Below are 42,424 nucleotides of genomic sequence, written 5' to 3' on the forward strand. Positions count from 1 at the left end.
CCACCACCCAGGCGTAGTAGGCGCGTTGGGACTCGACGTGCCGGCGCAGGGCGTCGCCGTCGCCGGGCAGGGTGAGGAACTCGGCCTCCGCCGGGGGGACTTGGTCGTGGAGCCGCGCCAACAGGCCCACCGACCGCGCTTCCAGGTGCTCGCGGTCGGCGTCGCTCGCCGCGTGCAGCCAATTCCCCTCGTACGTATAGGGCATGACGTCGGGCGGCACCCGCCCCTCGACCCGCTCCATGACGAAGAAGGGCGCGCCGAGGGGTCCCGGGTCCTCCTCCAGCCACAGCACGCGGGGCACGGGGAGGTCCGTGTGCGCGGCGACCAGCCGCAGGGTGCGGTACTGGCGGGTCATGTCGTACGAGGGGAAGACCGTGTACGCCGAGGGGTCGGCCGCGAGCCTCAACGCGCAGCGGCGCACCGGCGGTTCGGGGTGTTCGATCTCGAAGAGCAGGGTCTCGCTGGACATGCCGTTGGAGGCGGGGACCGTGACGCCGACGGCCTTGGCGCCGGGGAGCCGGGCGTCCAGCCAGGCGGTCAGCCGGCGTGCGAGGTCCTCCGGGATGGGGGTCCCCCCGCGCGAGCGAAGCCGAGCGTGGGGGAGGGTGGTGGTGCGCGGGCGCGGTTTCGCCGTCATACCGGCCTCCTCCCTCAGGGCGCCACCGAGTCGAAGCCGGTGAAGCCGCTCGGATCGTGTCTGCCGAACGAGCCGTGTTCGAAGATGCCGTGGCCGACGCGTCCGTCCAGGCGGAAGCGGGCGGAGTGGTCGGTGACGCCGTAGGCCGCGCGGGGGTGCGGTGCGGTCATGTCGTAGGTACGGCGGTCGACCCAGCCGGGGCCCTGCCAGGTGCCGTGCTGCCAGTCGTCGGCGGGTGGGTAGCCGGCGCCGACCGCGAGCGGTGAGGAGGCGAGGATCTCCACCTCCAGTTCCTGGGGCTTGCGCGGGTCGCCGAGCTGGACGACGGCATGTTCGGGGTGCCGGGTGCCGGAGCGGTAGCCGATCTCGGTCCGGGGCCAGCCGAGCTGGCGGTCGCGCCGGCCGGGGCGGACCAGGGTGGCGTCGTTCAGGGTGCGGTAGCCGTCGGCGTCCTCCTGGGTTATGACCATCAGGAAGCGGTCCTCGAAGCGGACCGGGCACCAGATCCAGTGGAAGCCCTCGGTCGGGTGCGCCTCGGCGAGCCGCCCGCCCTCCTCCCCCGGCACCGGCCGGACCCCCCAGCTGCGGTCCCGGGTGCCGGTCCAGCCCGCCGGGTCGGCGCGGAACTCCTCGCCGCCGGCCCGGATCACCCCGGAGACTCCCCCGGCCTGCACGAATCTGCGCCCCTCCAGGGTCAGCCGGTCGCCCCGGCGCTGGAGGTGGTGGGGTTCCCAGAGGGCCGGGAAGTCGGCGGTCCAGGTGAGGTCGTAGGAGAGGGCGTCGTCCTCGCAGGTCAGGCGGAAGCGGCGGAGCGGCTCCTCGACCTCGATGCGCAGCGGGCCGACCGCGAGGCGCATCCGGTCCTCGCCCAGGGCGTCCGAGGCGCGTACCGCGTGCAGGGTGTCGCCGGTGCGCAGGGTGGCGTAGGCGTCGGTGACGCCGACGTTCGGGTAGACGCCGAGGCCCAGGATGAGCAGGGCGCGGCCGCTGTGGTCGAGGACGTGGAAGATGCAGCGGTCGTAGGCGTTCCGGTCCCCGGTGGCGACGTGCTTCATGGAGAGCGGGACCTGGTGCACGGGGTACTCGTCGAGCGGTACGGGACGGTCGTCGGCCATGGCGGGCCTCCCCGGAGGCTGGAGACGGTCCGGCTGACGGTACGTCAGAAAGCGGGGAGTGGCCAGATCCGGGAACGGACGTCCCCGAACTCACGCGCGATTCGGGCGATCGGTGACCAGGGCGGCGGCCCCGGCGTTGGCCGGGCATGACGACCACCCACTCCGTCCTCGGCCGTCAGCGCCGGATCTTCGTGCCTCCACCCTCGGAATCGCTTCCGCCGCCCGTACCGCAGGATCCGCCCATCTACCGCGATCTCATGCGGACCTGGGCCGACCGGGGCCGCACCCTGCCGGGCCGCCATGACCCGGAGTGGATCAGGCTGGCGGCCCCGACGGTCTCACGCGGGCAGTTCAGCGACTTTCCGGTCCCGCCACCTGACGGGCGATGACCATCCGCTGGATCTGGTTGGTGCCCTCGACGATCTGCAGGACCTTGGCCTCGCGCATGTAGCGCTCCACCGGGAAATCCGCGGTGTAGCCGTAGCCGCCGAGTATCTGGACGGCGTCGGTGGTCACCTTCATCGCGGTGTCGGTGCAGTGCAGCTTGGCCATGGCGGCCTGCTTGGCGAACGGCCGGCCCGCGTCCCGCAGCCGGGCCGCCGCGAGGTACAGGGCCCGGCCGGCCTCGATCTGGGTGGCCATGTCGGCGATCATGAACCGCAGGCCCTGGAAGTCGGAGATGGGGTGGCCGAACTGCCGCCGCCCGGTGGCGTAGGCGACCGCCTCGTCCAGGGCGGCCTGGGCCAGGCCGATCGCGCAGGCCGCGATGCCGAGCCGGCCGGAGTCCAGCGCGGAGAGGGCGATGGCGAAACCCTGCCCCTCCTCGCCGAGGCGGCGCTCGTCGGGGACCCGGACGTCGTCGAAGTGGACCTGGGCGGTGGGCGAGCCCTTCATGCCCATCTTCTTCTCGGGCACCGCGCCGCTCAGGCCCTCGGCGTCGCCGGGGACCAGGAAGGCGGTGATGCCGTGCGAGCCCTCCCCGCCGGTGCGGGCCATGACCGTGTAGAAGTCGGCGATGCCGCCGTGCGTGATCCAGGCCTTGGTGCCGTTGATCACCCAGTGGTCGCCGTCGCGGACGGCCCGGGTGCGCAGGGAGGCCGCGTCGGAGCCGGAGGCGGGCTCGGAGAGGCAGTAGGCGCCGAGCAGGCCGCCGCCGAGTATCGCGGGGAGGTGCTCGACCTGCTGCTGCTTGGTGCCGTAGGCGGCGAGCGCGTAGCTCGCGAGGGTGTGCACGCTGACGCCGAGGCCGACGGTGAGGCGGGCCGTGGCCAGTTCCTCCAGGACCTGGAGGTAGACCTCGTAGGGCTGGTCGCCGCCGCCGTACTCGGAGTCGTACACCAGGCCGAGCAGGCCTGATTCCGAGAGCAGGGTGAAGACCTCGCGCGGGAACCGTCCGGCGTCCTCCTCCTCGGCCGCCTTCGGCGCGATCTCGCGCTGGGCGATCTCCCGGACCAGCGAGAGCAGGTCCCTCGCCTCTTCCGTGGGCAGTTGACGCTCCACCGGCTGCGGGTCGCGGTCGGACATGGCGTCCGTCTCCTCCCTGTCGGGCACGGGGCGGCAGGGGCCTTCGGGTAGGGCCGCGCCGTCTGTCGTTCGGGTCCGGCCGCGGCGCGCTTCCGGGTCTCGGAAGCTGCTGACCTGCGGCTGCGCAGTGAGTATGCCCGATCCGGGACCTCCCGTCACCAGTTAACGACCGCTTACTTCAGGAATTCCAGGCCAACATTCGCTCACCCCGAAATTGGTCCGAACCATTGACCTGACTGGTCTAGTCCTCCTAGGGTTCATGACCAACGCTTTACCGCGTTCATGCCAATCGGCGCGCGTTCCCCTCTCCCCCAGGAGGAGACACCCGATGCACCTCCCTCTCCGCTCCCGGTTCCGGGCGCTGCTCTCCGCGGCCTGTTGTGCCGTCCTCGGCGCCGGGCTGCTGGCCGGCGCGGGCACCGCGTCCGCGGCCGCCCCGTCCGCTCCCCAGGTGAAAGCCGGCTCCAAGGTCGTCGGCTACTTCACGGAATGGGGTACCTACGACCGCAAGTACCTGGTCAAGAACATCGAGACCTCCGGCTCGGCCGCGAAGCTCACCCACATCAACTATGCCTTCGGCAATGTCACCGGCGGCAAGTGCGCGATGGGCGACTCCTACGCGGCCACCGACCGGACCTACACCGCCGCCGAGTCCGTGGACGGCGTGGCGGACACCTGGGACCAGCCGCTGCGCGGCAACTTCAACCAGTTGCTGAAGCTGAAGAAGAAGCACCCGAACCTCAAGATCCTCTGGTCCTTCGGCGGCTGGACCTGGTCCAGCGGCTTCGGCGAGGCCGCCAGGAACCCGGCCGCCTTCGCCCAGTCCTGCTACGACCTGGTGAAGAACTCCAAGTGGGCGGGTGTCTTCGACGGCATCGACATCGACTGGGAGTACCCGAACGCCTGCGGCAACACCTGCGACACCAGTGGCCGGGACGCCTTCAAGAAGGTGATGGCGGCGCTGCGCTCGAAGTTCGGCAGCAGCTCGCTGGTCACGGCCGCGATCACGGCCGACGCCACCAGCGGCGGCAAGATCGACGCGGCCGACTACGCGGGCGCCGCGCAGTACGTCGACTGGTACAACCCGATGACGTACGACTACTTCGGCGCCTGGGCGTCCACCGGCCCGACCGCGCCGCACTCGCCGCTGAACTCCTACTCGGGCATCCCGACCGCGAACTACTACACCTCGGCGACCATCGCCAAGCTCAGGGGACTCGGCATCCCGGCGGCCAAGCTGCTGCTCGGCATCGGCTTCTACGGCCGCGGCTGGACCGGCGTGACGCAGGCGGCCCCCGGCGGCACGGCGACCGGACCGGCGGCGGGGACGTACGAGGCGGGCATCGACGACTACAAGGTGCTCAAGACCAAGTGCCCGGCGACCGGCACCGTGGCCGGCACGGCGTACGCCAAGTGCGGGAGCGACTGGTGGAGTTACGACACCCCGTCGACCATCGCGACCAAGATGACCTACAAGAACCAGCAGGGCCTGGGCGGCACCTTCTTCTGGGAGCTGAGCGGCGACACCACGGGCGGTGAGCTGATCAGGGCCATCAACTGACCCCGGTCACGGGGGGCTTGGGGCGGGGGTTCCACGAGACCTCCGCCCCTCGTCATGTCAGGACTCCCGGCGGGCCGGGGCGGGGGCGCGGTAGGAGGGGTCGAGTTCCTCGATGGCCCGCAGGGTGCCGCCGAGCGTCTTGACCAGCAGCTCGCACATGGTCTCGCGGGAGAGGCCGGGGCGGTCGATCCACTCCAGGGTGGCACCCTCCACGCTGCACAGCCAGGACAGCAGGCCCATCCTGGCGAGCGGAGCGATGTCGGTACGGTCGTAGGCACCCTCGGCGATGGTCGCGACCATCGCCTCGCGCACCCCGTCCCGGATGGCGTGCACCTCGGTGTCGAAACCGACCCCGCCGCTGACGATCGTGCGGTACGCGGCCTGGTGGTGCTCGGCGTAGCGCAGATAGCTGTCGATGGTGCGGTGGACGCGGTCCACCTGGGGCAGCTCCAGGCCGCTCGCGGCATAGGTGACCAGGTCGGCGACGGAGTCCTGGATGATCGCCAGGTAGTAGCCGCGCTTGGACTGGAAATAGTAGTAGATCAGCCCTTTGGCGACATGCGCCTGCCTGGCGATGTCGTCCATGGAGAGCGCGTCGTAGGACGTGTCGGCGAACAACTTCCGCCCGATGGCGATGAGTTCGGCACGACGCGCCACTGAGCGCTCGGTGCCGCGCGCCCGGGGACGGGCGGCGGCACGTTGTTGACTGATATTCAATTCAGACCCTGGTCTCAACGGGCTGCGGGACATCCGCAGTATGTCAGGTCGGGTCGTGGGTCAGGTCACAGCAGACCGAGTTGAGTGACCAGCATGGCGATGACCACGACAAGGGTCCAGCCCACGATGTGTTCCAGGACCTTCGGGCCGTCGTCCTCGGGGCCGCCGGTGCGGGTGCGGGCGGCGGTGGCGGAGTGCGTGGTCATACCGTCCACCATGCCACTGCTTGCGGCTTTTGCGGCCGAGAGCTTGGTCACAGGCGGCGACCCCCGAAGAGCCCCGGGAGCCGCCGTCGTGCCTGGTCAGCGCACGCCCACCGCGTCCAGCGCCTTGAGCTGGCTCGGACTCGGGCAGGCGGGGAAGTACAGGTAGCAGACGCCCCCGGTGCCGGAGACGACCTTGCCGCTGGCGTTGTACCGCTTGGTGCGCAGCCAGATGTTCTCGAACTCCCGCCGCAGATAGACCCGTCGGACCGCGTCGTCACTGGCCGAGAACGGGTCGTTGGCGATCACGTCGCCGTCCGCGGTGAAGCCGATCACCGTCATCAGGTGCCCCGAGGTGCCGTAACCGGCGCCGGTCAGCTCCGAGGACAGGAACGACTGTGACGTTATGGCCGGGATGCCCGCCGCGATCAGGGTCTCCAGGTCGGTGAGGGATGCCAGTCGCGTTATCACGCCCTGGAGGTCCTTGTAGGTGGAGGCGTAGGCCGCGTTGAACGGCCAGTTGCCGCAGCCGCCGTACTGGTAGTCGTAGGTGTAGCGGGCCGCGTAGCAGACCTGGGGGTCGGCGTACGTGGGGTCGACCCAGGCCAGTTGGGCGGCGGTGGGGCGGGCACCCCAGTACTCGACGATCATCTGCGAGGAGGTGGGGCTGCACCAGGCCTCGCCGCCGTTGTCGTACTCGGGGTACTGGCCCTTGTGGATCTCCTGCGAGTAGCGCGGGACCTTCAGTTCCTGCGCCAGGCCCGGAGTGGAGGCGGGGACCGTGAAGCGGTCCGGGATGTCCGAGCCCATCGCGCCGAGCCGCCAGACAGTCGGGGTGAGCTTGGTGCCGGGCTTGCGGTAGAGGGTCAGCCGCAGCTGGTACGAGGTGAGGCGCAGGCCGGTCGTGGCGTCGTCGATGGCGAAGGTGTCCGTCCAGATGGTGCTCTTGCCGTCGCTCTGGCCGTCCACCGAGGTGCGCTTGATGTCCTGGTCGCCGGCCGCCCAGCGGCCCATCACGTACCAGGGGGTCAGGGTGCCGTCGGAGTAGGTGCCGTGCAGTTCGACCTGGATCCAGGTGCCGGCCGGGGTGTCCGCGTTCCAGGAGGCGATCGTCTCGGTCGCGGGGACGGCGAGCTGGTGCACCGGGCCGGTCCAGGTGGCGTACTCCCAGGTGGCCTTGGTGCCGGTGTGCGGGTCGGTGTAGGTGGTGGTGCCGGCCGGGGTGCCGATCACCACGCCGGGGCGCTCCCCCGCGACGGCGCCGGTGCCCTTGACGGTGCCGGTCTTCCAGTCGCTGTAGGTCGTCCAGGAGCGGTAGTCGATCGGCCGGGTGTCGGCCCGTCCGGTCTCCTCGGCGTCGGTCTCCGGCGCCGCGGCGGCGGGGCCCGCCGGGACCACTCCCTGGGCCACGGCCGCCGCCGCGACGGAGGCGGCGGCCGCCAGAACGGTTCTGCGGGACGGTTTTTCGGATCTGCTCATGGGTGGGAGACCCCCAGGGGTGCGCGACGCGACTGGTCCGGAGCAAGACTGTGCGCCCACTATGGAACAGGCGCCATGCCCCTGCCAGCACTTCCGCCCATGCCACGCCCACCAATATTGGTCCCGTCCGCTGAAAGGGCTCCGGCGGCCTCCGCCGGAGCCCTTTCCGGGGGTCAGATGAGGTCCATCGCGGCGACCTCGTCGGGGCGGCCGTAGCTGACCGGGCCCTGGAAGCGGCGGCGGGCGGTGGCGAACCACCAGACGGTGGCCACGATCAGGACGGCGGCCAGGGCGATCGGCGCGTAGTTGAAGGTGTCGACGGTGACCGGCGAGGCCTGCGGCAGCATGAACAGGACGCTGCTGAGCAGGATCCAGACCACCGCCAGCCAGCCGACGGGCCTGCTCCAGCGGCCGAGGTTCCAGGGCCCCGGCTGGAACTCGGCACCGAGGCGCAGCCGCAGGAACACCGGCACGGCGTAGGCGAGGAACAGGCCGACGACGTTGACGCTGACGATCGCGGTGAACGCCGTGTGCGACCACCAGCCCGGCACCACCAGCGCGAGCGAGCAGGCCACCGCGAGCCAGACGGCCTTGACGGGCGTACGGGTGCGGGGCGAGACCGAGTGCCAGAGGCGGGAGCCGGGCATGGCGCCGTCCCGGGAGAAGGCGAAGATCTGCCGGGTGTTGCTGGTGAGGTTGGCGAGGCCGCAGAAGAGCATGGCGCCGATGACGACGAGCAGCAGCGCCTTGGCCCAGCCCATGCCGAGTCCGTCGATGAGGATCTGGACGGGCGGCGCCGAGGAGCCCGCCACCTTGGCGTAGTCGCCGATGCTGTACACCAGCGCGAGCATCAGGACGAGCCCGGTGATCGCCGAATAGCCGATGGACCGGATGATCCCCCGGGGCGCGTTCACGGTCGCCTGGACCGTTTCCTCGGACATGTGGAAGCTGCCGTCGAAGCCGGTGAAGGTCCAGCTGGTGACCAGCAGGCCGAGCATGCCGCCGTAAAGGCCGTTGGTGAAACCGGTGTTGTTCACGAAATGCGTCACGAAGGAAGCCGACTGATGGTGGTCGGGCATCACGATCAGTGTGCTCACGATCACCACGAGTCCGATCAGCAGCCACCACACGGAAATCCGGTTCAGTACGGCGACGAGCTGGACGGTGTAGGTGTTGGCGAGCCCCTGGACCACGATGATCAGGGCCGTGATCAGAACCGTCTGGTGGGCGGTCGGCACGTACGAGGTCCACTGCAGGGCGATGAAGGCCTGGATGAAGGTGGCGGCCGCGTAGCCGGTGGCCGCCGTGCCGCCGATCTGGCCCACGAAGTTCAGCCACCCCGTGTACCAGGACCAGGCGCCCTTGTGGCGTTTGGCGAGTTTACCGGCGGAGAAATACAGGGCGCCGCTCGTCGGATAGGCGGAGGCGACCTCCGCCATGGCGGCCCCGATGCACAGCACCATCAGGCAGACGCCGATCCAGCCGAACACAAGAATGCGGGGGCCGCCCGCGTTCATACCGAATCCGAAAGAGGAGAAGATTCCCGAGAGGATATTGATGATGGTGAAGGAGATCGCGAAATTGTCGAACGCCTGGAATCGGCGGGTGAGTTTTCGCGGATAACCCATCGCGTGCAGGGTCGCGTCGTCGTCGAGCACGATCGGATCCGCTGTGCGTTCTGACACTTGCCGGCCTTTCACCAGAGGGACTAGGAGGGGACGGACAGGCCGCAGGCGCGGCGGGCCCGGGAGAGCTGCTCGGCGGGCTCCCCGAAGACGCTCCAGGGCATCCGCGAGGCGTACGGCCCCATGGCCGCGAACACCGCCCGGGCCTCGAACTCGCGCTGGGCCATGACCAGCGCGTGCGCGAGGTAGGCCAGGTCCAGCACCGGGGTGAAGCGGTATCCGGCCACCGTGGGCAGCCAGTTGCGGTAGATCGACAACGCGGTGGCTCTCCACTGGGGCTGTTCCCAGACCCGTTCGGCGAGCAGTTGGGTGGGGTTGTGGCTCTCCACCAGCGCGACCAGGGGCAGCAGCCGCAGCACGGAGTCGGCGGGGGCCCGCTGGCCGAGGAAGGCGGCGACGTCCCAGGCCGCGTTGACCGAGCCGCCGTACCGGGTGAAGAAGAAGGACAGGAAGCGGTGGTGGGCCTCGCGGTGCCAGGGGTCGAGGGCGAGGGTGTGCGCGAACAGCCGCCAGGGGCCGGGCGGGGAGGTGAGCAGGCCGCCGGGGGCCGGGTCGTGCGGGCGGTGCAGCCGGGCCATGGCCAGCTTGGCCGCCCAGGGCGTGGGGTCGGCGGGGTTCATGGCACTGGCCCGGTCGCAGGCGGCGAGGGCGATCCGCTCCAGCGCCTCGGCCTGCTCGTCACGCGCGTCGGCCGCCCGGATCGCCCGCTGCACGGCCACCCGCGCCCACATCAGCGCGGACTCGGGGCCGGGCTCCTCCGCCAGCCAGCGTTCGACCAGATCGGTGCCGGCCGCCTCGGAGGCCAGGACCAGGGAGCGGTGGGCGCGCAGGGCGAAGTCGGAACGGGTCTCGGCAAGTGCCTCGCCGGCGCTGCGATATCTCCCGGCGCGCACGTCCACGCATACGCTCGCGAGCAAGCGGTCATCGGCCGCCGGATGCCATACGTACTGCCCTTCGAATAACTCCGCGGCCATCTTTCCCCTGTCCGTCCCCGTTTCGACGCGTCGCAGTCGCGCAGCACGCACCCTACTCAGCGGACAGCACACCGGGAACGCCCGATATCGACATATCGGTCAGCCGGTCGGAAATATTGATGAGGGCGGTGGAGAACGGCTCGAATTTAGTTCAAGGCGAGACTTTCCGGGGTCGCAAACGCCCGCTATGCGCCGCACTACTAGAATGTTTCCGGAAAACGCCCCACACCGCACCGCAGCACACCTCGGGAATCGCCATTCACCGCCTCGCCTCCGCCCTCCGGGACCTGCCGCCGTCCTGCGGCCCGGTCCGCCTCGTCGGCGTCGACGGGCACGCCGGCTCCGGGAAGACCACCTTCGCCGGGCGGCTGGCCGCCGCCCTGGGCGGGGCGCCGGTGCTCCATCTCGACGACATCGCCAGCCACGAGGAGCTGTTCGCCTGGACCGCCCGGCTGCTGACCCAGGTGATCGAGCCGCTCGGCCACGGCGCGACCGCGCACTACTCCCCCTACGACTGGCGCGCCCGCCGCTTCGGCCCGCCCCGCCCGCTGCCGCCCGCCCCCGTGGTCCTCGTCGAGGGCGTCGGCGCCGGCCGCCGGGCGCTGCGCCCGTTCCTGGCGCGGCTGCTGTGGATGGAGCTGCCGGACGAGGAGTCCTGGGCGCGGGGCAGGGCGCGGGACGGTACGGAGCAACAGGACTTCTGGGGCGAGTGGGTCAGGGCGGAACGCATACATTTCGCCGAGGATCCCTCCAGGCCGCACGCCCACCTTCTGGTGACACAGTCACAGGAGGGGTACGAGGTACTGCCGGGGCCCGCGAGAACCATTGGACCGGACCAGGCGGTCACCCACCGTGACGGACCGTCCGCAGTGTGCTGAACTTGTGAAGACGCGCCTCCAAGAAGTTGCCCGAGTACCTCAACTCGGCTTGACCCGGGGGCCGTACAGGTCTTACGTTCTGAATGAGCGGCCCTTGGGAGCCGCCCCGCGGTCGCGAAGCCCCCGGTTGTTCCCCCGTGATCGGGGGCTTCGTTCTGCCCTTTACCCCTTTTGCGTGCGCCGCGCGCACTTCTCCGCTCACCCTCGGTCACCGAGCTCTGTGCGCCCTGTCTGCTCCCACCTCGTCAAACGGCCTGTGCGGCACCCTTCGAAGGGTGGTGGAAGCGCAGGTACGATGCCCTCGGTGCGACCTTCGATCGGCTGCTTCGCGCACCTGCAACTCCGGTCCGCGGCACAGCGGTTCGACCAACGGCGGCCATCGGGGGGAGCCCGGGGGCCAACCACGGGGGCACGGTTTGTGGGGGACGTGATGGATTTCGGCACGCAGGGCCCCGAGGCCCCGGCCGACCTCGCCTGGCTGCGAGGCGTGGACGCCTACACGATGGGCGCCTATCCGCAGGCCGAGGAGGAGTTCCGCGCCGCGGTGCGGATGGATCCCGGGATGGCCGACGCCTGGCTCGGGCTGCACGCGCTGCGCGTGGACACGACGACCGCGCTGCTGCGGATGTTCCGGCACCGGGACCGCTTCGGCGAACAGCGCGGCCGGCACCGGCGCACGCTCAACTCCTGGTACTGGCTGGGCTGGTGGGTGCAACCGGTTCTGGAGAGCCCGCGCGACCTGCTGCTCGCGCACGCCTCGCACTGGCTGGACGGCCGGCACGTCCCGGAACTCGACCGGGCCCTCGCCGGGCTCCCGCCGGTGGACGCCGACCCGCAGGTCCGCTTCCTGCACGCCTGCCGGTCCTACCTCGTCAAGGACTGGGAGCAGCTGGTACGGCACACCGACCCGCTCCTCGACGATCCCATGCTCGGCATCGAGGCGGGCCTGTTCGGCGGCATGGCCCGGGTCCGCCTGGAGATGTACGGCCAGGCCGAACCGCTGCTCTCCGCCGCGCTGATGCGCTGCCGCAGCGAGCAGCCGCAGCGCAAGGAGCTGCGCTACTGGCTGGCGCGGGCCCACGAGGGCACCGGCCGCAGCGCCGCGGCGCTCCCCCTCTACCGGGCCGTGCACCGGGTCGACCCCGCCTTCATGGACACCTCGGCGCGGCTGGCCGCGATCGCCGAGGGCGACGGGTACGACGACACCGCCGACCTCGCGGCGATCACCCTCACCGGCGCCGGGGACGTCGTGGACGGGCCCGACCTGCTCGACCCGCTCTTCGGCACCGAGGGACGCGATCTGCGGCTCGGCGAGCCGGAGCCGCCGGCCGGGGCGATGCCGTCGGTGATCGACCCGTCGGTGCGCGAGAAGGTCGTACCGTCGCCGCCGCTGCCCGCCGGGCCCACCGACCCCGCGTTACTTGAGGAGGCGCTCGCGGAGTTGGAGCGCATGGTCGGCCTGGAACCCGTGAAGCGGCAGGTCAAGGCGTTGTCCGCGCAGTTGAACATGGCCCGGTTGCGGGCGGGGCAGGGGCTGCCGGTGCAGCCGCCGAAACGCCACTTCGTCTTCTCCGGGCCGTCCGGGACCGGGAAGACCACGGTCGCGCGGATTCTCGGCCGGGTGTTCTACGCCCTGGGTCTGCTCGGCGGGGACCATCTGGTGGAGGCGCAGCGGGCCGACCTCGTCGGCGAGTACCTCGGCCAGACCGCCGTGAAGGCGAACGAACTCATCGACTCCGCGATCGGCGGGGTGCTCTTCGTCGACGAGGCCTACTCCCTCTCCAATTCCGGCTACGGCAAGGGCGACGCCTACGGCGACGAGGCGCTGCAGGTGCTGCTGAAGCGGGCCGAGGACAACCGCGACCACCTGGTCGTGATCCTCGCGGGCTATCCGGAGGGCATGGACCGCCTGCTGGCCGCCAACCCGGGCCTCTCCTCCCGCTTCACGACCCGCGTGGACTTCCCCTCCTACCGCCCCCTCGAACTCACCTCGATCGGCGAGGTGCTCGCCGCCGAGAACGGCGACGCCTGGGACGAGGAGGCCCTGGAGGAACTCCGGTCGATCGCCGGGCACGTCGTCGACCAGGGCTGGATCGACGAACTGGGCAACGGCCGCTTCCTGCGCACGCTGTACGAGAAGAGCTGCGCGTACCGGGATCTGCGACTGTCCGGGTACCCCGGCGCACTGTCCCGGGACGACCTCGCCACCTTGCGGCTGCCGGACCTGATGCAGGCATACGGAGAGGTGCTGTCGGGGCGGGGGCCGCAGGATCCGTCCGCCGGGATGTAGGTACGGGTGAGTGGGGGCTGGGGCCGGTGGGTTTCGCTTACCGGCGCTGGCAGGGTGCCTCCCCCACTCTCGGCTTCGCTCGAGCGGGGGGACCCCCATCGCCCACCCGTGCCGCCCTGGGGGCACCTCCCAGGCCCTTAAGGCACTGGGGGAGGCACGACTGCCCGCAGCTACGACGTGCCCCGTAAGGGGCGCTGGGGGTCCCCCCGGCCGAAGGCTGGGGGAGGAACTGCGCGGCCAGCCCCCGCCGGCCTGCAGTTCCCCACGATGCTCAGCCCACCGGCACTTCCTCCGGCTCTCCACTGGACCGCGGCTCCGGTGTCCTGATCGGTGTCGGCTGTTCCCGGTGTGCCGGGTCCGTCACCTCGCCCACCAGCAGCTCCAGTACGTCCTCCAGGGCGGCCAGGCCGAGTACCCGGCCCTTGCCGTCGGCCACCTGGGCCAGGTGGGTCGCGGCTCGGCGCATCACCGTCAGGGCGTCGTCCAGCGGGAGCTCGGCCCGGAGGGTCGTCATCGGGCGCCACACCTGCTGCGGGACCGCCCGGTCCGAGTGCTCCAGGTCGAGTACGTCCTTCACGTGCACATAGCCCATGAAGGCACCGGCCTCGGTCGCGACGGGGAAGCGGGAGTAGCCGGTGCGGGCGGTGAGCTCGACGATCTGGCCCGGCGTGACCGACGGCGGGACCGTGATCAGCGACTCGCGCCGCAGCAGGACGTCCGTCACCGGGCGGGAGCCCAGCTCCAGCGCGTCCTCCAGTCGCTCCCGCTCCTCGGGGTCGAGAAGACCGGCCTGACCGGAGTCCTCCAGGAGGCGGTTGAGCTGCTCGCTGGTGACGACGGCCTCGACCTCGTCCTTCGGCTCGACCCGGAACAGCTTCAGGATGCCCTGGGCGCAGGCGCCGAGGGTGACCGTGATCGGCCGGCAGACCCGGGCGAACGCCACCAGGCCGGGGCTCAGCCACAGCGCCGCCTTCTCGGGCGCCGCCATCGCCAGGTTCTTCGGCACCATCTCGCCGATGACCAGGTGGAAGAAGACCACTCCGGCCAGCGCGATCACATAGCCCAGGGGGTGGATCACGCCTTCCGGCAGATGCACCGCCTCGAACACCGGCTCCAGCAGATGCGCCACCGTCGGCTCGGCGACCGCGCCGAGCGTGAGGGAGCAGACCGTGATGCCGAACTGGGCCGCGGCCATCATCTGCGGCAGGCGTTCCAGGCCGTACAGCACCTGGCGGGCCCGTGCCGTGCCGAGGGGTTCGATCTGGCTGCGGCGGACCGAGACCAGGGCGAACTCCGCGCCGACGAAGAAGCCGTTGGCCAGCACCAGCAACCCGGCGAAGACCAGTTGGAGAACGCTCATCGGGCGGCCTCCGCGACGACGGGTGCGGTGCGGACCAGACGGACCCGCTCGGCGCGGTAGTGACCCACCCGGCGGACCGACAGCCGCCAGCCGGGCAGCTCCGCGCGGTCGCCCGGCGCCGGGATCCGGCCGAGCAGGTCGGCGACCAGGCCGGCGACCGTCTCGTACGGCCCCTCGGGCACGTCGAGGCCTATCCGCTGGAGGATGTCGACGCGGACACTGCCGTCGACGTCCCAGGCCGGCTTGCCGTCCTGCGGCGGGGCCGCCGCGAGTTCCGGCGCGTCCGGGCTGTCGTGCTCGTCACGGACCTCGCCGACGAGTTCCTCGACGATGTCCTCCAGGGTGACGACGCCGGCCGTGCCGCCGTACTCGTCGACGACGACCGCGATGGGCTGCTCGGAGCGCAGCCGGGCCAGCAGGGGCTGGACCGGGAGGGTCTCCGGGACGAGCAGGGCCTGGCGGGCGATGCGGCCGACGGGGGTGTGCAGGCGTTCGTGCACGGACACCGCCAGCGCGTCCTTGAGGTGGGCCATGCCGACGATCTCGTCGATCTTCTCCCGGTAGACCGGGAAGCGGGACAGGCCGGTGGCCCGGGTGAGGTTGACGACGTCCTCGGCGGTCGCCGAGTCCTGGAGCGCGCTGACCTTCACCCGGGGGGTCATGACGTGCTGTGCGGTCAGCTCGCCCAGGGACAGGGTGCGGACGAACAGGTCGGCCGTGTCCTGCTCCAGGGCGCCCGCCCGGGCGGAGTGCCGGGCCAGGGAGACGAGCTCGCCGGGGGTGCGCGCGGAGGCCAGCTCCTCGGCGGGTTCGACGCCCAGGGCGCGCACCAGCCGGTTGGCGACCGTGTTCAGCGCCGCGATGACCGGGCGGAACAGGCGGGAGAAGCGGGCCTGCGGGCCGGCGACGAAGCGCGCGACCTGGAGGGGCTTGGAGACCGCCCAGTTCTTGGGGACGAGTTCGCCGATCACCATCTGGATCGCCGAGGCGAGCAGCATGCCGACGACGACCGCGATCCCGGAGACCGCGCCGTCCGGGATGCCGATCGCGGTGAACGGGCCGTGCAGCAGCTCGGCCAGTGCCGGTTCGGCGAGCATGCCGACGACCAGGGAGGTGATGGTGATGCCGAGCTGGGTGCCGGAGAGCTGGAAGGACAGCTCCTTCAGCGACTCGACGACCGTACGGGCGCGCCGGTCGCCGTCGGCGGCGGCCTTCTCGGCTTCCGGTCGTTCCACGGTCACCAGGCCGAACTCGGCGGCGACGAAGAAGCCGTTGGCCAGGATGAGCAGGAACGCGGCTGCCAGGAGCAGCAGGGGGGTGGTCATGATGCCGCCGCCTCCGCTTCGTCGCGGACCTCGAATCGGAGGTCCGCGGTATGTCGGGAGGGGGCGGCGCAGGTACTACAGGACGATCCGTCCATCGCCGGAGAGGGTCACTCCTCGGGTAGCAGGAACCCCTGTGCGCGGGGCGCGCGACAGGGGCGGAGGCGGGACGTGAAAAGCCTCCGCCAACAGATTAATCAAGACATGGGCCACAGCGGCAGGGGCGACGACCCGGAGGCGGCCCCGAAGTTGCGTGATCTCAGCCCTGATGCTGCTCGGGGTCGTGTGGCGCGTGGGCCTCGGCGAGGGCCCGCAGGGCCTTGGCGTCGCTGATGGCACGCTGCTTGGCGACGCCCGGCTGGATGCCGAGCGCGGGCAGGCTGGTGCCGTCACTGAGGTTGAGGAACACCCACGGGTCACCCGGGCGGAGGTTCACCTGGAGGATCTCCGCCCACTCCAGACGCCGCTTGCTGGCGATGTTCACCACAGTGACCCCGGTCTCGTCGGCGACGACCTTCACCCGGGCCAGCTGGGCCAGCACCCAGAAGATCAGCGCGCCGGTGACGACGAAGCTGAGCTGCTCCCCCGGGCCGAGCTGCTCGAGGAGCAGCGCGACCGCGGAGATGGTGGCGAAGATCGCGACCCCGGCGGTGAGCAGGATCGCGCGGGTGCGGCCCGGCCGGAAGGTGACGGGCAGCGCGGGAAGCTCGGACATCTCGTGCGTGTCCCTCAGAGGCGGCAGGCGTGGATGGCCGTGGTCAGGATGGCGCGGGCGCCGAGGTCGTACAGGTCGTCCATGATGCCCTGGGCGTCCTTGGTGGGGACCATGGCGCGGACGGCGACCCAGCCCTCGTTGTGCAGCGGGGAGACGGTGGGCGACTCCAGGCCGGGGGTGAGGGCGACGGCCTTCTCCAGCTGCTCGACCCGGCAGTCGTAGTCCATCATCACGTACGTCCGCGCGACCAGGACGCCCTGGAGGCGGCGGAGGAACTGCTGGACCTTGGGCTCCTCGGCGTCCGCTCCGGTGCGGCGGATCACGATCGCCTCGGACTTCATGATCGGCTCGCCGAAGACCTCCAGGCCCGCGTTGCGCAGGCTGGTGCCGGTCTCGACGACGTCGGCGATGACCTCGGCGACGCCCAGCTCGATGGCGGTCTCGACGGCGCCGTCCAGGTGGACCACGGAGGCGTCGACACCACTGTCGGTGAGGTGCTTGGCGACGATCCCCTCGTAGGAGGTGGCGACCGTCTTGCCCTTGAGGTCCGCCAGGGTGCTCGCCGCGCCGGGCTTGGAGGCGAAGCGGAAGGTGGAGCGGGCGAAGCCGAGCGGCAGGATCTCCTCGGCGTTGGCGGCGGAGTCCACGAGCAGGTCCCGTCCGGTGATGCCGATGTCGAGGCGGCCGGAGGAGACGTAGATCGCGATGTCGCGGGGGCGGAGGTAGAAGAACTCGACGTCGTTGACCGGGTCGACGATGCGCAGTTCCTTGGACTCCCGCCGCTGCCGGTAGCCGGCCTCATGCAGCATGTCCGCCGCAGGGCCTGAGAGGGAACCCTTGTTGGGGACGGCGATGCGCAGCATGAGGTCGGCTTCCTTTGCTCTGACGGTGCTCTGAACGGAGTGGTGCGGCAGGCGGCTTACAGGTGGGCGTAGACGTCGTCCAGCGAGATGCCGCGGGCGACCATCATCACCTGGACGTGGTAGAGCAGCTGCGAGATCTCCTCGGCGGCGGCTTCCTTGCCCTCGTACTCGGCGGCCATCCAGACCTCGGCGGCCTCCTCGACGACCTTCTTGCCGATGGCATGGACCCCCTTGCCGACCAGTTCTGCGGTGCGGGAGGTGGCGGGGTCGCCGTGGGCGGCCTTGTGCTGGAGCTCGGTGAAGAGCTCCTCGAAAGTCTTGTTGGACATGGTGAGCGCCAGACTACGCCAATTGCCGCGTCGCTCAGTGCCAGGGTTCAGATACTGAGCGGAGGGTGGCCGCGGTCGCCACCGCCGCCGTCACCGCCTCGTGGCCCTTGTCCTCGTGGGAGCCCTCAAGACCCGCCCGGTCCAGGGCCTGCTCCTCGTTGTCGCAGGTGAGCACGCCGAAGCCGACGGGGACGCCGGTCTCGACGGAGACCTGGGTGAGGCCCTGGGTGACGCCCTGGCACACGTACTCGAAGTGCGGGGTGCCGCCGCGGATCACGACACCGAGGGCGACCACCGCGTCGTAGCCGCGGCCGGCGAGCGCCTTGGCGGCGACCGAGAGCTCCCAGGTGCCGGGGACCCTGATCAGGGTCGGCTCGTCGATCCCCAGGTCGCGCAGGGCGCGCAGCGCGCCGTCCACCAGTCCGTCCATCACCTTCTCGTGCCACTGGGCCGCGATGACGGCGACCCGCAGGTCGCTGACATTGCGTACGGACAGTTCCGGTGCGCCCTTGCCGCTCACGTCTCTCCTCGGTGCTGTTTCTCTGCTGAAGTGCTGGTTCTTACTGGTTCGCGCAGCCGGCCACGGCGGGCGTGTCCAGCCACGGCAGGTCGTGGCCCATCCGGTCCCGCTTGGTGCGCAGGTACCGGAGGTTGTGCTCGCCCGCCTGCACGGGCATCGGCTCCCGGCCGCTGATCCTGAGGCCGTGGCTGAGCAGCGCGTCGCTCTTGTCCGGGTTGTTGGTCATCAGGCGGACGCTGCGCACGCCCAGGTCGGCCAGGATCTGGGCGCCGGCGCCGTAGTCGCGGGCGTCGGCGGGCAGGCCGAGTTCGAGGTTGGCGTCGAGGGTGTCCCGGCCGCGTTCCTGGAGTTCGTAGGCGCGCAGCTTGGACAGCAGTCCGATGCCCCGGCCCTCGTGTCCGCGCAGGTAGACGACGACTCCCCGGCCCTCCTCCTGGATCCGGTCCAGGGCGGTGTCGAGCTGGGGGCCGCAGTCGCAGCGGGCGGAGCCGAAGACGTCCCCGGTGAGGCACTCGGAGTGGATCCGGACCAGGACGTCCTCGCCGTCGCCGATCTCGCCGCGGACGAGGGCGACGTGCTCGACGCCGTCGAGGGTGGAGCGGTAGCCGTACGCCGTGAAGGTGCCGTGCCGGGTGGGGAGGTTGACCTCGGCCTCGCGGCGGACGGTGGGCTCGGCGGCTCGGCGGTAGGTGACCAGGTCCGCGATGGAGATGATCGTCAGGCCGTGCTTGCGGGCGAACGGGATCAGCTCGGGCAGGCGGAGCATCCGGCCGTCCTCGCCGGCGATCTCGACGATCGTGCCGGCCGGGCGCAGGCCCGCGAGCCGGGCGAGGTCGACGGCGGCCTCGGTGTGGCCGTTGCGGGTCAGGACGCCGCCGGGCCGGGCGCGCAGCGGGAAGACATGGCCGGGGCGGACGAAGTCCGAGGGCTCGGCGGTACCGCTCGCGAGCAGCTGGAGCGTGGTCGCGCGGTCGGCGGCCGAGATGCCGGTGCTGACGCCGTGCGCGGCGGAGGCGTCCACGGAGACGGTGAACGCGGTCTTCATCGACTCGGTGTTGTCGTCGACCATCTGCGGCAGCCGGAGCCGGTCCAGCTCCTCGCCCTCCATGGGGGCGCAGATCAGGCCGCGGCACTCGCTCATCATGAAGGCGATGATCTCGGGGGTGGCCTTCTCGGCGGCGATGACGAGGTCGCCCTCGTTCTCGCGGTCCTCGTCGTCGACGACCACGATCGGGCGGCCGGCCGCGATGTCGGCGATGGCCTGCTCGATGGGGTCGAGGGTGAGGTCTTCGGCGCCGTCGGTGCGGTAGAGGATGGGTGCCGCGGTCATGCGGGTGCTCCTTCCAGAGCGGGCCGCGTGCCCTGGCGGGAGCGCAGCCACCAGTCGCGCATGCCCCACAGGACGAGCGCGCCGTAGATGACGTAGACGAAGCCGGAGAAGGCGTAGCCGTTGGCGAAGTTCAGCGGGACGCCGACCAGGTCGACCAGGAGCCAGGCGATCCAGAACTCGACCATGCCGCGCGCCTGGGCGTACATGGCGACGATCGTGCCGACGAAGATGTAGGCGTCGGGCCAGGGGTCCCAGGACAGGGACGGGTAGGCCTTGAAGAGCAGGGCGACGGCGACCGTGCCGACGGCGGCCGCGGCGACCATCGCGCCGCGCTCGCGCCAGGTGGCGAAGCGGGGCGCGATAAGACCGTCACCGCCGTCTTCGACCCGGCCCTTGTTGCGGTTCCACTGCCACCAGCCGTACAGCGCGACGACCATGACGACGGCCTGCTTGCCGGCGCTGCCGGTGAGGTGCCCGAAGAAGGCGCCGAAGAGGATCAGGCCGGAGGCGAACTGGACCGGCCAGCTCCACAGGTTGCGGCGCCAGCCGAGGGCCAGGGCGATCAGGCCGAGGATGTTGCCGATCATGTCCGACCAGAGGATGTGCTGGCCGAACAGGACGAAGGCCTCGGAGTTGAGCCAGTTCACTTGCCCGCTCCCTGCGAGTTCGCGAGCAGCCGCTCCACGTACTTGGCGACGACGTCGACCTCGAGGTTGACCGGGTCACCGGGCTGCTTGTGGCCGAGCGTGGTCAGGTCGAGGGTGGTGGGGATGAGGCTGACGGTGAAGTAGTCCGGGCCGGCCTCGACGACGGTGAGGCTGATGCCGTCGACCGTGATCGAGCCCTTCTCCACGACGTACCGCGCGAGGTCGGCGGGGAGGGAGACCCTGACGATCTCCCAGTGCTCGGAGGGGGTGCGCGCCAGCACCTGACCGGTGCCGTCCACGTGGCCCTGCACGATGTGGCCGCCGAGGCGCGAGCCCACGGCGGTGGGGCGCTCCAGGTTGACGCGGGAGCCGACGCCGAGCGCGCCGAGGGAGGAGCGCTGGAGGGTCTCCTGCATGACGTCGGCGGTGAACTCGTCGCCCTCGTGCTCCACGACGGTCAGACAGACCCCGTTCACGGCGATGGAGTCGCCGTGCTGTGCGCCCTCGGTCACTACGGGGCCACGGAGCCGGAAACGGGAGGCGTCGCCGAGATTCTCGACGGCGGTGATCTCACCCAGCTCTTCGACGATTCCGGTGAACACTTCCCGGGTCCTCCTGCCTCAACGGGGCACGGACTCCGGGGCCTGTCGACGGACGACAGAATGTACGGGTGAACACACCGGGGCGACGCCGACAAGGTCTCGTCCGTCACGGACGAGACCAGATACGGCGGCGCGCACAGGTACATGCTCGCCCGCCGCGCACTGCCTCCCATCCGGACTTTAACCGTCGGTCCAGGAGTTTCACCTGGTCAACCGGCCGCTGGAAGCGGACGGGTCGCGGACTATAACCGCCGGTTCGGACTTTCACCGACCCCGGAGTGCGCTGCTTCTGGTACACCGCCAGTGTGCCACGCCGGGTGGTGGTCCATACAGGGGAACTGTGTGGGGTGCCTCACAACCCATGTCACTGGACTTCCCTGACAGCTCGTCATGTGCCCAACTGGGCCTCGGACCAGGGATCTTGACTTTGATCCAAACCTATTGACCCTACTGGTCTAGTCCTTTTAGGGTGCGATCGGGCCCGGTGGCGGTGACGACGGCCCTTGCCCGCCGCCGGGTCTCTCATGCGCGGTCCGGGGGCGCGAACAGTTCGTCCTGGGCGCGCTCCCGGGCGGTCAGCAGGGCGCCGCGCAGCACGGCCGCACCGCCGAGCGTGCTCGCCCTCACTTCGGTGGCCAACGGTGACATGCGGCGCAGCCGTTCCTCGACGCGGGCGGCGAGCGGTGCGGCGCCGGCCGAGCCGATCTCGCCGCCGAGGACTACGCAGCCGGGGTCCAGGACCGCGACGACGGCCGCCAGGCCGAGGGCTATGCGGTCGGCCAGGGCGTCCAGGAAGTCGGGGTTCGGCTTGGTGGGTCGCCGGTTGTCTGCGGGTGCGTTGTGGCTGGTCGCGCCCACGCGGCGGAGCCGCATGTCGATACGCCCCGCGCCCCTTTGGAGCGCCATGGACGAGGGCGCCGCAGAGGCTAGCCGTGATGCCTCTGCGGCGACGGAGGCGCCGGGCTCGTCCAGTTCCGGGCCGTGTTCGGCGGCCAGTTGGGTGATCGCCGCCGCCCCTACCAGGGAGTGGTAGCCACCGGAGCAGTCCGTGGCCGTGGGGAGTGCGGTGGTGCCCGGTACCGGGAGGAAGCCGATCTCGCCGGCGCCGCCGGAGGCGCCGCGGCGCAGACGGCCGTCGAGGACGACGGCGGCGCCGCAGCTGTGGCCCAGCCAGAGGAGGACGAAGGTGTCCCGGTCCCGGGCGACACCCTCGCGCTGTTCGGCGAGGGCGGCCAGGTTGGTCTCGTTCTCGACGGTGACCCGGGTCCGCGGGAAGCGTTCCTGGAGGGTGGCGACCAGCCGGCGGTGCCAGGCGGGCAGACCCGCCGAGTCGCGCAGGTCGCCCGTGGCCGGGTCGATGAGGCCGGGCGCTCCGATGCCGACGGTGTGCAGCCGCCCCTCGCCGGATCCCTCCGCCTCCTTCACCGCCCGCTCGACCAGCCCCACCGCCTGCTCGACCGCCGCCGCCGTCCCGGCCTCCGGCCCGACCGGTACCGCACCCTCGACCAGCACCTGCCCCACCAGGTCGGACACCAGCACCGAGACGCTCTCGGTCCGCACGTCGAGGGCGGCCAGGCAGGCACGGTCGGCGACGATGCCGTAGAGCCGGGCGTTCGGCCCCCGGCGCTGTTCGCCGGACTCGCCGACGACCGTGATCAGGCCGGACACGGTGAGCCGTTCGACGAGGTCGGCGACGGTCGGCCGGGAGAGCCCGGTCAGCTGTTTCAACTGCCCCGCCGTCAGCGGGCCTTCCTGCTGGAGCAGGCTCAGCGCGAGCCGGTCGTTGATGGCCCGGGCGGTGCTCGGTGATGCGGGCATGACGGGCATCCTCCCAGATCCGCGCGGCCCGGGACGGCCGCATATCTCTCTATCTATCAGGCAGGGTCCCTGATAGTTTACGGCGGAACAGCGGTACAGCGGGGACAGCGGGGCGGCACCCACCCGGGGAGGGGCAGGACCATGAAAGACGTGGGCTACGAGCAGCAGGGGGTGAAGCGGGCGCGGTACGCCGTCGCGGCCGTGTTCACCGTGCACGGCGCCGTCACCGGCTCGTTCGCGACCCGGGTGCCGTGGATCCAGGAGCATGCCGGGCTGGGTGCCGGGCAGCTCGGCTTCGCGCTCGCGTTCACCGCGTTCGGTGCCTCGTGCTCGATGCCGCTCGCGGGCCGGATCAGCCACCGCTTCGGCAGCCGTACGGCGCTGCGCGGGCTGATCGCGATGTGGACGGCGTCGCTGATCCTGCCGTCCCTGGCGACGAACCTCTACACGCTGTGCCTGGCGATGTTCGTGTACGGCGCGAGCGCCGGCATGGCGGACGTGGTGATGAACGCGCTCGGCGTGGAGATCGAGCGGCTGCTGGACCGGTCGATCATGTCGGGGCTGCACGGCATGTGGAGCGCGGGCACCCTGGTCGGCTCGGCGGCGGGCACCCTCGCCGCGCACCTGGGCACGGACGCGCGGGTGCACTTCGCCCTGGCGGCGGCCGTGCTGACCGTGCTCGGCGTGCTGGCCGCCGGCTGGGTCCTGGACGTCCAGCCCGACGCGGACGAGGAACCACCGCCGCGGTTCACGCTGCCGCCCCGCTCGGCCCTGCTGATCGGCACGGTGGGCTTCTGCGCGGTGTTCGCGGAGGGCGCGAGCCTGGACTGGTCGGCGGTGTTCCTGCGGGACCGGATGGACAGTTCGGCCGGGCTCGCGGCGGCCACCACCACGGGGTTCATGCTGGCCATGGCGGTGGCCCGGATCAGCGGGGACGCGGTGGTGAACCGCTTCGGCGCGGTCCGTACCGTGCGGGCCGGGGGTGTGCTGGCCGCGTTCGGCGGTCTGCTGGTCGTGCTCGCCGGGAATCCGGCCGTGGCGATGGCCGGGTTCGGGCTGCTGGGCCTCGGCATCGCGGTCGTCGTACCGCTGTGCTTCGCGGCGGCCGGGCACGCCGGGCCGAACCCCAGTCAGGCGATCGCGGGCGTGGCGACGATCACCTACACGTCGGGCCTGATCGCGCCCAGCCTGATCGGCGGGGTGGCCCAGGCGACCAGCCTGGTGGTGTCGTTCTGCCTGGTCACGGCGCTGGCGTTGGGTCTGGTGGTGTTCGCGGGCGTGCTGCGGGCCGGGGAGCGGGGCAAGCGGGCCGAGGTCGGCCCCGCGGCCGCAGCAGTTCCCGACCCGCGGCCCTGACAGCGTCGCGCCGGGGCGCAGGGTGGCTGCGTCGAGCCAGACCAGCGCCCAGGCGCGTGTGTACGTTGCCACCCTGTCCGGCGAGCAGCGATCGAAGCTGCACGTCGGGCCAGTGGTACTGAGCCGTTCCAGCCGGAGTTGACATCCTCCCGCAGCCGAAGCTGAAGGATTCCAGCCCGCACGGGCTGAGGTTCACGAGCGCTCAAACCCTTTCGGGCTGTCACCCCTCCGGCGTGTCCCGCCGCGACACGTGCATTACTCAGGAACCCCTCCGTGGGCGCCCTCAGCCCGCGATCGAGTCCAGCTGCTCGGCGGCCGGCCGCAGCGCCCAGAGGTCACCGCCGGGCGGTGCCTCCAGCTGTCGTACCGCCTGCCGGGCCGCCTTGTCGCCGGCGTCGGCCGCCGCGTGCACGACGTCGCTCGCCGCGTAGCGGTGGAACTCCAGCTCCGGGTACGGCCAGGCGGCGGCCCCGGTCGCGGCGGGCAGCAGATAGTCCACGGCCTTGGACAGGCTCTGCCCGTCCGGTCCCCGGTAGCCCCAGAGGTCCACCCCGACATGCCGGCCGATGGCCGCGAGCCGGGTGTAGGCGACCAGGTCAAAGGTGGAGTAGTGCCAGCTCCTGGTCCGGGAGAGCTCCTGCGGCTGGCTCCCGTCGGCGGCGATCTGCGGGTCGATCCGCCTGGCCCGCGCGTCCAGCACGGTCTTCCTGGCCAGCGCCTTGTCGCCGGTCGCGTAGGCGAGGGCGGCGAGCTGCATGTCGTGGAAGGTGCCGTGGTTGTTGGCGGCGGCGCCCTCCTCCTTGCCGAAGGCGCTGTTCTTCAGCCAGCCGAGGAAGTCGGTGTTCCAGCTCCGCATCCCGGCGCGGTCCCCGGCGCTCCAGCCGGGGGCGCCCGTGCCGAGGATCGCCAGTGCGTCGACCACGCTGGTGTACGACTGGGAGAAGTCGATGATGCCGATGGCCCGGCCGTCGTACTTGCACGGGATGAACTGGGCGTGGTTCAGGTTCGGGTTCATCCGGGTCGCGGGGTCCAGGAACCAGGTGCGCAGGACCTGGCCGGCCTTCTGGGCGTACTCCCGTTTCCCGGTGTAGTACCAGGCCAGGGAGAGGTCGTAGGTCGAGTCGAAGACCTTCTCGACGTCCTGGCGGTCGGTGCCGCTGTCGACCTCGGGATTGCGCCGGCCGTCGCGCTGGACGTAGGGGCAGCCCCAGGGATTGTCGGCGGTGGGGGTGGTGGTGGGCCACCAGTAGGGGGCCTGGCTCAGGTAGTCGTGGACGTCGCCACCGGGGGCGGGCTTCGGCTTGTCGACGACCGTCCAGGGGCCCTGGCCGAGCCAGGCGTCGGCGCGGGTCGTCAAGTCCTTGACGGCGCGCCGGAGTCGGGGGTCGCCGTGGTCGAGTTCGGCCCGGGTCCGCTGGAGGCGGGCGCCGTCGAGGACGGCGGTGTCCGGAGCCTTGGGCGCCCTCGCGGTCGCGTGGGCGGAGGGGACGAGGACGGCGCCGACGGCCGCCAGCGCCGTCAGGACGACGGCCGCGCGGGATCTTCCACTCATCGAGCACTCCGATCGGACATGAAGCATGAATCAGATACGTGAACTCAGTTCATGAGTAGGACCGTGCGAGCGTAGAACCGCGAGGTAGCCGTGACAATGGTGCGGACCAACTTCATGTACGAGGAAAGCGAAGCTCCACCATGGATCTCGGCGTCGGCTGGAAACTGCACGGCGACGGGCGCACGCCCGCGCCCGGAGCGGTGGTGCGCCCCGACGAACGGCTCTCCTGGCCCCGCACGGTCGGGCTCGGCGCCCAGCATGTGGTGGCCATGTTCGGCGCGTCCTTCGTCGCCCCGGTGCTGATGGGCCTGAACCCCAACCTGGCGATCATGATGTCGGGTGTCGCGACCGTGATCTTCCTGCTCGCGACCCGCGGCCGGGTGCCCAGCTACCTGGGCTGCTCCCTGTCCTTCGTCGGCGTGGCCGCCGTGATCCGCGCCCAGGGCGGCAGCAGCGCCACCGTGACCGGCGCGGTCTTCGTGGTCGGTGCGGTGCTGTTCCTGATCGGCCTGGCCGTGCAGCGCTTCGGCGCCCGGATCATCCACGCCGCGATGCCGCCGATCGTCACCGGCGCGGTCGTGATGCTGATCGGCTTCAACCTCGCGCCCGTCACCGCCTCGACCTACTGGCCGCAGGACCAGTGGACCGCCCTGCTGGTGATGCTGTTCACCGCTCTGGCCGTCGTCTGTCTGCGTGGCTTCTGGTCACGCATCGCGATCTTCCTGGGCCTGGTCTTCGGGTACGTCCTGTCCTGGGCCCTCGACCGGATCTTCGGCAAGATCCACTCCATGAGCCCGAGCGGCAAGGTCACCGACCACTGGCGGCTCGACCTCTCCGGCGTCGGCAAGGCGGACTGGATCGGGCTGCCGTCCTTCCACGGCCCGTCCTTCCAGTGGTCGGCGATCCTGGTCGCCCTCCCCGTCGTCATCGCCCTGGTCGCCGAGAACACCGGGCACGTCAAGGCCGTCGGCGAGATGACCGGCGACCCGCTGGACGACAAGCTCGGCACGGCCATCTCCGCCGACGGGGTCGCCTCGATGCTCTCCACCGCCGTGGGCGGCCCGCCCAACACCACCTACTCCGAGAACATCGGCGTGATGGCCGCGACCCGCGTCTACTCCACCGCCGCCTACTGGGCCGCCGCCGGCTTCGCGCTGCTCTTCGGCGTCTGCCCCAAGTTCGGCGCGATGGTGGCGGCGATCCCGGGCGGGGTCCTCGGCGGCATCACCGTCATCCTGTACGGCATGATCGGCCTGCTCGGCGCCCAGATCTGGCTGCACGCCAAGGTCGACCTGCGCAACCCGCTGAACCTGGTCCCGGCCGCCGCGGGCATCATCATCGGCGTCGGCAACGTCAGCCTGAAGTTCACCGACACCTTCTCCCTGAGCGGCATCGCACTCGGCACCCTGGTCGTCATCATCGGATACCACGCGCTGCGCGCCCTGGCCCCGGCCCACCTCAAGTCCACGGAACCGCTGCTGGACGAGGGCACCAGTTCCTACGACGACGACGCCAAGTCGTAGGCGTACGACGGGGTGAAACTCCCGGCGGCGCCCTTGCAGCCATCGGACTCCCCCGGCAGCTTCACCCACAGATAGGCGTCGATCCGCGCCTGACCGGTGTCGAGCGTGGGCGCCCGGCCGATCCGCCGCCCCGCCGGATCGCACCAGGCGCCGTTCGCCGGGGCGCCGTTGCCGTTGCGGCTGGTGTCGATCACCGCACCGAGCGAGGCCGGTCCGCCGAGGGCGTCGAGGACCTGGCGGTCGTAGGCGATCTCGTCCTCGGTGGTCTGGAAGTTGGAGACGTTGCTGAAGATCCCCGCGGCGGCCGTGGCGCCCGCCTGCCGCAGCAGGTCCGCCTGCCGGCCGGGCGGGTGCCAGCCGGAGTGACCGGCGTCGTAGTAGACCCGGGCCCCGGGGTCGGCCGCCTTGAGCACCCGGCCGGCGCGGGCCAGCGAGGCGAACCGCGCGGCGCGGTCGGCGGCGGAGAGGCAGTCCGCCTGGGCGACCGAGTCCGGCTCCAGGATCACGATCACCTCGCCGGAGCCCAGCCCCCGGGCGAAGGCGTCGATCCAGCCGTCGTACGCGGCGAGGTCCGGCGCCCCGCCCTGCGAGGCCCCGCCGCAGTCCCGGTCCGGGATCGCGTACGGCACCAGCACCGGGACCCGGCCCTGCGCGGAGGCCGCCGAGGTGACGGCCCGGACCCGGGAGGCGATGGTCGCCGGGGCGAAGTCGGCGAACCACACGGCGGCCGGCCGGTCGGCGATGCGGTCCCCGATGACGGCGGCGCGCGGATCGTCCGGGTGGGCCCGGACCCAGTCGGCGACCTGGGAGTCGGGATGGCGGTAGAGCTGGGGCACCCGCCGCTTCGCCACGGTGGGGGCGGGGCGCGGGGTGGTCCGCCGCGGGGACGCGGACGGTGAGGGCCGGACGGGAGGTGTCGTGGAGCCGGACGGTGCGGGGGCCGGCGCGGCCGACGTCCTCGCGTGCGTCACCACGGGCCGGTCCTCTCCCACGGCCGCTTCGCCGCCGCGCTCCTCACCGAGCGCCGAGAACATCCCGGTCGCGGTACCGACGGCGACCACGGCCGAGGCGACGGCGAGCATGACCGCCCGCTTCCGCCCGCCCCGGCGCCGGGCGTGTGAGCCAGGCACGCTGTGCTCCCCCTCCCGCGCGGCGGGTCCGTTCCCCCGTTCCGGGGAAGCGCCGGGCCCGTCGGCACGCGCGTCAGCCCAGGGCTGGGACCCTTCCCCCATGGCGCAGTCGGAACACCTCACCGCTCCGGTCGGCACCGTCGTCTCCCGGATGCGCGCCCTGGACGCGGCCCTGCCCGAGCGGGACGGGATCGCGGTCTTCAACCGTGTCTACCTCGCCGTCACGGAGGAGGTCGAACGGCGCCTGGACGCGGGCCGGTTCGGTGATCCGAGAGCCGCCGAGACGCTGGACGTGCGGTTCGCGGAGCGCTATCTGGCCGCCGTGGACGCGGCGGACGGCGACCGCCGTCCGCCCGCCTGCTGGCGGCCGCTGTTCCAGTTCCGCCGCCATCCCGGCGTACGACCGCTGCAGTTCGCGCTGGCGGGCATCAACGCGCACATCGGGCACGACCTGGCGCTCGCCGTGGTGGACGCCTGTCGTACGCTCGGCTGCGAACCGGCCGATCTGGAGGACGAGTTCGACCGCGTGGGCGAACTCCTCGTCTCGCTGGAGGAGCGCATCCGCGAGGATCTGATGCCGGGTCCCGATCTGCTCCAGATCGCGGATCCGCTGACCCATCTGCTCGGTTCCTGGAGCCTGGAGCGGGCGCGGGACGCGACCTGGTCGGCGGCGCGGGCACTGTGGGCGCTGCGCCGGTTCGACGACCTGGTGGAGGAGTTCGCCGAACGGCTGGACGCGGCCGTCGGGTTGGCGGGCCGGATGCTGCTCACCCCGCTGCCGGACTGAGATGGCCTGATCCGGCCGGTACTCGAGCCACGGTGGAAACCGGGTGTGATCGCCTTGCGTTGACGGCACGTACCCGATTGCAGAGGAGCACCGGTATGACGACTCGGCTCGGCCTCAGTCTTCCCCAGATGCGGCAGTACTCCCTCGCCACCGATGTCACCGACGTGGCCCGTACCGCCGAGCAGATCGGCTACGACAGCCTCTGGGTCTTCGAGCGGGCCCTCTTCCCCGAGCCGGCCACCCAGGGCCTCTACGGCGTCGAGGGCCTGCCCTGGCCCGACGAGTACCGCAACGTGGCCGACCCGCTGGTCACGCTCTCCCTCGCCGCCGCGGTCACCGAGCGGGTCCGGCTGGGCAGCAGCGTCCTGGTGGCGCCGCTGCACATCCCCTTCCAGCTGGCCAAGTCCCTGGCGACGCTGGACGCGGCGAGCGGCGGCCGGGTGGTGGCGGGTCTGGGCACCGGCTGGTCCCTCGACGAGTACGCGGCCAGCGCGATTCGGCCGTTCGAGGAGCGCGGCCAGGTGCTGGACGAGCTCATCGAGGTGTGCCGCGCGGTGTGGGGCCCCGATCCGGTGCGCCACGACGGCCGGATCACGAAGATCGCCTCCGCCGTGGTCGGTCCCAAGCCGGCCCGGCCGATCCCGATCCTGCTGGCCGCCAACACCGGGAAGGCGAAGCGCCGGCTCGTCGACCACGCGGACGGCTGGCTGCCGGTGGGCATGGGCGTGGACCAGCTCGCCGCCCAGTGGACGCAGCTCCAGGACCTGGCGGCCGAGCGCGGCCGCACGGAGCCGATCCAGACCGTCGTGCGGGTCAACGCCACGTACACGCCCAAGGCCTACGACGGCTCCGACCGCCGCCCCTTCCAGGGCAGCGCCGACCAGATCGTCGAGGATCTCGTGGCCCACGCGGCCGTCGGCCTCGACGAGATCCTCGTCGACCTCGAGTCCACCCCGCGCGACGCCCAGGAACTCAAGGACCTCGCCGCCGAGGTGTACGAGAAGGCGCGGGCGGCCGGGGTCTAGTCCTCGGGGAGTTCGACCGGTGCGATGTCGTCGTAGACGTCGCCGGGGCCGGGGTTGGCCGGGTCGGTCTCACCTCCGAGGTGGTGCATGACGCCCCAGACCGCGTTCAGCGCGGTCTGGACGGCGCCCTCGGCCCAGCCGGCCGTCCAGGAGATGTCGTCGCCGGCGAGGAAGATGCCCCGCTTGTCGGCGGGCAGCCGGTCCTGCATGAAGTGGGTGAACAGACGCCGCTGGTAGCGGTAGTGGCCGGGCAGGTTGGCCTTGAACGCGCCCATGAAGTAGGGCTCGTTCTCCCAGGACACGGTCACCGGGTTGCCGATGATGTGCTTCCTGATGTCGACCTTCGGGTAGATCTCGCCGAGCGACTTCAGCATGACCTCCATCCGCTCGTGCGCGGAGAGCGGGAGCCACTTCAGACTGTCGTCGCACCAGGTGTAGGAGAGGCAGATGACGGCGGGCCTGTCGGGGCCGTCGTCGAGGAGGTAGGTGCCGCGGGTCATCCGGTCGGTGAGCGTCATCGACATGACGTCCCGGCCGGTCTCCTCGTCCTTGTCGAGCCAGAACGGCCGGTCGACCGGCACGAACAGCTTGGAGCTCTCCATGTAGTGGGTGCGCTCGATCGCGGTCCAGTGGTCGATCGGGAAGAGCGAGTCGTCGCAGGCGATCTTGGAGAGCAGCATCCAGGACTGGGCGGTGAAGATCGCGGCCTGGTAGGTGCGGATGTCGCCGTCCGCGTCCGTCACGGTGATCCGGTTGCCGGTGGTGCGGTGCAGACGGGTCACGGCGGGCTTCGGCTCGCCGTTCTCGTGCAGCTTCGCGAGCGACGTCCCGTACGCCCAGTGCACGATCTTCTCCGGCTCGCGCTGCCAGAGCCGGAGCGGGAGTTGCTGGCTGCCGCCGACGATGCCGCGGTGGTGGTCGTCGGCCTCGGTGTAGACGACCCGCAGGATCTCCAGGATGGAGTTGGGGAAGTCGGTGTCCCAGCCGCCGGTGCCGAAGCCGACCTGGCCGAAGATCTCGCGGTGCCGGAAGGACCTGAACGCCTCGGAGTCGCAGAGGAAGCCGTAGAAGGTCTGGTTGTCGAGCTTCTCGACGAGCTTCGCCCAGATCTCGCGGATGCGCGGCACGTCCCGCTCGCGCATGGCGCGGTTCATGTCGGAGAAGTCGGCGCCCTCGTCGAGGCACTTGTTCCAGGCGGCGGCGACGTCCCGGTAGACCTGCGGCAGGTCGTCGATCGTCTCGGCGTAGTGCGACTCCCCCTTGAGGTCGACCACCGTCGAAGGGGTGGTCTCCGCGAGCGGGTTGGGGAACGGCCGGGTCTGAAGTCCCACCAGGTCGATGTAGTGCTGGAGGGCGGTGGAGGACGGCGGGAAGCGCATCGCGCCCATCTCGGCGGTCAGTTCGGGGTCGCAGCCCTCGAAGCCGACGGTCCGCAGCCGTCCGCCGATCTCGTCGGCCTCGTAGACGACCGGCTTCAGGCCCATCTTCATCAGCTCGTAGGCGGCCACGATGCCGGACAGGCCGCCGCCGATGACCGCGACCTCCGTGCCGTGTCCGGTCGCCGGGATCTGGCCGAGGCCCGCCGGGTGGGCGAGGAAATCGTCGTACGCGTACGGGAAGTCCGGGCCGAACATGGTGATCGGCGGCTGCTGCTCGTCTGCGTGCTCGACGGCGTTGGGCACGGTGGACGTCATGGGGTACGGACTCCTTGCGACATGCGAAAAGAACGCGGGAAGAAGAGCGGAAAGACGAGCGGGGGAAGGTCAGGACAGGGACCCGTAGAGGCCGGGGCGGCGGTCCTTCAGATACGGGTTCGCCTCGCGGGAGGCGGCGAGGAGGGCGGGGTCGACGTCGGCGACGACGAGTTCCTCGTCGCGGCCTGCGCGGACCCGGGCGACCCCGTCGGGTCCGGCCAGCGTGGAGAGCCCGAAGAAGTCGAACTCCCCTTCCGGGCCGACCCGGTTGGCGTAGGCGACGTACATCTGGTTCTCCCAGGCCCGCACCGGGACCAGGGACTCGGCGACCAGCTGGAACGGGTGCATGTTCGCGGTCGGCACGAGGAGCAGGTCGGTGCCGGCCAGGGCGTGGGCGCGGACCAGCTCCGGGAACTCGACGTCGTAGCAGATCATGAGCCCGACGGTGAGGCCGCCCAGCTCGGCCTGGACGACCGGCTGGTCGCCGGGGGTGTAGTGGTCCCGCTCGAAGCCGCCGAAGAGATGGGACTTGCGGTAGTTCGCGAGCCGGGTGCCGTCGGCGGAGATCAGCTGGGCGGAGTTGTGCACGGCGTCCCCGTCGCGCTCCGGGTACCCGTAGACGATCGCCAGACCGTGCCGGTGGGCCAGCTCGGCGACCGCGTCCGCGCTGTCGCCGTCGGCGGGCTCGGCGAGCCGGGCGATGTCGTCGCCGATCGCGTAGCCGGTCAGGAACATCTCCGGGGCGACGAGCAGCGCGGCACCCGCGGCGGCGGCCCGGCCGGCGGCCTCGTCGAGCACCTTGAGGTTCTCGACGGTGGAGCCGGGGTGGCCGGAGCTCTGGAGCAGGGCGGTGCGCATGCTGGTCCTCACCGGGTACGGAAGGGGGTCTGGGGGCCAGTTAGACGGTACGGTCGGCGGGGCGGGCCGGACAAGAAGGACCTGTTGCGCGTCGGCGAGCGGTTCGTTGCGTGATGCAGCCGTCCGGCGGCGATTCGTTGCGCGGGGTCAGAGCTCCCGCAGCCGCTCCACGATCACCTTCAGCAGCTCCGGGTCGGCGGCGGGGCCCGCCGGTTCCACCCGCCGGGGCTCGTCGATCCGGACCAGGCCGGCCTCGGCGAGATCGCCGAGCAGCACGCGTACGACGGTGAGCGGCAGGTCGGCGTCCGCGGCGAGCTCGACGACCGGGCGGGCCCCGCGCCGCACCAGGGCGAGCAGGACGGCCCGGGCGTGGTCGACATCCGGCTGGGCCGCCTCCGCCTCCACCGCCGTGACCTGCGACATCAGGTCGATGGCATGCCGGCCGGAGGGCTCGGTACGGCCCCGGGTGACGGTGTAGGGGCGGACGAGCGAGCCGGTCTCGTCCTCGTACCAGTGCTCGTCGCTCACCGCGGTGTCAGGGGGCCGAGCGGACGGCCGCGTCCAGGTGGCGGCCGAGGCGGCGGACGAGCAGGGCCATCTCGTGGGCCAGCTGGCCGACGTCGGTGCGGACGTCGCTGAGGACGGCGAGCCGGCTGCCGTGCCCGGCCGGGGTGACGAAGAGGTAGGCGTCGTCGAGCATCACCATGGTCTGCCGCACCTCTCCGGCGCCGAACCGGTCCCCCGCCGACCGGGCCAGGCTGTGGAAGCCGGAGCACACGGCCGCGAGATGCTCGATGTCCCGCCGCCGCATGCCCTCGGTGTGACTGAGCGGCAGCCCGTCGGCGGTGAGCAGCACGGCCTGCCGGACGTGGTCCGTCCGGGCGACGAGATCGTCGAGCAGCCAGCCGAGATCGGTACCGGGCTGGACGCCGGGCGCTGATGCGGTTCCGGCGGGTTCGGGTCGGTCGTCACTGGTCATGGTCGGCGCGCGTCCTTTCCTCGGTGTGGTCCGGCTCCTCGGGTCCGGTCGGCAGTCCTCTGCGCCCCCGGTCCAGGCCGCGCTGGAAGGCTCCGAAGACCGCCCGCATCTCGTCGGCGTCCAGGTCGCGCGTCTCGCCCGCGGCCCGCTCCGTGCGCAGCTCGGGGGCGAGGGAGGCCTGGCGGGTGCGGGTGGGCAGGGGCGGGGTCGTACCGGGGCCGGGGTCCTCCGACGGACCCGGCAGGGGCCCGCTCCCGAACCCGCCGTCACGGCCCGCTCCGGCCCCGCCGTACGGCGACGGCGCGCCGCCCCCGTACGACGACAGCGCGCCGACCGCCGAGCCGTCCCGTCGGCCGCTCTCCGGTTCGACGTCCGCCAGCACCGCCTCCGGCAGCAGCACCACGGCCGTCGTCCCCCCGTACGGGGAGTCCCGCAGCGTCACCTCGATGCCGTGCCGGGCGGCCAGGCGGCCGACGACGTAGAGGCCGAGGCGGTCGTGGCGGGTGGGGTCGAAGGCGTCGGGGGCGGTGAGGGTGTGGTGGGCCTCGGTGAGCTGCTCGGGGTCGAGGCCGAGGCCCCGGTCGTCGATCTCCAGGGTGAAGCCCTGGCCCACCCGGGCCGTGCGCAGGGTGACCTGGGTGTGCGGCGGCGAGAACACCGTGGCGTTCTCCAGCAGCTCGGCGACCAGGTGCACGACGTCGGCGACGGCGTCCGCGGCCACGCCCACCTCGGGCATCGGCGGCACCACGACCCGGGTGTAGTCCTCGATCTCGCCGACCGCCGAGGACACCACGTCGGCGATCGGCACCGGCCGCCGCCAGCGTCGTCCGGGGGTGGCGCCGGAGAGGATGATCAGGCTCTCCGCGTGCCGGCGCATCCGGGTGGTCAGGTGGTCGATGTGGAACAGCTCGCCGAGGACGGCCGGGTCGTCGGTGCGCCGTTCCAGCGTGTCGACGAGTTTCAGCTGGCGGTGGACGAGGGCCTGGTTGCGGCGGGCGATGTTGAGGAGGACCGCGAACAGGCCCCGGCGCAGCGTGGCCTGCCGGACCGCGGCCTCGACGGCGGCCAGCCGGGCCCGGTTGAACGACCGGCCGACGTCGCCGATCTCGTCGTCCCCGGCCTCCCTGGCGGCCAGCGGCGGCGCCTCGGTGACCGCGTCCACGTCCTCACCGGCGCTCAACCGCTCCATCAGGGCGGGCAGTTGGCGTGCCGTCAGCACATCGGCCGCGTCCCGCAGGATCTCCAGCCGGCGTGAGATGCGCCGGGCCCCGCGCACCGCGAACCACAGCGAGAGGCCCACGGCCGCCAGCCCGGCCACGCCGACGACGGCCGCCTTGGCCAGCTCGCGGTAGGCGAAGGCCCGGCCGCGCGCGGCGGAGTTCTCGGCCGACCGGGTGCACAGCAGCATGTACTGCTTGACGGCCCGGTCGGTGGTCGACCGCCAGGTGTCCGCCGCGACGGCCGCCCCGGCCCGGTCCGCGCCCGCCCGCAGCAGGGCGTCCTCGCCGCGCACCAGCGAGCGGTGCAGCGCGCCGCCCTGGAACGTCTCGAACAGCGTCCGGGAGTCCGACGGCAGGTCGGGGACGTAGGTCCGTTCGAAGACCCGGCGGTCCTCGATCGTCGCGGCGAGGGTGTCGTACTGCCGGTCGGTGAGCCGTCCGGCGGCCCGTGCCCCGGCGACCAGCGCGTCCTCGCGGGAGACGAACTCCCGCACCCGCACCAGCTCGACGACGACCTGCGACTCCCGGGCCAGCTGTCCGGCCTGGAGGGCGGTGAGGGTGGACTCGACGTCGAAGCCGGGCTCCACGAGGGCGCTGTAGTCGGCGACGGCGCCGTCCCAGGAGATCTTCCGGGACAGCACCCGCGCGCGCAGCCGTTCCAGCCCGCCGGTGGCGGTCACCATCGCGTCCAGGGACTGGCGCTGCCGGTCCGTCAGGCGGTCGCGGTCGCCGTCCCGGACCGCGTCCCGCATGGCGTCCACCGCCCGGTCGGTGCGCCGCTGCTGGGCGAGCAGGTCGGTGGCGGTCGCCGTGTCGAGGCGGGCGCCCAGGTAGGCCGCCGACAGCCGCCGTTCGATCTGGATCTGCCCCACGGCGGTGTCGACGGGGGTGCCGAAGTCGTCGTACACCCCCTGGAGCCGGATCAGCGCGCGCAGTTCGGCGGTGACGGACACCATGGCGAAGCTCCACAGCGCCGTCAGCGCGACGGCCGGGGCGAGGGCGAGCGCCACGATCCGCGCGCGGACGGTGGTGGGTCGGCCTACTGGCCAGCGCATGGGTTACCTGCCGGTGTTACCAGTCAGTAAGGAGGGCTGGCACAACCTACGGGATCCCCACCGTGACCGCAATGGTTGCCCCGGGTAACCCCGGGCTACGGCTCGACGGCGAACGTGGTGACGACGGCCGCGTGGTCGGAGGGCCAGTCGTTGTCCGCCACCCCGGGCCAGGGCACCGGGTTTCCGCTCACCAGGGTCTGGGAGTCGACCACGCGCAGCCCCCTGTGCAGCACGTAGTCGATCCGGTCCTGCGGCTCGGTCCGCCCGCTGCCGTCCTCGTGCACGGGGTGGACAGGCGACCAGGTGTGCCCGGGCGCGGCGGCCGGGTCGGGGTGCGCCTCGCGGTAGGAGTCACGGAACCCGGCCTCCTCGGCGGCCCTGGTCACCGGCCACTCGACCGCCGCCCAGTCCAGATGGGACGGGCAGTTGAAGTCGCCCGTGAGGACCACGGGTACGTCGGTCGTCCCGATCCGGCGCAGGGTCTCCCGCATCTGTCCGAGCCGTACGTCCTCGTGGGCGACCAAGTCGTCCGCGCCGAGCCCGTCGAAGTGGAACTCGTAGGGCCCGTACGGCGTGTAGTGCAGATGCGCCGTCCAGATCTCCACCTCGCGGCCCGGCCGGACGGCGATCCGCACCCCGGCGGCCCCGTAGAAACCGACGTCGGGGTCGCCGAGCCGGGCGGTGACCGGGTGACGGCTGATGATCCCGAGGTTCTCCCCCGCCGTGTGGTGGTGCCAGCCGAGCGCCTCGGCGAGTTCCCGGGCGCTGGTCCCGGCGGTCTCCTGGAGGCCGACGACGTCCACGCCCGCGTCGAGGATCACCTTGACCTGCTTGGCGCGGTGGTCGTCGATCCGGCTGCCGCCGAGCCACAGGTTCCAGGACATGACCCGCAGTTCCGGTGCGGCCATCTCGCTCAGCTCCTTCGGAGTGACCCCGACGAGGGTGTCCCGGACGGTCCGGCCGGGCGCACCGCCTATCGGCGCGAGCGAGGGCACGGCCAGCACCGCGCAGCCGGCCGCCTCGGCGGAGGCGACCCCGGTCTCGGTGTCCTCGACGGCCACGCAGGCCGCCGGGTCGACGCCGAGCGCGCGGCAGGCGGCGAGGTACGGGTCGGGGGCGGGCTTGGTGCGGCCGGTGTCGTCGGCGGTGACCGAGACGGCGAACCGGCCGGCGCCCAGGGCGTCGAGGACGAGGTCGGCGACCGCGCGTGGGGACGCGGTGACCAGGGCGGTGGGGACGCCGGCCGCGGCCAGCGCGTCCAGCAGGTCGAGGGCGCCGGGGCGGGGCACGATACCGGTGCGGACGCGGTCCGCGAACTCCCGGTGCAGCCCGGCCGCGAGGCCGGCGGCCGGCCGGCCCGTGGCGGCGGCGAGCCAGTCGGCGGTGTGCTCCACCGGGCGACCCAGCACCTCCGGCTCGTCGGCCTCGGTGAGCGGCCGCCCGGCGACCTGTTCCACCGCCTCCCACCACAGTCGCTCGGTGTCGACGAGCGTTCCGTCCATGTCGAACAGGACGGCCTGGAGGGGGAGTCGGAGGTGGGGGGTCACGTTGTTGTCATTCCTCACTGCTGGGCTTCCGGACACTGCGTCGCCTCGGGGGCTTCCGGATGCTTCGGGACTTCTGGATGCGTTACTTCTGGGCACGTTCCGCCACGAGCACCGGGCGCTCGGGCAGCGACACGCTCACGGCGGATCCGGCGCCCAGTCCGGCGGCGTCGTGGGCGGGCAGGTCGGCCTTGGCCTCGGTGCCGTCGGCGAGCCGTACGGTGACCCGGACGACCGCGCCGAGGAAGGCGGTGGCGACGACGGTGGCCGTACCGGCGCCGTCCGCGCGCACCTGCACCGCCTCGGGCCGCACGAGCACGTCGACCTCGCTCGCGGCCGGCACCTGTCCGTCGACCGGCAGCCGCTGCCCGAGGACCTCGACCGTGCCGTCGTCGACCGTCCCCGGGATCCGGCTCATCGTGCCGACGAACTCGGCGACGAACGCGGTGGCCGGACGGCCGTACAACTCGGCGGGCTCCGCGCACTGTTCGAGCCGCCCGGCGCGCATCACGGCGACCCGGTCGGCGATGGACAGCGCCTCCTCCTGATCGTGCGTCACGAACAGGGTGGTGATGCCGAGTTCCTGCTGGAGCCGGCGGATCTCCTCGCGGAGCGACAGCCGCACCTTGGCGTCGAGCGCCGACAGCGGCTCGTCGAGCAGCAGCACCCGGGGCCGCAGGGCCAGGGCGCGGGCGAGCGCGATGCGCTGCTGCTGACCGCCGGAGAGCTGGTGCGGGAACCGCTCCCTCTTGTCGGCGAGCCCGACCAGCTCCAGCAACTCGGCGGCCCGGGAACGGCGTTCGGCCGTCCCCACCTTGCGCATGCGCAGCCCGAACGCCACGTTGTCGACGGCGTTCAGATGCGGGAAGAGGCTGTACGACTGGAAGACCATCCCGGCGTCCCGGCGGTGGGCCGGAACCTGGGTGACGTCCTCGCCGTCCACCAGCACGGCGCCGGAGTCGGGGTGTTCGAACCCGGCGAGCATGCGCAGGGCGGTGGTCTTGCCACAGCCGGACGGGCCGAGCAGGGCCAGGAACTCCCCCGGCCGCACGGTCAGGTCGAGTCCGTCGAGGGCGACGGTGGCGCCGAACTCCCGCCGCAGGCCGCGGAATTCGACGGTGGCTGCCTTGGTGGACGCCTTCTCAAGCGTGCTGACACTCATGGTTCATCCCCGGGAGGAAGCGGTTCGGTCACGGCCGCCGGCACCGGCGAGCGCGAGGAGGAGGGCCCAGGTCACCAGGAGACTGAGCACGGAGACGGCGACGGACATCTGGGCCTGCGAGCCGCCGACGTTGTAGATCCACACGGCGAAGGGCTGGTAGCCCAGCAGCCGGGCGACGGTGAACTCACCGAGCACCAGGGCCAGGGTGAGGAAGGACGCGTTGAGCAGCGCGCCCCGCAGGTTGGGCAGGACGGCCCGGACAAGGGCCTGCGGCCACGAAGCCCCGCAGCTCCGCGCGGCCTCGACGAGGGTGCGCACGTCGATCGCGCGCAGCCCGGCGTCCAGCGCCCGGTAGACGAAGGGCAGCGCCATCACGACGTAGGCGAGGACCAGCACGACGGGGAAGGTCGGGTTCTGGACGGCGACGAACGTCTCGAACAGCGGGGTCCTGGACAGATGGTCCGGTCCCCACTTCAGCACGGTCACGATGCCGGCCACGAACGCGATCGGCGGCACCACCAGCGGCAGCGAGCAGACGACCTCGACGACCGGACGCAGCCTAGGCGCGCTGAGCCGCAGGGCGACCACGGCCGGCACCATCAGCAGCAGCACGACGGCGATGGTGGCGACGGCCAGCTCCAGCGAGAGCAGCAGGCTGGAGAGGAAGCCGTCGGCTGAGACGATCTGGGTGTAGGCGTCGAAGGTGATGCCCTGGCCAGGCACGTCCACCGTGAAGAGGACGGAGGCGCCCAGCGGGACGAGGAAGTAGAGGGCGGCCAGGCCGAGGACGGCCCAGCGCCAGGGGGTCAGGCGTCGAGCCATCGGGCGCTCCGTCGTTGCAGGGGCAGGTACACGGCCATCACCAGGCCCGCCACCAGCACCATGTCCAGGCTCAGGGCGAGGGCCACGTTCTCCTGGCCGACCAGGACGTTGCCGGAGAGGGCGTCGGCGATCTGCAGGGTGACCAGCGGGACCGCGCTGCCGACCATCGCGGCGGCGGTGGCGTAGGCGGCGAAGGCGCTGCCGAAGAGCAGCACGAACCCGCCGAGCAGCGAGGGCGCGAGGACCGGCAGGGCCACGAACCGCCAGTACTGCACGCCGGTCGCGCCGTTGTTCCGCGCGGCCTCCCGCCACTGCGCCCGCAGGCCGTCCAGGGCCGGGGTGATGGTGAGGACCATCAGCGGGATCAGGAAGTACAGGTAGACGAGGACCAGACCCCAGAAGCTGTAGAGGTCCCAGCCGTGGTCCGCGAGGTGCAGATGCACGGTCAGCACACCGGCGTTGCCGAGGGTCGCGACGAACGCGAACGCCAGCGGCACACCGCCGAAGTTGGCGAGCACACCGGAGGCGGTGAGCACGGCCTCGCGCAGCGCCCGGGAGCGCGAGCTGACCACGGCCTGCGCCAGCGGCAGCCCGAGGACGGCGGCGATGACGGCGGAGAGCGCGGACAGCTTCACACTGCCGACGAGGGCGGTGAGGTACGGCCCCTGCAGCGAGTCGCTGAGATTGCTCGCGGTGTACGAACTCGCGCCGCTGGTGGGGTCCTTGACCGTGAAGGCGCCGTTCAGCATGGCCACGGCCGGCAGTCCGAAGGCGACGGCCGTGAAGGCGAGCAGCGGGACGACCGCGAGCCAGCCGGGGGCGCGGCGCCGCCGCTTCTGGGAAGCGGCGGACGCCACGTCGGCCCGCGTGAGCGTGGCCGTCATCCGGAGACGGCCTTCGACCAACCGGACGAGAGGACCGTCTTGGCCTTGTCCTGCTGGGCCTCGGTCGGGAAGGTGGGCGTGCCGGTGACCGCGGGGAGCTTGGCGGCGGCGGTCTTGTCGAGCGTGCCGGCCTTCTCCATGGCGGGCATCAGCACCGGGCGGGCGTACCCCTTGAGCCACAGGTTCTGGCCCTCGGTGCTGTACAGGTACTCCTGCCACAGGCGGGCGGCCGCCGGGTGCGGGGCGTCCTTGTTGATGGCCTGGGAGTAGTACTGCGAGAACTGGCCGTCGGTCGGGACCGTCACCTTCCAGTCCACGCCCTTGGACTTGAACTCGTCGGCGTAACCGGCGTTGAGGTAGTCCCAGTCGATGGAGATGGGCGTCTCGCCCTTCTCGACGGTGGCCGGGGTGGACTCGACGGGCGTGTAGTTGCCGTTCTTCTTCAGCTCGGCGAAGAAGTCCAGGCCGGGCTGGATGTCGTCGAAGGAGCCCTTGTTGGCGAGCGCCGCCGCGTACACGCCGCCGAAGGCCGAGCCGGACTTGGTCGGGTTGCCGTTGAGGGCGACCTGCCCCTTGTACTGCGGCTTCAGCAGGTCGGCGAAGGTCGTCGGGCAGGTCTTCACCCGCTTGGCGTCGCAGCCGATGGAGATGTAGCCGCCGTAGTCGTTGTACCACTGGGCCTTCGGGTCCTTCTGACCCTCGGGGATGTCGTCGTAGGAGGTGACCTTGTACGGCGCGAGCAGCCCCTGCTGGGCGGCGCTGAGCGCGAACGAGGAACCGAGGTCCAGGACGTCCGGCGCCCGGTCCTGGCCCTTGCGCGAGGTCACGGCGTTGATCTCGTCCTGGCTGGAGCCGTCGGGGCTCTCGTCCTCGATCTTGATGCCGTACTTCGCCTTGAAGCCGTCGATGATGGCGCCGTAGTTCGCCCAGTCGCGGGGCACGGCGATGATGTGCAGCGTGCCCTCCTTCTTGGCGGCGGCGATCAGCTTGTCCATACCGCCGAAGTCGGCGGCGGAGGTGGCGGTGGCGGCGCTCTTGCCACCGGACGTGGTGGACGACGCGTTGTCGGGAGCGGCGCCGCAGGCGCTCAGGGCGAGCGCGGCAACGGCGGCGAGGGAGCCGCCGAGGAGGGCGGTTCTCGGCAGGGACACGGTCACGGTCTCTCCAGGGAGTACGCACGAGGGTGGGTGGCGCTAGGGGCGGCGCCGAGCGAACTTGTCTGAACAAGTTGGCCCTAGTACGCCCGCCGTGGGTTTCCCCTTCATGAACGGCGGCGAAACTCCAGCCCCTGATTCCCTGCACAATCCAGGCCGGATACGGGCTGACACGAATCACCTGGGAACGTCGATTAGGCTGGTCACGCTGTGCACAGCTGCCGACTCAGAGGGGAAGCATGACGGCGCGACACGAGGAGATCGCCGACGAGCTGCGGCAGGCCATCGACCGCGAGGAGTACACCGTCGGCAGTCGACTGCCCTCGGAGACGGAGCTCGCCGCGCAGTACGGCGTGTCCCGCGGCACGGTCCGCCAGGCCGTCGCCGCGCTCACCTCCGAGGGGTTGATCGGCTCCCGCCAGGGCGCCCGCCGGGTGGTGCTGGCCAGCCGCCGCAGCCAGAGCTTCGCGGAGCTGCGCAGTTTCGCGCAGTGGGCGAAGGCGATGGGCCGCGAGGCGACGGGCCATGTGGTGGCCCAGGAATACCGGCCCGCCGCACAGGAGGACGCCGTCCGCCTCCAACTGGCCACCGGCACACCGGTGTTGCACGTCCTGCGGGTCCGCGGCCTGGACGGCGAGCCGGTGTTGCTGGAGCGCACGGTGTACGCGGACTGGATCTCCCCGGCGGTCGAGGCGATAGAGCCGGAATGCCCCTCGGTGACCCAACGGCTCTACGAGGACAAGGGGTTGGTCTTCGCCTACGGCGAGCACGTCATCGACGCGGTGGCCGCGGGCGCGCAGGACGCGGAGCTGCTGAGGGTGCGTCGGACGAGTCCGCTGCTGCGGGTGCGCCGGGTGACGACGACGCGGGAGGGCCGCCCGGTGGAGTGGTCGGACGACCGGTACCGGTCGGACGCGGTGAGCTTCAGTGTGCACAACTCCATCGGAAGCAACGCGCTGTCGCGGAAGACCGCGGAGTAGGGGGGTGGGGGTGCCGGTCCGGTGCCGGGTGCGGGTGGGTGGGGGCTGGTCGCGCGGGTGGCCGCGCCCCCGGGGTGGGGGCCCGGTGGGGGGCGGGTGGGGGGGGGGGGGCGCGGCCGGGGCCCCCCCC

38 protein-coding genes and 1 riboswitch (1 of these 39 running past the window's edge) are annotated in these 42,424 nt (G+C 71.7%); of the genes, 8 read left to right on the forward strand and 30 right to left on the reverse strand.

All coding sequences use genetic code 11. The features are described 5' to 3' along the window. The 3 genes from ACFZDK_RS14895 to ACFZDK_RS14905 form a co-directional block, all read right to left on the reverse strand. On the reverse strand, nt 1-637 hold the 5' portion of the coding sequence (locus tag ACFZDK_RS14895) for a phosphotransferase (RefSeq protein ID WP_390972606.1). 503 nt of this gene lie to the left of the window's left edge; 637 of the gene's 1,140 nt are visible here — the first part of the coding sequence; it begins with the start codon at nt 635-637; its stop codon lies off the left edge, out of view. 14 nt (nt 638-651) lie between these two features. After that, nucleotides 652-1,752, reverse strand: a complete 1,101-nt coding sequence (locus ACFZDK_RS14900; RefSeq protein WP_390972607.1) for a hypothetical protein — start codon at nt 1,750-1,752, stop codon at nt 652-654. Between the two features lie 351 nt (nt 1,753-2,103). Further along, nucleotides 2,104-3,276, reverse strand: coding sequence for an acyl-CoA dehydrogenase family protein (locus ACFZDK_RS14905; protein ID WP_390972608.1), 1,173 nt, complete (start codon nt 3,274-3,276; stop codon nt 2,104-2,106). 328 nt (nt 3,277-3,604) lie between these two features. Between ACFZDK_RS14905 and ACFZDK_RS14910 the strand changes: the two genes are divergently transcribed. Beyond that, nucleotides 3,605-4,837, forward strand: coding sequence for a glycosyl hydrolase family 18 protein (locus ACFZDK_RS14910; protein WP_390972610.1), 1,233 nt, complete (start codon nt 3,605-3,607; stop codon nt 4,835-4,837). A 57-nt stretch (nt 4,838-4,894) separates the two neighbouring features. Here the strand turns inward: ACFZDK_RS14910 and ACFZDK_RS14915 are convergent, their stop codons facing one another. From ACFZDK_RS14915 to ACFZDK_RS14935, 5 genes are all read right to left on the reverse strand, one after another. Further along, complete coding sequence (locus ACFZDK_RS14915; RefSeq protein WP_390972612.1) at nt 4,895-5,554, reverse strand: TetR family transcriptional regulator; 660 nt, start codon at nt 5,552-5,554, stop codon at nt 4,895-4,897. 65 nt (nt 5,555-5,619) lie between these two features. After that, nucleotides 5,620-5,760, reverse strand: a complete 141-nt coding sequence (locus ACFZDK_RS14920; RefSeq protein WP_390972614.1) for an SCO1431 family membrane protein — start codon at nt 5,758-5,760, stop codon at nt 5,620-5,622. A gap of 96 nt (nt 5,761-5,856) precedes the next feature. After that, nucleotides 5,857-7,236 (reverse strand): C39 family peptidase, encoded by a 1,380-nt coding sequence (locus ACFZDK_RS14925; protein WP_390972616.1) that lies wholly within the window; start codon nt 7,234-7,236, stop codon nt 5,857-5,859. A gap of 173 nt (nt 7,237-7,409) precedes the next feature. Continuing rightward, on the reverse strand, nt 7,410-8,864 hold the full coding sequence (locus tag ACFZDK_RS14930; RefSeq protein WP_390973402.1) for an amino acid permease: 1,455 nt from the start codon (nt 8,862-8,864) through the stop codon (nt 7,410-7,412). A gap of 80 nt (nt 8,865-8,944) precedes the next feature. Then, nucleotides 8,945-9,895 (reverse strand): hypothetical protein, encoded by a 951-nt coding sequence (locus tag ACFZDK_RS14935; protein ID WP_390972618.1) that lies wholly within the window; start codon nt 9,893-9,895, stop codon nt 8,945-8,947. Nucleotides 9,896-10,152: 257 nt separating this feature from the next. On the opposite strand from ACFZDK_RS14935, the gene ACFZDK_RS14940 reads away from it, so the two are divergent. After that, nucleotides 10,153-10,773 carry a uridine kinase gene (locus ACFZDK_RS14940; RefSeq protein WP_390973403.1) on the forward strand — a complete coding sequence of 207 codons (621 nt, stop codon included), beginning with the start codon at nt 10,153-10,155 and terminating at the stop codon, nt 10,771-10,773. Between the two features lie 430 nt (nt 10,774-11,203). Further along, nucleotides 11,204-13,063, forward strand: a complete 1,860-nt coding sequence (locus tag ACFZDK_RS14945) for an AAA family ATPase (RefSeq protein ID WP_390972620.1) — start codon at nt 11,204-11,206, stop codon at nt 13,061-13,063. A gap of 271 nt (nt 13,064-13,334) precedes the next feature. Here the strand turns inward: ACFZDK_RS14945 and ACFZDK_RS14950 are convergent, their stop codons facing one another. The 10 genes from ACFZDK_RS14950 to ACFZDK_RS14995 all read right to left on the reverse strand — a co-directional run bounded on the left by ACFZDK_RS14950 (nt 13,335) and on the right by ACFZDK_RS14995 (nt 22,569). Then, nucleotides 13,335-14,423 carry a CNNM domain-containing protein gene (locus ACFZDK_RS14950; protein ID WP_390972622.1) on the reverse strand — a complete coding sequence of 363 codons (1,089 nt, stop codon included), beginning with the start codon at nt 14,421-14,423 and terminating at the stop codon, nt 13,335-13,337. Further along, nucleotides 14,420-15,748 (reverse strand): CNNM domain-containing protein, encoded by a 1,329-nt coding sequence (locus ACFZDK_RS14955; protein WP_390972623.1) that lies wholly within the window; start codon nt 15,746-15,748, stop codon nt 14,420-14,422. Before ACFZDK_RS14955 ends, ACFZDK_RS14950 begins: the two co-directional genes overlap by 4 nt. A gap of 256 nt (nt 15,749-16,004) precedes the next feature. Continuing rightward, nucleotides 16,005-16,460 (reverse strand): PH domain-containing protein, encoded by a 456-nt coding sequence (locus tag ACFZDK_RS14960; protein WP_390972625.1) that lies wholly within the window; start codon nt 16,458-16,460, stop codon nt 16,005-16,007. 14 nt (nt 16,461-16,474) lie between these two features. Then, nucleotides 16,475-17,323, reverse strand: coding sequence for an ATP phosphoribosyltransferase (hisG, locus tag ACFZDK_RS14965; RefSeq protein ID WP_390972627.1), 849 nt, complete (start codon nt 17,321-17,323; stop codon nt 16,475-16,477). Between the two features lie 56 nt (nt 17,324-17,379). Then, nucleotides 17,380-17,652, reverse strand: coding sequence for a phosphoribosyl-ATP diphosphatase (locus ACFZDK_RS14970; RefSeq protein ID WP_030946750.1), 273 nt, complete (start codon nt 17,650-17,652; stop codon nt 17,380-17,382). 34 nt (nt 17,653-17,686) lie between these two features. Then, nucleotides 17,687-18,172, reverse strand: a complete 486-nt coding sequence (ribH, locus tag ACFZDK_RS14975) for a 6,7-dimethyl-8-ribityllumazine synthase (RefSeq protein ID WP_390972629.1) — start codon at nt 18,170-18,172, stop codon at nt 17,687-17,689. A 40-nt stretch (nt 18,173-18,212) separates the two neighbouring features. Continuing rightward, nucleotides 18,213-19,502, reverse strand: coding sequence for a bifunctional 3,4-dihydroxy-2-butanone-4-phosphate synthase/GTP cyclohydrolase II (locus ACFZDK_RS14980; protein ID WP_390972631.1), 1,290 nt, complete (start codon nt 19,500-19,502; stop codon nt 18,213-18,215). Beyond that, a complete protein-coding gene (pnuC, locus tag ACFZDK_RS14985) occupies nt 19,499-20,149 on the reverse strand; it encodes a nicotinamide riboside transporter PnuC (protein WP_390972633.1) in 651 nt (216 codons plus the stop codon). The genes ACFZDK_RS14980 and pnuC overlap by 4 nt, the downstream gene beginning before the upstream one ends. After that, nucleotides 20,146-20,751, reverse strand: coding sequence for a riboflavin synthase (locus tag ACFZDK_RS14990; protein ID WP_390972634.1), 606 nt, complete (start codon nt 20,749-20,751; stop codon nt 20,146-20,148). Before ACFZDK_RS14990 ends, pnuC begins: the two co-directional genes overlap by 4 nt. A gap of 155 nt (nt 20,752-20,906) precedes the next feature. Beyond that, a riboswitch (FMN riboswitch) is annotated at nt 20,907-21,037 on the reverse strand. Nucleotides 21,038-21,273: 236 nt separating this feature from the next. Further along, entirely contained in the window at nt 21,274-22,569 is a 1,296-nt protein-coding gene (locus tag ACFZDK_RS14995) for an ROK family protein (RefSeq protein ID WP_390972636.1), read from the reverse strand. A gap of 141 nt (nt 22,570-22,710) precedes the next feature. Here ACFZDK_RS14995 and ACFZDK_RS15000 point away from each other — a divergent pair, with 141 nt between their 5' ends. Beyond that, a complete protein-coding gene (locus ACFZDK_RS15000; protein ID WP_390972638.1) occupies nt 22,711-23,925 on the forward strand; it encodes an MFS transporter in 1,215 nt (404 codons plus the stop codon). 283 nt (nt 23,926-24,208) lie between these two features. Here ACFZDK_RS15000 and ACFZDK_RS15005 read toward each other — a convergent pair whose 3' ends face one another. Then, entirely contained in the window at nt 24,209-25,477 is a 1,269-nt protein-coding gene (locus ACFZDK_RS15005) for an alginate lyase family protein (RefSeq protein ID WP_390972639.1), read from the reverse strand. A gap of 140 nt (nt 25,478-25,617) precedes the next feature. Between ACFZDK_RS15005 and ACFZDK_RS15010 the strand changes: the two genes are divergently transcribed. Beyond that, nucleotides 25,618-27,000 (forward strand): solute carrier family 23 protein, encoded by a 1,383-nt coding sequence (locus tag ACFZDK_RS15010; protein WP_390972641.1) that lies wholly within the window; start codon nt 25,618-25,620, stop codon nt 26,998-27,000. On the opposite strand, the gene ACFZDK_RS15015 is transcribed toward ACFZDK_RS15010, so the two are convergent. After that, a complete protein-coding gene (locus ACFZDK_RS15015; protein WP_390973405.1) occupies nt 26,976-28,082 on the reverse strand; it encodes a glycoside hydrolase family 6 protein in 1,107 nt (368 codons plus the stop codon). The two genes, ACFZDK_RS15010 and ACFZDK_RS15015, sit on opposite strands and share 25 nt — an antisense overlap. A gap of 148 nt (nt 28,083-28,230) precedes the next feature. Between ACFZDK_RS15015 and ACFZDK_RS15020 the strand changes: the two genes are divergently transcribed. Then, nucleotides 28,231-28,917, forward strand: coding sequence for a DUF5995 family protein (locus ACFZDK_RS15020; RefSeq protein ID WP_390972643.1), 687 nt, complete (start codon nt 28,231-28,233; stop codon nt 28,915-28,917). Nucleotides 28,918-29,012: 95 nt separating this feature from the next. After that, complete coding sequence (locus tag ACFZDK_RS15025) at nt 29,013-29,942, forward strand: TIGR03619 family F420-dependent LLM class oxidoreductase (protein WP_390972645.1); 930 nt, start codon at nt 29,013-29,015, stop codon at nt 29,940-29,942. Here the strand turns inward: ACFZDK_RS15025 and ACFZDK_RS15030 are convergent. The 10 genes from ACFZDK_RS15030 to ACFZDK_RS15075 form a co-directional block, all read right to left on the reverse strand. After that, nucleotides 29,939-31,636, reverse strand: a complete 1,698-nt coding sequence (locus tag ACFZDK_RS15030; protein ID WP_390972647.1) for an FAD-dependent oxidoreductase — start codon at nt 31,634-31,636, stop codon at nt 29,939-29,941. The two genes, ACFZDK_RS15025 and ACFZDK_RS15030, sit on opposite strands and share 4 nt — an antisense overlap. Nucleotides 31,637-31,705: 69 nt before the next feature. Then, on the reverse strand, nt 31,706-32,494 hold the full coding sequence (locus ACFZDK_RS15035) for a nitrilase-related carbon-nitrogen hydrolase (protein ID WP_390972649.1): 789 nt from the start codon (nt 32,492-32,494) through the stop codon (nt 31,706-31,708). Between the two features lie 147 nt (nt 32,495-32,641). Continuing rightward, complete coding sequence (locus tag ACFZDK_RS15040) at nt 32,642-33,022, reverse strand: DUF742 domain-containing protein (protein ID WP_390972651.1); 381 nt, start codon at nt 33,020-33,022, stop codon at nt 32,642-32,644. Nucleotides 33,023-33,029: 7 nt separating this feature from the next. Beyond that, nucleotides 33,030-33,473: a roadblock/LC7 domain-containing protein gene (locus ACFZDK_RS15045; RefSeq protein WP_390972653.1), complete on the reverse strand. Its 444-nt coding sequence runs from the start codon at nt 33,471-33,473 to the stop codon at nt 33,030-33,032. Continuing rightward, a complete protein-coding gene (locus ACFZDK_RS15050; RefSeq protein ID WP_390972654.1) occupies nt 33,463-35,748 on the reverse strand; it encodes a nitrate- and nitrite sensing domain-containing protein in 2,286 nt (761 codons plus the stop codon). Before ACFZDK_RS15050 ends, ACFZDK_RS15045 begins: the two co-directional genes overlap by 11 nt. A gap of 95 nt (nt 35,749-35,843) precedes the next feature. After that, nucleotides 35,844-37,295: an HAD-IA family hydrolase gene (locus ACFZDK_RS15055; RefSeq protein WP_390972655.1), complete on the reverse strand. Its 1,452-nt coding sequence runs from the start codon at nt 37,293-37,295 to the stop codon at nt 35,844-35,846. An 82-nt stretch (nt 37,296-37,377) separates the two neighbouring features. After that, a complete protein-coding gene (locus ACFZDK_RS15060; protein ID WP_390972657.1) occupies nt 37,378-38,454 on the reverse strand; it encodes an ATP-binding cassette domain-containing protein in 1,077 nt (358 codons plus the stop codon). Between the two features lie 3 nt (nt 38,455-38,457). Further along, complete coding sequence (locus tag ACFZDK_RS15065) at nt 38,458-39,276, reverse strand: ABC transporter permease subunit (RefSeq protein WP_390972659.1); 819 nt, start codon at nt 39,274-39,276, stop codon at nt 38,458-38,460. Next, the gene (locus ACFZDK_RS15070; RefSeq protein ID WP_390972661.1) at nt 39,261-40,160 is read right to left on the reverse strand and encodes an ABC transporter permease subunit; all 900 of its coding nucleotides are present in this window, start codon (nt 40,158-40,160) and stop codon (nt 39,261-39,263) included. Before ACFZDK_RS15070 ends, ACFZDK_RS15065 begins: the two co-directional genes overlap by 16 nt. Then, nucleotides 40,157-41,317 (reverse strand): extracellular solute-binding protein, encoded by a 1,161-nt coding sequence (locus ACFZDK_RS15075; RefSeq protein WP_390972663.1) that lies wholly within the window; start codon nt 41,315-41,317, stop codon nt 40,157-40,159. The genes ACFZDK_RS15070 and ACFZDK_RS15075 overlap by 4 nt, the downstream gene beginning before the upstream one ends. Before the next feature lie 236 nt (nt 41,318-41,553). Here ACFZDK_RS15075 and ACFZDK_RS15080 point away from each other — a divergent pair, with 236 nt between their 5' ends. Further along, the gene (locus tag ACFZDK_RS15080) at nt 41,554-42,294 is read left to right on the forward strand and encodes a UTRA domain-containing protein (RefSeq protein ID WP_390972665.1); all 741 of its coding nucleotides are present in this window, start codon (nt 41,554-41,556) and stop codon (nt 42,292-42,294) included. Nucleotides 42,295-42,424 lie beyond the last annotated feature (130 nt).

Source organism: Streptomyces sp. NPDC007901, assembly GCF_042959465.1.
Classification (GTDB): Bacteria; Actinomycetota; Actinomycetes; order Streptomycetales; family Streptomycetaceae; genus Streptomyces.

Coding starts and splice junctions, on each gene's coding strand:
- ACFZDK_RS14910 (WP_390972610.1), top strand. CDS start 3,605: ATGCACCTCCCTCTCCGCTCCCGGTTCCGGGCGCTGCTCTCCGCGGCC.
- ACFZDK_RS14930 (WP_390973402.1), bottom strand. CDS start 8,864: ATGGGTTATCCGCGAAAACTCACCCGCCGATTCCAGGCGTTCGACAAT.
- ACFZDK_RS15010 (WP_390972641.1), top strand. CDS start 25,618: ATGGATCTCGGCGTCGGCTGGAAACTGCACGGCGACGGGCGCACGCCC.
- ACFZDK_RS14900 (WP_390972607.1), bottom strand. CDS start 1,752: ATGGCCGACGACCGTCCCGTACCGCTCGACGAGTACCCCGTGCACCAG.
- ACFZDK_RS15030 (WP_390972647.1), bottom strand. CDS start 31,636: ATGACGTCCACCGTGCCCAACGCCGTCGAGCACGCAGACGAGCAGCAG.
- ACFZDK_RS15045 (WP_390972653.1), bottom strand. CDS start 33,473: ATGACCAGTGACGACCGACCCGAACCCGCCGGAACCGCATCAGCGCCC.
- ACFZDK_RS15050 (WP_390972654.1), bottom strand. CDS start 35,748: ATGCGCTGGCCAGTAGGCCGACCCACCACCGTCCGCGCGCGGATCGTG.
- ACFZDK_RS14925 (WP_390972616.1), bottom strand. CDS start 7,236: ATGAGCAGATCCGAAAAACCGTCCCGCAGAACCGTTCTGGCGGCCGCC.
- ACFZDK_RS15070 (WP_390972661.1), bottom strand. CDS start 40,160: ATGACGGCCACGCTCACGCGGGCCGACGTGGCGTCCGCCGCTTCCCAG.
- ACFZDK_RS15035 (WP_390972649.1), bottom strand. CDS start 32,494: ATGCGCACCGCCCTGCTCCAGAGCTCCGGCCACCCCGGCTCCACCGTC.
- ACFZDK_RS15080 (WP_390972665.1), top strand. CDS start 41,554: ATGACGGCGCGACACGAGGAGATCGCCGACGAGCTGCGGCAGGCCATC.
- hisG (WP_390972627.1), bottom strand. CDS start 17,323: ATGCTGCGCATCGCCGTCCCCAACAAGGGTTCCCTCTCAGGCCCTGCG.
- ACFZDK_RS14920 (WP_390972614.1), bottom strand. CDS start 5,760: ATGACCACGCACTCCGCCACCGCCGCCCGCACCCGCACCGGCGGCCCC.
- ACFZDK_RS14935 (WP_390972618.1), bottom strand. CDS start 9,895: ATGGCCGCGGAGTTATTCGAAGGGCAGTACGTATGGCATCCGGCGGCC.
- ACFZDK_RS14980 (WP_390972631.1), bottom strand. CDS start 19,502: ATGACCGCGGCACCCATCCTCTACCGCACCGACGGCGCCGAAGACCTC.
- ACFZDK_RS15065 (WP_390972659.1), bottom strand. CDS start 39,276: ATGGCTCGACGCCTGACCCCCTGGCGCTGGGCCGTCCTCGGCCTGGCC.
- ACFZDK_RS14995 (WP_390972636.1), bottom strand. CDS start 22,569: ATGCCCGCATCACCGAGCACCGCCCGGGCCATCAACGACCGGCTCGCG.
- ACFZDK_RS15025 (WP_390972645.1), top strand. CDS start 29,013: ATGACGACTCGGCTCGGCCTCAGTCTTCCCCAGATGCGGCAGTACTCC.
- ACFZDK_RS14955 (WP_390972623.1), bottom strand. CDS start 15,748: ATGACCACCCCCCTGCTGCTCCTGGCAGCCGCGTTCCTGCTCATCCTG.
- ACFZDK_RS14970 (WP_030946750.1), bottom strand. CDS start 17,652: ATGTCCAACAAGACTTTCGAGGAGCTCTTCACCGAGCTCCAGCACAAG.
- ACFZDK_RS15015 (WP_390973405.1), bottom strand. CDS start 28,082: ATGCTCGCCGTCGCCTCGGCCGTGGTCGCCGTCGGTACCGCGACCGGG.
- ACFZDK_RS15005 (WP_390972639.1), bottom strand. CDS start 25,477: ATGAGTGGAAGATCCCGCGCGGCCGTCGTCCTGACGGCGCTGGCGGCC.
- ACFZDK_RS14945 (WP_390972620.1), top strand. CDS start 11,204: ATGGATTTCGGCACGCAGGGCCCCGAGGCCCCGGCCGACCTCGCCTGG.
- ACFZDK_RS14960 (WP_390972625.1), bottom strand. CDS start 16,460: ATGTCCGAGCTTCCCGCGCTGCCCGTCACCTTCCGGCCGGGCCGCACC.
- ACFZDK_RS15020 (WP_390972643.1), top strand. CDS start 28,231: ATGGCGCAGTCGGAACACCTCACCGCTCCGGTCGGCACCGTCGTCTCC.
- ACFZDK_RS15060 (WP_390972657.1), bottom strand. CDS start 38,454: ATGAGTGTCAGCACGCTTGAGAAGGCGTCCACCAAGGCAGCCACCGTC.
- ACFZDK_RS15000 (WP_390972638.1), top strand. CDS start 22,711: ATGAAAGACGTGGGCTACGAGCAGCAGGGGGTGAAGCGGGCGCGGTAC.
- ACFZDK_RS14950 (WP_390972622.1), bottom strand. CDS start 14,423: ATGAGCGTTCTCCAACTGGTCTTCGCCGGGTTGCTGGTGCTGGCCAAC.
- ACFZDK_RS14905 (WP_390972608.1), bottom strand. CDS start 3,276: ATGTCCGACCGCGACCCGCAGCCGGTGGAGCGTCAACTGCCCACGGAA.